The sequence below is a fragment of the Thermoactinomyces intermedius genome (assembly GCF_013912365.1).
Lineage (GTDB): Bacteria > Bacillota > Bacilli > Thermoactinomycetales > Thermoactinomycetaceae > Thermoactinomyces > Thermoactinomyces intermedius.
This window is the reverse complement of sequence record NZ_JACETT010000033.1, coordinates 57,672-115,046: the sequence shown is the minus strand read 5'-3', so window position 1 is coordinate 115,046 and position 57,375 is coordinate 57,672. Positions and strand designations below refer to the sequence as shown.

Sequence of the window (57,375 nt, the reverse complement as noted above, 5' to 3'; positions counted from 1 at the left end):
CGGCAACCTGACCCGTTTCAACACTTGCCGGGCTTTTTCTTTACTGCCCACATCAAAAGAGAGAACCGCTCCGTGCCCGGTCGCCTGCCGGCATTGCAAATCATGCCATTCATTGGACGGGAGGCCGGGATAATAAACTTGTTCCACCAACGGATGCTGACTCAGCCACAACGCGATTTTTTCCGCGCTTTGCGTGGATTGTTCCAACCGCACTTTCAATGTTTTCAAACCCCTTAACACCAACCAGGAATCATGGACGCCCAAGACGGCGCCAAACGCATTTTGCAACAGTTCCAGCCGTTGTGCCGTCTCTTTGTCTTTGGCCACCACCAGCCCGGCCAGCACATCACTGTGTCCGCTGATAAATTTCGTCGCACTGTGAATGACGATATCGGCTCCCAACTTCAGCGGCTGTTGGTAATAAGGCGTTAAAAAGGTGTTGTCCACAATGGTCAAACATCGGTGTTTTTTTGCCAACCGGATAATTTCTTTTAAATCGCTCACCTTGAGCAGGGGATTGGACGGGGTTTCCACATAGATCGCTTTGGTTTGGGGCCGGATGGCTTGTTCGATGTCCCCGATCCGGGTGGTATCGACAAACGTCGTTTCAATGCCCAGCCGCCGGAAAACTTGTGTCAGGACCCGAAACGTTCCCCCGTAAACATCCCGGGAAACAATCAGATGATCCCCGCGCGAAAAAAGCAACAGCACCGTGGAGATGGCAGCCATTCCGGAGGAAAAGGCAAATCCCCGCTCCCCACCTTCCAGGTTGGCAATGGTGTCCTCCAGCGCTTTTCTTGTGGGATTTCCCGAACGGGTGTAATCAAATTCTCCGGGCCGGTCTACATCTTGGTGAAAGGTGGATGACTGATAAAGAGGGATCCCCACTGCCCCGGTGACAGGGTCGACTTCATTTCCATTATGCAGCAGTTGCGTTTCAAAGTTCATCATCTATCTCCTCTCTTTTTTCGTCTTTATGGCGGCTTGTCGGAAAGCTTGATCCAAATCATCCATCAAATCGTCAACATGTTCGATCCCCACCGACAAACGAAGCAGCCGGTCGGTCACGCCTGCCTTCTTCCGCATCTCTTCGGGAATATCGGCATGCGTTTGGGTGACCGGATAAGTCATCAGGCTTTCCACTCCTCCCAAACTCTCCGCAAAAGTAATAATCTTCAAATGATTAAGGATAAAGGGGATTTGGTCCGGGTCTTTCACATGGAATGAAATCATGCCCCCGTATCCCTCCGCCTGTTCATCCAAGATCTTTCGCCCGGCCGGATCCAAGGACGGATGAAAAACCTCGTCCACCTGGGGATGTGCGGCCAAAAATCCGGCCAGCTTTTGCGCATTTTCCTGGTGCTTTTGCATACGAAGCGCCAATGTTTTCATTCCCCGCATCAACAGCCAGGCATCCAAAGGACCCAACACTGCCCCGATGGAATTGTGGACAAACCGCAGGCGCTCGGTCCATTCTTCTCCTTTGGCCACAATCAATCCGGCCAGCACATCATTATGCCCGCCCAAGTATTTCGTGGCACTGTGAATCACAATGTCGGCTCCCAGCGTCAGCGGCTTTTGGAAAAAAGGAGTCATAAACGTATTGTCCACAATGACACACAAATTTCTTTGCCGGGCCCACCGGCACAACAACCGGATATCAACCACCTGCATGAGCGGATTGGTGGGGGATTCGATAAAAAGGCCTTTGGTGTTCGGCTGAAGTGCTCCTTCGATTTCTTCCGGATTGCGCAAATCCACATAAGAAAACGTCAATCCGTATTGTGACAAAACTTGTTCAAACAACCGGTACGTTCCGCCGTACAAATCCAGCGACACAATGAAATGGTCGCCTTTTTCAAACAATCCCATCACGGTGTGAATCGCAGCCATACCGGAACTACAGGCATAACCTTCATCTCCTTCTTCCAATTCGGCGATGCTGGCTTCCACCACCTCACGGGTGGGATTGGCGGTTCTCGAATAATCATAGCCAGTACTTTTTCCCGAGATATGCTCGTAAGCGGTCGAAAAATAGACCGGAAAACTGACAGCGCCGGTGGTCTTTTCTTTTTTGTTGCCGATCTGCGCCAACCTGGTTTCCAATCTCATGGCTGCCCCTCCCTTGATGTTAACAATCATGAAAAAAGCCTCTTCCCATAAGAGAAGAGGCTTTTATGCTGAACACAATCGCACGCAAATTCAAGCTTCTTCTCTTATCTTTCAGAAACCGGGGTTTCTGCAGGAATTGGCACCATCCGGTGCATCGGTTGCACCGAGGTTGCCGGGCTTCATCGGGCCAGTCCCTCCGCCACTCTGGATAAGAGAATCGTTCCTGATCCATATAATGTTGTTGCCGTAAGTTATATGATCATTATACCGATTGGCAAAATAAAAAGTCAAGGAGCTACAAAGTGATCTGATCGCGGAACTGCTCCAGCGTTTTTTCCCCGATTCCAGGGACGTTGGAGATTTCTTCAATGCTTTGAAAGGGCCCGTTTTCCTCACGATAGCTCACAATCGCTTGCGCTTTTTTGGCTCCCACACCGTTTAATTGTTGCAATTCTTCAGCCGTCGCCGAATTGATGTTAATTTTCCCACCCGTTCCGTCTGCGGGCGGATTCATCCATGCCGTTCCTTGCAGCGTTTCCCCCTTTTTGGGAATGTAAACCACTTTTCCGTCGGTCAAGCGTCCGGCCAGGTTGACTTGATCCAAATCGGCATCGGATCGGGCACCGCCTGCTTTCAATATGGCGTCATGCACTCTGGACTCCGGATCCAGACGGTAAATGCCCGGCTTTTTGACGGCTCCTTTCACATCGATCATGATCCATGGATTTTTTTCTCCAGCCGTGTCTGGCGAATCGGATGCGTCCGCTTCCGCAGGCTGATAAGGAGTGAGCGGAGCCGCTGATTCTTTGGGGGTTTCATCCTGTTTCCAGATCCAAACCAGGCAAACGATCAGCGCCAATGCCAAACCGCCCGACACGATCATCCATTTCTTTTCCCGGGAAGTAAAATCCCACTCCCATTGCACCATCGGCCTACCCCTTTCCGTTTTCGCCAAGGACATGTTTTTACAAATTATTCCATGATCCCGCAAAAAAACCTTCTTCCAAAGCAAAGAAAAAACGGCCCGCCAAAACCGGCAGACCGTTTTTATGTTTGCAACTATTTCACCACAATATTCACCAGTTTTCCGGGCACCACGATCACTTTGCGCACTGTTTTTCCTTCCGTCCAATGTTTGATCCGTTCATTGTCGAGCGCTTGTTTTTCAATCTCTTCCCGGGAAGCCTGGGTCGGCACCACGATTTTATCCCGCACTTTCCCGTTGATCTGAACAGCCAATTCCACTTCATCCAAGACCAGCGCCGATTCATCATAAGACGGCCACGCTGTCTGATGGACACTTCCTTCTTTCCCCATCACGGACCATAATTCTTCCGACATATGGGGCACAAACGGAGCGAGCAAGACCACGAGCGTCTCCAACGCTTCTTTGTACAAAGCAGGATCCGTTTCACCCGCATGTTGGTACAATCCGTTGACCAGCTCCATAATCGCGCTCACCGCGGTATTGAAGTGGTTTCTTTCCCCGATCTCAATGGTCACTTTCTTGATGGTTTGATGCAAAAGACGGCGCAGCTCTTTGGTTTTGCCATCCGCTTTCGCACCAGACGGGACCGGTTGCTTGAACAGCTCTTCGTTCTGTACGACCAGACGCCATACCCGGTTCAAGAAACGGTGAACTCCTTCCACACCGGATTCACTCCAATCCAGATCACGGTCGGGGGGAGCCGCAAACAGGATGAAGAGGCGGGCGGTATCCGCACCGTATTTCTCCACAATTTCCAAAGGACTGACCACATTTCCTTTGGATTTGGACATTTTAAACCCGTCTTTCAACACCATTCCTTGCGTCAACAAACTTTCAAACGGCTCATCGACCGAAACCATGCCGGCATCATAAAACACTTTGGTAAAGAACCGGGAATAAAGCAGATGCAACACCGCATGCTCGATGCCGCCGATATATTCATCGACCGGCATAAAGCGGTCCGCTTTTTCTTTTGCAAACGGGATCTCTTCATTATGCGGATCGGCATACCGCAAGAAATACCACGAAGAATCCACAAAGGTGTCCATCGTGTCCGTCTCTCGGCGGGCCGGTTTTCCGCATTTCGGGCAAGTGGTGTGCACAAAACTTTCCGAAGTGGCAAGCGGATTGCTTTTCCCGTCAAAAACCACATCTTCCGGCAACAGAACCGGCAATTGATCCTTGGGAACCGGCACGATATGGCAATCATCGCAGTAAACCACCGGGATGGGCGTTCCCCAATAGCGTTGCCGCGAGATCAACCAATCCCGCAACCGGTAATTCACCGTCCATTTTCCTTGTCCCCGCTCTTCCAGGAACTTCGCAATCGCATGGATCGCTTCCCGGTTTTTCATGCCGTCAAATTCGCCCGAGGAAAACAACACGCCGTCTCCGGTGTATGCTTCACGCAACGGTTCGCTGAGTTCCTCATTCTCCGGACGGATGACCGGTTTCACCGGCAATTGGTATTTGGACGCAAATGCGAAATCCCGTTCATCATGAGCCGGTACCCCCATGACGGCACCCGTTCCGTAATCCATCAACACATAGTTGCCCACCCAGATCGGGATGGCCTCTCCCGTCAACGGATGTTGCGCATACGCTCCCGTCGGATGGCCCACTTTTTCGGCATCGTTGCTGGTCCGTTCAATCTCGGATTGTTTTTGGGTTTGGTTGATAAACTCAAGAATCTTGGCTTCGTTTTCTTTTCCTTTGATCAACCGGGGAACCAGCGGATGCTCCGGTGCCAACACCAAGTAACTGACCCCGTACAACGTATCCGGCCGGGTGGTGAAGACCGTGATTTTTTCATCGGACAACTCCGGCACCGTAAACGTGACATGCGCTCCCTCACTGCGTCCGATCCAGTTTCGTTGCATGGCTTTGACCCGTTCCGGCCATTTCGGCAAACGGTCCAGTCCCTCGAGCAAACGGTCTGCATAATCGGTAATCTTGAAAAACCATTGCTCCAGCTCTTTTTTGGTCACTTCCGAATCACAGCGCCAGCATTTGCCGTCTTCCACTTGTTCATTGGCCAATACCGTGCCGCAGGACGGGCACCAGTTGACCATCGCTTTTTTCCGGTAAGCCAGTCCACGTTCATAGAAAAGCAAAAACAACCATTGGTTGAACTTGTAATAATCCGGTAAACAAGTTCCCACATAACGATCCCAATCGTAGGAAGCACCCAAAAGCGATTGTTCGCGGCGAATGCGTTCCATGTTGTTCAGTGTCCATTCCCGCGGATTCACGCCACGCTGGATGGCTGCGTTTTCGGCCGGCAGTCCGAAGGCATCCGCCCCCATCGGGTGCAACACGTTGTAGCCGTTCATTCGCCGGAACCGGGCCACCACATCGCCGATCGAATAAACCCGCGTGTGTCCCATGTGCAACCCTTCCCCCGAAGGATAAGGGAACTGTTCCAGCACATAATATTTCGGTTTGTTTGCACTCTCATCCGTTTGATAAAGATTGGTTTTTCTCCAATGTTCTTGCCATTTGGCTTCAATTTCCCTTGGAGAGTACTCCTTCATGCCTGTATACCTCCATCAATCTGATTTCAAGCGATCGTGTCATTAAAAAAACCTCCCACCCCCAGCATCTTCGGCTAGGGACGAGAGGTTGTTTCCAAATTCCCGCGGTACCACCCTAATTAGTGTTTCAAAAAACACTCCCTCATGGATCCGGTAACGGGGATGAACCGCCAAAAAGTACTGACGTGACCGCGTTCCTCTTTGGAGCAATGAGGCGAGTTCATTTGCTTCCCGGATTGACTCGCACCATCCGTCAACTCTCTGAGCCGGGAGTGGGCAAATTACTACTCCTCATCATCGCTGTCGCATTCAAAAGTTGTTTCTTAAGATTATATGAAAACAAACAGACCCGTGTCAACATTTTTCTCCAATTTCAACGTGGACACACCGCCCGTTTTTCATTCAAACCCAATCTATTGGACATGGACCTGCCTGGCATCGCCCCACAAGCGCTCCAAGCCGTAAAATTCACGATCATCTTTGTGGAAAACATGGACAACCACATCACCGAGATCCATCAGAACCCAACGGGCTTCCTGATAACCTTCCATCCCTTTGAGTTCCACGTTGTTTTCCAATAATTTGTCTTTGATTGCGGTGGCGATCGCTTGAACTTGTGTTTGCGAATTCCCGTGGCAGATCACAAAGTAATCTGCAAAGACGGATAATCCGCGAATATCCAAGACCGTGACATCTTGTGCTTTTTTCTCCTCGGCAGCGGTGGCTGCTAACTGAGCGATTTCCACGACTTTCAAACAGATTCCTCCCTTGAATCCTTTTGGGCAACCTGATCCAGCATATGATTGCGTGCATCAAGTGTAAGCGGATAAACCTTCAGGCCTTTTTCGATCAAAAAGACAATGGTGTTGTCCAGCGATTGAAGCACGGCCAGATCCAGGCTTTTTTCCGCAATCCTCCGGACTTCCTCCACCCCGGGAAATTGCCGGCCCGGCTCAATGTAATCGGCCAGAAAAATGATCTTTTCCATTTTCGACATATCGGGGCGGCCGGAAGTATGGTACCGGATCGCATTCAAGACCGTTTCATCCTCAATCCCGAACCGTTTCCGGGCCACGGCCGCGCCAACGGGGCCATGCCACAATTCTTTGTTGTACAGGAGCAAGTCCTGCCGCTCGTTTTCTTTTAAAATCCACTCGGTCAGTACTTCCCCGGGCCAAAACTTGCAAAAATCATGCAAAATGGCGGCTGCTTCCGTCTTGTGCGGATCCACTCCTTCCCGCCCGGCCAGTTGAACGGCCGTTTCTGCAACACGAAGGGTATGCTCCCACCTTTTTTGAGGCAACTCTTTCTTTGTAGCTTGCTTTAAATACTCAAGATCCATACAACCCTTGCTCCTTTATATATTTGTATACGGAATCGGGGACAAGATAACGAACCGACCGGTTCAGCATGAGGCGTTTGCGTATGATGCTTGAGGAAATATTGGTTTCCACGGCGTCCGGAATCCACATCAATCGTTCTTCGATAAATTCCGGCAACGCATCGTGATCAACCCCGGGGCGTCCAAGACCGATCACATGAACATTTTGTATAATTTCCTTTATTTTATACCATTTTGGTAAATTTTTCACCATGTCCGCCCCCACAAGCAGAAAAAACTCCACATGCGGATTTTGTTTTCTCAGCTCCATGATCGTGTCCACTGTATAGGAAGGGCCGGAGCGCAGCAACTCGATCGGATTGACTTTAAATTGCGGATGCCCCTCGACCGCAAGCTCCACCATTTTTTTCCGCTCCTCGGCCGGGGTGAGCGGTTTCCCTTGCTTGTGCGGGGGCTCGCCCGCAGGAATAAACCAAATTTCATGGAGGGATGCCGCTTCCCGTGCTTGTTCGGCGAGCAACAAGTGCCCGAAATGGACGGGATCAAAAGTGCCTCCAAAAATCCCTACCTTCATTCGCATCATTCATCCTTTAATCTTCTTTTAAGGAATCGGCCAAAACTTGCTTCATCAAGGATACGGGTGCGGGGACGCCTGTCCATTTTTCAAAGGCGATCGCCGCCTGATAAACCAGCATCCCCAATCCTTCATGCACCTTGGCTCCCTGTTGTTTGGCCCCTTTTAACAGCGCGGTCTCCCGCGGATGATAAATCAAATCGCTCACGTATTGACCCTCGTGAAGCCATTCTGTCGGCACCGGTGTTGCATCCCGGTCAGGATGCATGCCCACCGATGTGGTATTGATCACCAAATCGGCTTTTTCAATCACATCTTTTCCCTCTTTTAAGGAAACAGCCCGGGTTTGGGTAAACGAAGCCAAATGGTTCGCCAAAGCTTCCGCTTTTTCCACCGTCCGGTTGGCGACCGAAATTTCGGGAACACCTGCGGTTGCCAAAGCATATCCGACCGCCCGGGCGGCCCCGCCGGCTCCCAAAATCACGGCTTTCAGTTTGGAAAAAGGCAAGTCCCACTCTTCTTTCAGCGACCTTAAATAACCGGGCCCGTCGGTATTATATCCCACCCATTTTCCTTCTTCACACACAACGGTGTTGACCGCGCCGATCGCCAGGGCCGATTCATCGATCTCATCCAAATGTTCCATGATCGCCACTTTGTGAGGGATGGTCACATTCCATCCTTTCACCCCGAGGGCCCGGAATCCATTCACTGCTTCCTTCAACCGTTCCGGCGCCACTTGAAAAGCCAGGTATACATAAGGCAATCCATGGCTCTTTAAGGCCCGGTTCATCATATCCGGCGACTTGGAGTGGCCGACCGGATCCCCGATCAAAGCCAGAAGTCCTGTTTGACTGTCCACTTGGGCTCCCCCTCTGTTTTCTTTATTTATATTATGGACGGACGGGTGCTCACTCCGGTCCCCTCCGGAGCATAAACTTCAACCCACGCCGCATTCTTGCCACAGGCCACCCATCCCAATCCGGGGATGACAATGTCCGTCTTCTCCTCTCCTTTCAAATGGATCACGTGCTTTTTAAGCGGCGGCAAATTGTCCGGATGTTTGGGAGGGGACAGCAATTTTCCGTGATGTTTGTCCCACACTTCATCCGCTTTTTTCAATTTCGTGCGGTGAATGTATAACTGATTGGATAAATAACAAACAAACGACTGTCTGTTTCCCCGGACAAAGTCAAAGCGGACCAATCCGCCGAAAAACAACGTTTGTTGATCATTCAACTGATACACCCGCGGCTTGATCGTTTTGTGGGGAATCACCGATTTCAACTCCCCGGGCTCCACCCATTCGCTCACCCGGTCCTTCCGGACAATCCCCGGGGTGTCGACCAAAAATTTCCCGTCTTCCAACGGGATCCGGATGGCGTCCAGAGTCGTTCCCGGATAAGGAGAGGTAGTGATAATTTCTTTTTCCGTGAGCTTGGCTTTTTTCAAAATTTGATTGATCAGGGTCGATTTTCCCACGTTGGTCGTTCCGATCATGTAGACATCCCGATGGTTTCTGTAAAATTCAATCGCTTCCATCACCTGACGGATGCCAACCCCGGCTTCCGCACTGATCAACACCACATCCACCGGCCGGATCCCCAACTCTTTCGCCGACTGAAAAATCCATTCCCTGAGCCGTTCCCGTTTCACGCTGGGCGGGAATAAATCCACTTTATTGGCTGCAATCAAAACCGGAAGATTTCCGATTCGGCGGGCCAATCCTGGAATCCAACTTCCGGCGAAATCAAACAGATCCACCACCCATACAACAAAGCCTTCACTGCGGGCAATTTCGTCAAGGCGATGAAGATACGCATCCGGATCTTGCTCCACTTTGGCCATTTCCCCGTAATGGCGAATCCGGAAGCAACGTTTGCACAAAACCACTTCCCGCTCCAATGCTTGTTCGGGGATGTATCCCGGCTGATTTGGATCTTCGGTTTGCAGGGCAATTCCGCATCCTTCACAATGTTTCGTTTCTGAATCCAACCATCTGACTCCTTTCTTGTCCGTTTCTGTTCAACTTTTATGAATATCCCAGGGAATCAACCCCTTTTTTTCCAACAAACGAAAGACAAACCGTTCCACCCTCCGGTTGATTCGCGTGAAAAACCCGTCGACTTCGGAAACCGGCACCACCAGGATGGTAAAAAAACCCATCCGGTTTCCGCCCAAAACATCCGTCAACAACTGATCCCCGATCACAACCGTTTCCTGTTTGGAAACCCCCAACTCTTTGAGCGCGCGGCGAAACGCGGAAGAAAACGGCTTTTTGGCCGCATGAATATAAGGGATCCCGAGCGGATCCGCAAATTGGGAAACACGGGTTTTGGTATTATTGGATACGATCATCACTTTTAATCCCATTTGTTGCACTTCTTTCAACCACTCCACCAACTCCGGGGTGGCATCGGGGCGTGTCGATTCCACCAAGGTGTTATCCAAATCCACAATGACTGCCTTGATGTTTCGTTTTTTCAGTGCGGCAAAATCAATCTCATAGATCGATTGAACATACAAATCAGGTATCATTTGTTTCAACAAAGGCTACACCGTCCATTCGAAGCTTATCGGCAAATAATATATCACAGGCACAAAACGGTTTTCAAAAACCCCTCACCGGTTTAAATCGGCTTCTTGCTCTTTCCCGCTTTTCTCCTGCTCCTCCAAAACGGCCAGGAACAAATCGGCATCGGATAAATATTGAAACCACGCAATCACTTCATCCGCTTCTTGATCGATCACATTATAACCTTTATCCTCCAAAAGTTCACCGACCCGTTCAATCATATATCTGGAACGCATACCGATCCTCCTAATTTTTTGCGATTTTCCATTTCGATTTTACTTCGAGTCCCAGGCACATTCAACCAAATCATCGGATAAATCCCTGGTACACCACCCTTACTAATGTTATAATTTTATTTGTATAACAAATCTTTTTACAAAAAATACATTTCATGAGGTTCAGGCGATGAATTGTTCATACTCCTTCAAATTTTTGTGGTTGGGACAATCTTTAGCCAATTTGGCGGATTCGTTTTACATGCTGGCCATTGTCACCCTGATTTACGGAAAGACGGGATCTGCCGCGATATCTGCTTTCATCCCGGTCATTCGCATCATCGCCAAGTTTATCAGTGGCATCATCTCGCCTCTGTTGCTGGAACGTTATCGTCTTCTCCCTTTGCTGATCACTGCCCAAGGGAGCCAGACCCTTTTAATGGGACTGTTGATCCTGAGCATCGATTGGTGGAAGGACTCCGCTTCGTTGACGCTCGTCATTTGGCTGTTTATCATTCTTCTTGCTTTTTTTGACGGATGGACCAACCCGGCAAGAAATTCCCTGGTTCCGCGCCTTGTCACAAAAGAGCAATTGGTGAAAGCCAACGGACTTTTATCCACTTCGGACCAAACCGTCCTGCTTGTCGGCTGGGGAGCCGGGGGGATGTTGATTGAATTGCTGGGGGCCCATCAGGTGCTTTGGCTGACTGCCGTTTGTTTTCTCATTTCCACCCTTTCTTTGTTCTTCATTCATGATCCCCATCGCAAAGAAAGGATTTCGGTCGAAAAAACATCGCACCGGAAAGCGATGAAAGAGGGTTGGCAACTGTTATTCCGTCATCCGGTTCTGAAAAGGCTTGCAGCGATCGATTTTCTCGATTACACTGCTTCATCGGTGTGGATCGGCGCCATCACCCTGACCTTCGTCGACAAAGTGTTGCATGAACAGCATACCTGGTGGGGATTTATCAACAGCAGTTACTTTTTGGGCACGATGATCGGCGGAATGCTGGTGATTCGTTACAGCCAATCCATCGAAAAAAGATTATACAAAATTTTAATATTTTCAGGTTTTGCATCTATCTTGTTCAAACTCATTTTCGGTTTTGTCACGTTCCCGGTCATTTCGCTCATCACCATCTTTTTGCTCGGTTTTCCCTATCAGGCAAAAGGCGTGGCCAAAAAGACGCTGTATCAACTCCACACCACGCTGGACACCATGCCGAAAGTATTTTCGGCGCAGTATGCGTTATGTTGTGTCGCATACGGCACTTCCTGCTTTTTGATGGGCTGGGTTGCCGACCACTTTTCCGTGCAATGGGTTTATGTCATCGCCGCAGTCGCCAGCACCGTTGCCACCGTTGTCTCTTATCCGCTGAAAAAGTTCGAGGCACGAACCATTCCGGTCCGTTCCCAATCAATGACCTGAGAAAAAAGGAGCGGGATTTTCCCCGCTCCTTTTTATTCTCAAACCCTTTCAATTTTTTCCATCTGACAGGGTGCATCCGTCACCGTCCCCGAATCTGTCATTCATTTTCTGCATTTTTTTCAGATGTGTTGTTTCTGTTCTTTGTTTTTTTTTAAGTAATACCACAAAATAAAGGCTGCAGCCATCACCAGGATAATGGTGATCATCACTCCGACTTTTCGGGTCATGGCAAGAAAACGTTCAACCGTTTCCAAACTCCCGTAATTTCCGATAAACAACAAAAGCGTATTCCACGGAAACACACCCAGATAACTCAAAAGCCCGAACCGCCAGACGGAAATGTCGCTGATGCCAGATATATAAGAGATATAATTCCCAAATCCGGTGGGACGTGACAAGGTAATGCTCCATTCTCCGTACTTTTGGAACCAATCCTGGGCTTTTTTCACTTTTTTCTCATCAAATTTCTTCTGGGTTAAATTTCCCAAATATTTCCCGATATAATAAGGAATCAAACTGAACACGACGTAAACGAGACTGTTCAGCGCACTGATCGCCACCAATTGCCACGTACTCACATCCATCAAATACCCGTAAATCAAAACAAAAGTCGCCCCGGGAAACGGAAGTGATGAAGCTTCAATCGCCGTTGCTGCAAAAAGCCCCCATACGCCGCATTTCTCCAAAAAGTCCAATGCCGTTTGCAGCATATCTCCACTCCTCATTGACTATATGTTTCAAAGCCAGCCGCTCTGATTTTTTCTCGACATAAAAAACCGAACCATATCAACAATTTGATTTTATTATAACATACTATAAATGGAAAAAATAAATATGAGGATGACATAAAGCCGGCTTATCTAATGCTTGACGATCTCCGCTTCCACTTCCAACCGCACATTCCCCCGAAGCGCATTGGAAATCATGCAATTCTTCTCAGCCAACTCCACCGCCCGCTCGATTTTTTTCAGCTCTTCATCCGTCGTTCCTTCTTCCAGAATCAATTTCGGGCGATGAATGATCGCTTCAAAGGTGAATTTTTTATCCACATGGACAATGCCTTCGGTTTCCAGCGACAATTTACGAACCGGCATGTTCCCTCTTTCAATCATCGCCGCCAACGTGATGAGATAACAAGTGGCCGCCGCCCCGATCAACATTTCATCCGGATTGGTACCGACACCGGGGCCGTCCATTTCTTTTGGAATGGAAATGGTCTGTTTCAAGTTTCCAGCTTCAATCGTTCCTTGTCCGTTTCGGCCTCCATCCCAGCTTGCCTTTAAATAAAAATGATGTCGTGCCATTTTTCATCACCTGTCTTCTTTATATGAAATCATCTGCCTCAATGGTTCGTTACTTCAGCCTTCCACCTTCATTTGTTAATAAATCCATTTTAACAAGAATCGGAACCAATACCAGTGAACAACCCATGAAAGTCTCACACGATGATGAGGTCTTTGGGGAAGGAAGTCAACAATTCCGCGCCATCTTTGGCAATATAAACATCGTCTTCAATCCGGACCCCGCCGACTCCGGGAACATAAACCCCCGGTTCAACGGTAAACACCATGCCTTCTTTCAGCGGATGGTCATTGTTTCCGTGAAGGGAAGGATATTCATGAACACTGATTCCGAGCCCGTGCCCCAACCGGTGCGTGAAATAAGCCCCATAGCCGGCATCGGAAATCTTTTTCCGGGCGATTTGATCCAGATCGCCCATGCGCACACCGGGCCGTGCTGCATCAATGGCCGCTTGTTGCGCTTCCAGGACAAGCCGGTAAATTTCCCGTTGTTTGGAACCGGCCGATCCAAACGCCACCGTCCGGGTGATGTCCGAACAATATCCGTTCCAGACAACCCCCAGGTCAAACAATACCAAATCCCCTTTTTTCAGGCGGTTCATCCCCGGATTTCCATGCGGCAATGCGGTTTTTTCGCCAAATAACACCATGGTGGGAAAGGACATGGCGGCGACGCCTTTTTGCTTCATGGCCAGTTCAATTTGTGCCACGATGTCCATTTCCGTGCAACCTTCTTTTAAGTGCTCAATCCCGGCTTGCACCGCTTCATCCGCCAAGCGGGCCGCTTCCTTCAAAATCTGCCGCTCCCGCTCATCTTTGACCAAACGCAATTGGTTCAGTGTTTCATCCAAGGAGCAAAACCGGACTTCTTCCGCTAGGGTTTGAAGTTTTTGGGACCTTGCGTAAGAAACCACGTGTTCTTCGATCGCGATGTTCAGACGCTTTTTCAAAGAGCGGCGATTCCACTCCTCACGGATCAATGCCCACGGGTCCTCCGCATCGTCATAGCCGATCACGTGACCGGTCCAACCGGCCTCTCTCGCGGCTTGTTCTTCCATTTTCGGACAAACCAAAAACGATTCCGCTTCTTGAAACACAAATAACCCCAACAATCGTTCATGGGGGTGGCACATAAAGTTGGTGAAATAATATACATTCTCCGACGAATGGACAAAAGCCGCATCGATTTCTCCGGCTTTCAGCCAGTCCGTCAACCGGTCAAGTCGTTGTTGTTGGATCATGTTTTCTCCCTCTTTTTTAATCAAATCATACCACAACCTAACCTTTTCCAACAAATCAACCGTTCAGGGGCCGCCCTGTCATTTGTCAAAAAATTAATGGTTTCGATTGAAAAAATAAGGGAATATATAATATTTATAAAATATTATGATTCATCTTGCTGAGAAGGAGGAGACCTGCCATGAATCAGAACGGATACTTGTGTGAGCATTGCGGCAAAGAGGAAGCCAAATATGAGGCACGTTTTGTTATGGAGGGAAAAAACATTTTGCTTTGCGAACATTGCCTGAAACACTTTGATTCATCCCATTGCCCGCCGGTGTTTCACACCGAAGCCGGTTGGGAGTGGAAAACGCAAAAAAGGGCTTAATCCCCGCGGAATGAAAAAGGGTCTTTCCGGGGAAAAAAGCCCTTTTTCCATGGACTTTTTTAAAAAATCCCCAACCGGCCGATCCGGTAAGCCGCTTCTTGCAGACGTTCTTCCGGTGTCAACAATCCGACCCGGACATACCGGTCTCCTTGCCGCCCAAAGCCCACGCCCGGAGCGACGGCCACATGCGCTTTTTCGATCAAGAGATCGGAAAACGTCTCCGAATCATATCCTTCAGGAACCGGAAACCAGCAAAAGAAGGAACCTTGCGGCGCTTCCACCTTCCAGCCGATTTCCCTCAAATGACGGATAAAGAGGTTCCGCCTCCGTTCATACATCCCGACCAACTCACGCACACAATCCTGCGGCCCCAAAAGCGCTTTGGCCGCCGCTTGTTGAATGCCGCCAAACAGGCTGCAATAAAAATGGTCCTGGATCAGGTTGACGGACCGGATCACTTCTTCATGCCCGACGGCAAAAGCGATTCTCCAGCCGGCCATGTTGTAAGTTTTGCTCATGGTGTAAATTTCGACGCCAACGTCTTTGGCCCCCGGCGTTTGCAAAAAACTGCGTGGTTTCTGCCCGTCAAATCCGATGGCAGAATATGCAAAATCATGAACCACCAAAACATGATGCCGCTTGGCAAAACGCACGGTTTCCTCAAAAAACGCCGCATGGGCCAAAGCGCCCGTCGGATTATTGGGATAATTGAGAAACATCAACTTTGCCCGGTCTGCGCTTTCGGGATCAATCTGTCCGTAATCCGGCAAAAACCCGTTTTCTTTCAAAAGGGGCATCATGTACATCCGGCCGCCGGCCATGGCAATCCCCGACCAATAATCCGGATACCCCGGATCAGGGACCAATGCCACATCCCCCGGATTTAGATAACACTGCGAAATTTCCACCAATCCGGTTTTTCCCCCGAACAACACCGCCACTTCTTTTTCCGGATCCAGCCGGACCCCGTACTCGCGATCATAAAATTGGCTGACGGCTTCTTTTAAAAAAGAAAAACCGTGAAACGGCGGGTATTTATGGTACTTGGGATTTGAAGCCGCTTCTTGCAGTTCCTTGACGATATGTGGAGGTGTGGGTTGATCCGGGCTTCCCTGTCCCAGGTTGATCACATCATGGCCTGCTTCCACCGCCCTCCCCACTTTTCGGACCAGTTTGGCAAAAAATTGTTCCGGCAATCGTTTTAAGGCATCAGCTTGTTCAAATCTCTCCATCCTGACCACATCCCGTCTATTCAAATATTCTTGAAAATATATTGAATTATGTTATATGTTAAAAGAAAATCTGTCAAAGGATCTGGAGGAAAACCATGCAAAAAACCGTTGCCTTGATTCAAATGGACATAGCCTACGGACAGCCCGAAGCCAACCGGAAAAAAGTGGAGGAAAAAATCGCACAGGCGATGGAACAACAACCGGATTTGATCATGCTTCCGGAACTTTGGGACACGGGATACGATTTGACACGGTTGGATGAAATCGCGGATGACCACGGTCAAACCAATAAATCCTTTTTGCAGGGTCTCGCCCGAAAACATCAGGTGTCCGTCATCGGCGGCTCCGTTTCCAACCGGGAAGAAACCGGTACGTACAATACATTGTATGCCTTCGACCCTTCCGGCAAGCAGACGGCGGAATACAAAAAAGTGCATTTATTCCGTCTGATGGAAGAAGAAAAATATCTGAAAGCCGGCAATCAGGAAGGCGTCTTCCAATGGGACGGCTTGCTGTGTGCGGCAGCCATTTGCTACGATATCCGCTTTCCGGAATGGATCCGGAAAATGATGCTCCGTGGCGCCCATGTGTTGTTTGTGCCCGCCGAATGGCCCGAACCACGGCTTTCTCACTGGCGTCACCTCTTAATCAGCCGCGCGGTTGAAAACCAATGTTATGTCGTCGCTTGCAACCGGGCGGGAAAAGATCCAAAAAATACTTTCGCGGGCCATTCCATGGTGGTGGATCCGTGGGGAGAAGTGATTGCCGAAGCCGGAGAAGACGAAGAAATTCTTTTTGCTGACTTGGATTTGTCCCTGGTGCAAAAAGTCCGTTCCACCATCCCTGTCTTCACGGACCGCCGGCCGGAACTCTATGAATAATCCCCGCCGCCCCGTGAGTCTCTTTTTCCAAAAAAGGGACTCATTTCATGAAATCCGCAAAAAGCGCCGGGTGTTTTCCCGCACTTGCCCGGCCACTTTCTCCAACGGCAATCCTTTCAACCGGGCCAGTTCTTCCAAAACCGCCCAAACCATCTGGGGTTCGGTTCGCTTGCCCGCAAACGGCTTTTCAAAAGGCCAGGGACCGTCGGTTTCGGCCATGATCCGCTCCAACGGATAGCTCCGGGCCACTTGACGCGTTTTTTCGTTGTAAAGGAGATCCGGCGTAAAAGATACATAATATCCGGACTTTTCCATCCGTTTTAATGTCTTTGGATCTGTTTTCAGCCAATGAAAATGAACGCGGCGGATGGAAGTTTCCTCCAGCAAGTCACAGATCAGCGGCACATCTTCATGCACCCCGTGCAAAATCACCGGCTTGTCCCACTCATCCGCCCATTTCAACAGTGTTTGCAAGATGTGGAGATACGCCTGTTTGTCAAACGGTTTTCCTTCTTTTTTCCGCTCACGCTCCAGATAATAAGGAAGCCCCGCTTCACCGATGACATCGATCTCCCCGCGGTGGGCATTGAGAAAGGAAAACCACCGGTCGCGGTCAAAACAAGGCGGCTGTTCCGGATGAAATCCGCATGCGGCAAAAACCTTGCCCGGAAATTTTCTCTTCAGTTGCAACGTGCGCCGGCTGGACGGAAGATCCATCGACACCGCGATCATCCCTTCCAACCGGTCGTCGGATAAAAATTGCTTGATTTCCGAATCCTTGTATTTCTCCAAATGAATATGCGCATCCCAATACACTTTTGATTCCTCCGTTTTTTCCCTGGCCCAAACGGCACTTCAACGCGGAAAAAACAGGCGGATCCGTTTTCAGATCCGCCTGTTGGCCAACGTTTTTCCTCCGCCCGCGGCGGCCGGATTAAAAATTAAAATTGTCCGGGTCCGGACCAAACCGGTGATTTTTGTTCAATGCGTCCAGCTTGTCCATATCTTCCTGACTCAACTCAAAGTCAAACACATCTGCATTTTCCCGGATCCGGTGCTCCTTGACCGATTTGGGAATGGTCACGACCCCGTGCTGCAAATCCCAGCGCAATACGATTTGGGCCGGGGTTTTTCCGTATTTTTCCGCCAACTCCTTGATCACATCCACCCGGACCACTTCCCCTTGCATCAGAGGACTCCATGCTTCCAATTGGATGTTTTCCTCATTGCAATAGGCAAGCAGTTCTTTCTGGGTCAAATAGGGATGAAACTCCACTTGGTTCACCACGGGTTTGACTTTGGCATCCGCCAATAAATCTTTCAAGTGATGCACTTGGAAATTGCTGACCCCGATCGCTTTGACCAATCCGTCTTCGTAAAGTTTCTCCAACGCTTTCCAGGTTTCTTTATATTTGCCTTTCACCGGCCAATGGATCAAATAAAGATCAATATATTCCAACCCCAGTTTCTTGCGGCTTTCTTCAAAAGCTTGAAGGGTCGAATCATAACCTTGGTCATCATTCCAAACTTTGGTGGTGATAAACAGGTCTTCTCTCGAAACCCCGGATTCTTTGATGGCTTTTCCGACACCTTCCTCATTTTTATAAACCGCTGCCGTGTCAATCAAGCGATAACCGGTTTGAATTGCCGCTTTGACTGCGTTTTGGACTTCTTCACCGTCTTTGGCTTTCCAAACCCCCAGTCCCAACCGGGGCATTTCCACACCGTTTGCCAGCTTGACCGTGTCTGAAAGCTTTTTGGGGTTTGCCATAATATCCCTCCATCTTTTTTTCGATGCCTTCTCATTTTAGTCAATGAAATATGAACATGCAAACGATCATATGAACGTTTAAAGCGAAAAAAAGACCCACCAGCCGGTGAGTCATCCCTCTTTTTTACAAATGCATCGTATTGTAAAGCATGATCCAAACGGAACCTGCCACCACAACCACCGCAATGAAAACGGCAAACCACATGTTGATAACCTGAAAGAATTTCACTCTTCCTTCGGTGAGATGCATGAAGAAAAGGAGCTGAATCACGAATTGCACGAAGGCCAGAGCAAAAATCACCGTGATTTTGACAGACTCGGAAAACGGCGCCTTGAGCGTCACACCGAGTGCGGCAAAGGTCAAAAGGAGTGACAACAGGAAACCGATGATATGCTGTTTGGGCGAAAGATCATGTTGTTTCATTGTCACATCACTCCCATCAAATAAACCGCCGTAAAGATAAAAATCCACACAACATCAAGGAAATGCCAATAAAGACCGGTGATAAACGCTTTTCTCGTCGTCATGGGCGTAAAACCGCGGCGGGAAATCTGAAGCATGACCGCCAACACCCATACAATCCCCAAGGATACATGCAAACCGTGCGTCCCGAGCAAAGTGAAAAAGGCAGACAAAAAGGCACTGGTTCCGATGGTTGCCCCTTCATTTACATACGCGATAAACTCATGAATCTCCATGTAGAGAAAGCCGAGCCCCAGCAAAAGCGTGACCGTCATCCATGCCATAAATCCCTTCTGCTGATCCTTTCGCATTTCCAACATGGCAAGCCCGCACGTAAAACTGCTTGTCAAAAGAAGGAGCGTTTCCATCATAAATTCTTTGACCTCAAAAAGCTCATGCGAGGACGGGCCGCCCGCCGTCTGATGATGATAAACCATGTACGCGGCAAACAACGTGGCAAACAAAACAATTTCCGCCCCCAGGAAGATCCAGAAGCCGAAAATTTTCATCCGGCCTTCCTCCGTTGAATATTCCAAAGGCATCTTCATTCCCTCCTTCTTCCTTTGATCAACCGGCTCTTAAATCTTTCTCAATTTCTTCTACTTGGATATAATGATCGGCATCATAATCGTTGAACGTGCGCCACAGCATCGATCCGAAGATTCCCAACAAGCCGATGACCACCAAGAGATACCATCCAAAGACAAAACCGAACCCGGCGACAAACATGAACGCCCCGAAGATGACCGGCATTCCGGTATTATTCGGCATATGAATCGGTTGAAGCGGCTCGTCGCTGTCTTTGCGGTTTTCTTTTTTCCGGTACCAGAAGTCATCATGTTTTTTCACCACGGGAATGCGGGCAAAGTTGTAATGCGGAGCCGGTGACGGAATGGACCATTCCAACGTGCGTCCGTTCCACGGATCCCCGGTCGTGTCCCGCTCGCCGTAACGCGCACTGTAGTAAATGTTGTAAGCCAGGATGAGAAAACCGATTCCCATCACGAAAGCGCCCACGGTGCTGATGAAGTTGCCTGCTGTCCAACCCGCTTCAGCCGGATACGTGTAAATGCGCCGCGGCATCGCTTGGAAGCCCAGGATATATTGCGGGAAAAAGCAAAGATGGAAACCGATGAAGAAGGTCCAAAACGACCATTTCCCAAGCCGTTCATCCAACAGATGCCCGAACATCTTCGGCCACCAGTAAGTGAGCCCCGCCATGCATCCGAAGACCGTTCCGCCGATTAATGCATAGTGGAAGTGACTGATCAAAAAGTACGTGTTGTGAAACTGGTAATCCGCCGCTGCCGCCGCCAGCATCACACCGGTGATCCCGGCGATCAGGAAGGTGGGAATAAATCCGGTTGCCCACAACATCGGCGTGGTGAATTCAATCCGTCCTTTGTGCATGGTAAACAGCCAGTTAAAGATTTTCACACCGGTTGGAATGGCAATCAGCATGGTGGTGACAGAAAAGACCGAGTTGATCCAAGGGCCTGAACCCATGGTGAAAAAGTGGTGAACCCACACGAGAAAACTCAAGCCCGTGATCAAAATCATCGACCATACCATGGCGCCATATCCGAACAGCCGTTTTCTGGCAAAGGTCGTGATCACATCCGAGAAGATCCCGAATGCCGGCAAAATCACCAGATACACTTCGGGGTGCCCCCAAATCCAGAACAGGTTGGCCCACATCATCGGCATTCCGCCGCCGTCAATGGTGAAGAAGTGCGTGCCGAACAGCCTGTCCATGCTGAGCATCGCCAAAGCGACGGTCAAAACGGGAAACGCAAAGACAATGATGACGGATGCAATCATCGTCGACCAGGTAAACATCGGCATCTTCATCAGTTTCATTCCCGGTGCGCGCATCTTGATGATCGTGACGATGAAGTTGATCCCGGTCATCAAGGTGCCGATCCCGGAAATTTGAAGTCCCCACAGATAGTAGTTGATTCCGGGGCCTGCGCTTAAATCATTGCCTGCCAGCGGAGTGTAGTTGGTCCATCCGGCATCCGGAGACCCCCCGATGACAAAGGACAGGTTAAAGAGCATGGCTCCGGCAAAAAACAGCCAGAAGCTGACCGCATTCAACACGGGAAACGCAACGTCCCGTGCACCGATCTGAAGCGGAACGATGATATTCATCAAACCGATCAGAAACGGCATGGCCATAAAGATGATCATGATGGTTCCGTGCGTCGTAAAAATCTCGTTATAATGTTGGGCATTGAGAAAATTCATATCGGGCAGGGCCAGTTGGGTCCGCATCAACAGCGCGTCCACCCCGCCCCGGAAAAACATCAACAACGCACAGATCAAATACATAATTCCGATTCTTTTATGATCCACCGTGGTTAACCATTCTTCCCACAGCCAACGCCACTTTTTAAAGTAGGTCAGCACAAACAAAATTCCCAATGTGACAAGAACAATGGATATCTCCGCGATGACAATCATCGGCTCATTGGTAATCAAAAACGGGTCCGGTATCTTAAACTTGAACAGATCCACTTCGTTGGCCCTCCTTTGCTCTAATGGTGGCTTCCATGGCTTCCGTGATGATCAGTGCTTACGGAGCCCTGATGATCCGATCCATGGGCATTCGTTTTTTCTTTTTCTTCCGGGAAAGAAGAGTAGGTTTTCTCCTCCACCAGTCCCGGTTCGAGCAACTGCTGATACTCCGTCTCCGTCATGGCCGGTGCGGATTTTTTCACGCTTTGCACCCATTGATCAAAGTCCGAAGCCTGAACGGATTCCACATCAAAGGTCATATGCGTAAAGCCTTCACCAGAAAAATTGGCGCTTCTCCCCTGATACTTGCCCGGCCGGTCCGCTTCCAGCCACAAAACCATTTCCATATCCGGCATCGTGTACTCTTGTCCGCCCAATTCAGGGATCCAGAAAGAGTTCATGGGCCCGACCGCATTCAATTGAAATTTGACCGGCACCCCGGCTGGAATCTTCAAATGGTTGACAGTGGCAATCCCTTGTTCCGGATATTTGAAAATCCATTTCCAGTCGGCCGATGTCACCTCGATCACCATCGGTTCCTTGTGAGGACTCGGGGAAGTTTCCAGATCAAACGTGGTCTTCACCGTGGGTATTGCCAGCAAGGCGACAATTACCACCGGGATCAAGGTCCAGACCACTTCAAGCTTGCGGCTCCCCTCAATATCCGGCGGCTCATAGCCTTCGTTTTCCGGCTTTGCTCTGTATTTCACAATCATGTACACAAATAAGATGGAAACCGCGACGAAAATAACCATCATCAAAATCACAGACCACAAAATCAAATCATACTGCTTCTGTGCCACGGGACCTTGCGGATTCAAAATGCCTGTTTTCATTGAACAGCCCGTCAACAGAAACAGGAACAATCCCGTCAGCGGCATCCATCGCAGCAGGCGCTTTTTGTTCATTGCTGATACCCCATCCTTCCTTACGTAGTTGAAAAATCATCGCCTGAATATCAATAGAAAGAATATATTTGCAAAAATGGATAAAAATAGTAAACTATCACAATAATTGCTTACGGTTTTTACTAGAGACATTGTATAGAAAAAAATGTGCAATTGATCACATGAAATATGACATTTCCGTAAAACTTTTTAAAAATACCAGGAAAATAATGGTTATCGCATAAATTTTTCGTTTTTCGATCCGGTTTTGCCGGTTGGCGTTTATATTTCTATAAAAATTGCTTATCTTCATTCTCCTTTTCTTTTTCCATGCCGACCGCTACAATAGGGATAAATTGACGGAAGGAGCTGACACGAGCAAATGGACAAGAAAAAGCCGCTGCTTCAAATCTTCCTTCTGCTCTTCCTGGCCGTCCTGACCGTTTATGCCATCTGGTCTTTCAGGGATTCCCCCTCAAAATCCCGAGCCCCGCAAAACATGACCGTCGAAGAATATATTGCGTCCCACGCGCTTCCCAAACAATCCCAAGCGCCGGACTTTGAGCTGCCCGGAATTGCTCAAGAGACGGTCCGGTTTTCCAAGGACTCCGGCAAACCCGCGATCATCAACTTTTGGGCGACCTGGTGCGAAAACTGCAAACGCGAGATGCCCTTGTTGGAGAAGGTTTACCAAACCAAACGGGATCAAGTCCAAATCATCATGGTTCACACCACGCATCTGGACCGGAAAGAAGCAGCGCAACAATACATCAAACAGTATGGCTACACCTTTCCGGCAGGGCTGGATACGGATGGTCGGGTTTCCGATCTTTATCGCGTGTCGGCATTGCCTCAAACGTTTTTCATCGACAAAAACGGGCGCATCATCCACCACCAAATCGGCGAACTCACCCAAGCCGTGTTGGATCAACAACTTTCCAGATTGACCGGATCATAAAACACAATAAGCGGGATCTCCGTGGCCGGAAGACCCCGCTTCCATTCGGTCTCAAAACCGAAATATACAAACAAAGAGATAAAAAATTAAGATTAGTAAATATTTTTATCTAATTCCCATAATTCATTGCATCAAACACCTTCTATTTCATATACTTGTACTAGATACCTGTGAATCATCGTTCACCAAACGCCCCCGACGGATCAGCGGGTTTGTATTCAGAAGATCGGAGGAAGATCAAGGTGAAACGTAATATTGTTTTGAAGTTGGATAACAACGCCAAACAGATTTTGTTGCATGCTTTAAAGAAACATAAGACTTTGCGAAAGGTGGAGTTGAAACGAAACCCGGACAACAGCTGTCCTTCCCTTTATTTCGATGAAGCGAAGATTTTGGAAGATTTGGCAAATCAAGTGATTGAACAGTGGAATCAAGCATTGCCCAGCATCCCTTCCACCCCTCGCAAATGACCGGTTTAAGGCGACGTGTTGCCGCATGACACCGCCCGGTTCAAAACATAAGCCCCTCCGTTTCGGTCCGGCAAAGGGAATCGGTTCAGGATTCCCTTCGCCTTTCCCTTTATCATTTTCCCGTAATCAGATAATGGTAGGGAAGACGCTTCATCAGTTTGGCCATCCCCAAAGAAAGAAGCGTCACGACAAACAGCATGATGAAAAACTCCGTCCAGGAGGCGGCGGGGAACAGCTTGGAACTGATTTGGCTCCATAAGTTTAACAACATCGGATGAATCAAATACAGGCCAAACGAATATTTCCCCAACGTATACAGCCAGGAAAACTTCCACTTGCAAAACATCTGATACAACAGCATCAGCGTGCAAATCGAATAAGCAAAAACGGAATAATTAAAGAAGCCGGTGTGTTTGCGGACGAATCCCTCGATCATCATCGCAACGGCCGACGCCAGATAAAAGAGGACCGTCGCCGGAAAAGGGATTTTTTTGACATATTGGAAAAGCCGGTCGGCATGTCTTCCAATCCAGCCACCCAGACAAAAATAAAATAACCATACCGGAAAGTAATACATGGCATTTTGGTAATAGGACTCCAGCCACGGCAACTTGTCCACCACTTCCCACCAAGTCATGCTCCCGGCAATCACGTTCACAAGCAGTGAGAAGGCAACCACCGTAATGCCTCCAAACTTGCGGAATGCCCAGATCAAAACGGGAAGCAACACATAAAATTGAACCATGACCACCAGGAAATACAAGTGATAATAAGCGCCTCCCGTAAAAATCGCTTCAATGCTTTTGATTCCCGGACCGGGTGCGGTCTCCGGATGAACCATTTTTCCGTAAATCAGATAGATGACCGACCAGATCAGATAGGGAATCAGGATATACATGGTACGCTTTTTAAAGAAACTTTTGACCGGAAACGGTTCATTGTCATAGTACCGGTAGAACAAAAACAAGCCGGAGATCATAAAGAAAACCGGAACGCAGAACCTGCCCAACTGATTGATGACAAAAAACACGCCCCCGTCTGTCAATTGATGAAATGAACGCATGCTAAAAGCGGTTACATGAATCAAAATCACGGCCAAAATGGCGACGCCTTTCATGTAATCCGCTTCTTCAATTCTTTTTTTCATCCCGATCCTCCTCTTGCTGCAAAACATTTCCCCAATCCTTGAGACACAGCATTTTCTCTGTATAAACAAAAAATGATCCCTAAAAGGGACCATTTTATTTTCATTTCCAGCATAACATATTTTCCTTCATCGATTAACAGACAGAAAAATTTGTCCATAAGTTTTTAATATTCACTCAAAATCTTTTCCATCCCTGAAAATCTTTTTCTCAATCATTAACCTTTGACGAACAGAAATATTTCCTTTAAAATTTCTAAATGTAATATTCGATGTTTTTTTATATAATTGTTTCAAAATTTTAACGACAGGCCTTTTTTGTTTCCTGCTGGATTCTTATTTTTTTCCAAAGTATTTCACTTAATCAATCAACCAGACAGGCGATCAGGCAACATACAAGGAGGGATCACCACATGGAAGCAGCAGTGAAAATCGAAGAAACCGTTCGGGAACCGGCATCTGCAAAAAAACATCCTCCCGGACTCAAATTGCTTTTTTTCACGGAAATGTGGGAACGATTCAGTTACTATGGATTGCGGAGTTTGTTGATTTTGTATTTAACCGCCAGTCTGGTCAGCGGCGGTTTGGGATTTGATCCGGCAACCGCATCGATGATTTACGGCTTTTACACCGGCGCTTGTTATTTCACACCGCTTGCCGGTGGCTGGCTGACCGACCATTTCATCGGAAAACGCCTGGCCATCACCATCGGTGGTATCACCATGGCGCTCGGCAACCTGGTCCTGTTTATCAATCAGAGTCAGGCGGCACTGTATATCGGACTGGCGCTGATCATCCTGGGGAACGGTTTCTTTAAACCCAATATCTCCACCCTCTTGGGCGAACTTTACAGCGAACAAGACAAACGACGCGATGCAGCGTTTACGATCTTTTACATGGGCATCAACCTGGGTGCCTTGTTTGCCCCGCTCATTTGCGGTTTTTTGGCCGAGGATTTCTTTAAAACCACCGTCAACGGAGTGGTGCAATACGGCTTTAAATACGCCTTTCTCGCCGCTGCCATCGGAATGATTGCGGGACAATTGGCCTTTAACCTTTTGGGAAAACGCTATTTGGGAAACATCGGGATGAAACCGGCCGGCAAGAAAACGGCCGCCAATCCCAAAGCCAACGAACCATTGACCCAAAAGGAAAAACAACGGACGCTGGCCATCGTCCTCATCACTTGTTTTGTCGTCTTTTTCTGGGCCGGTTTTGAACAAGCGGGAAGCTCCATGACGCTTTACACCCGGGACTTTATCGACCGGACCCTCTTCGGATGGGAAATTCCCATCTCCTGGTTCCAATCGGTCAACCCGTTGTTTATCATTCTGCTGGCCCCCTTGGTTTCCATGATGTGGACCAAACTGGCCAACTCCAAACGGGGAGATTTGCCCGTTCCCATCAAAATGGGGCTGGGAATGGTTCTTTTGGGCACAGGATTTTTGATTCTGATGGCCGCTGTGCTTCAAACCGGCAGTGATGCGGAACACATCACGGTCAAAGCCAACCTGTTGTTTATTGTGTTCACTTATTTGTTCCATACCTTGGGAGAACTTTTCTTGTCTCCGATCGGGCTTTCCCTGGTCAGCCGCATTGCGCCGGTCAAACTGGCTTCCCTTCTCATGGGAGTCTGGCTGGCCAGCACCGGGGTGGCCAATATCTTGGGCGGCCAAATCGCCGCACTGACCACATCGCTCGGCTTTTTGGAGATTTTTGCCGTCATCGGAGGACTGGCCATCTTCTTCGGCCTCTTGTTGATTTCCATCAACCGCATTCTGGTGCGGATGATGGACTGACCGGAAAAAAAGAGGGAACCCAAGTTCCCTCCTTTTTTATCCGCCTTTTAAAATCATGACCGTTAATATCGAACCGGCAATCACCAACAGAACCGGAGCGCGAAAAGCCGCCAACAGGGCAGCGACCAGTCCGCCGATCAGGCCGGTGGAAGGATTTCCGGCATCCACACTTAAGATCCCGGGAAAAATCAAAGCTCCCAGCGCGGCATAAGGAATAAAGCCCAACCAGTCATTCACCCGTTTGGGAAAAGAAAAGCGCCCGATGATGAAAACCGGCAACCATCTCGGAATCAAAGTCACCACAGCCATGCCAAGGATGATCAAAAATTCATTCAACTTTCTCCCCCCGTTTCAGCACCAAACCGGCCAAGCTTCCCAATACGGTTGCCAACACGATGGACCAACCGCTGCTGAAAAACCGGCTGAACAGGTAACAAAGAATCATGGAAAGAACACTGATCAATCCGGTTCTCCAGTTCTTCCGCACGGATGGCACCAACAACCCGATGAACATGGCATATAAAGCAATGGACATGCTTTCCCCGATGACCGGAGGAATAAAATCCCCGAGGAGCGCGCCCAACAGGGTGCCAAAAATCCACGATCCATAGGCGGTAAGCATCAAGCCCGCCAAAAACCCGGGACCGGCTTTTTCTTTATGAAAAGAGGCCAAACTGAATGTTTCATCCGTGATCCAAGAAGACAAAACCCATTTCCATTGATTCGAAACGGAATTCAATCCGTTCATCAGTGACAAACTCATGATAAAATGCCTGAAATTTAAAATAAAAGTTGCCAAAATGATCTCCATTGCCCCCACACCGCCTGCCAACATCGACACGGCCATAAATTGGCTGGCTCCGGCATAAACCATGACACTCATCAGCACCGTGTGATAAAGAGACAGATCCGATTGGGTGGAAATCAGACCGAAAGCAACCGCCACCGGGAGATAACCGATGACGATGGGAACGGACTTGAAGACTCCCTCCGCAAAATCCCGTTTGATTCCCCGCCATGCTACATGCCTCTGATGATTGATCATCTGCTTGTCCAATCCTTTCAATCTGTTTCCATGAAAGTTTTATTATTAGTATATTATAAGATGATATCGAAAAACAGAATTCCATTTGGATCCACACAGGACCATGCCCCAGCCGGTCTGTTGAGCCGCCGGATCCAAATCATTTTTTCATCATGTGATGAATCTCACAAAACCATCAGCTTTTTCATGATAAAATAAAATGTTCACCATCACTGCAAAGAAAGGAGAAGCATTCTTGAACCGGATCATGTTGTTTCTTCATCTCCTGGGAGCCGTCGGCATGGGCTTCTATTTATTGCTGCCCTTCTTTTTGCGCAAGACGTGGTTGCAAAGCCGGGGGGTTCTGCAAGTTTATTACTGGATGAACTTCACCGTCCAATGGATTTTGGTGGCTCAATTCATCACGGGACTCATCATGTATCTTCAAGGGAATTATCCGGTATTGTGGATCATCCTTGTGGCCGTTGTGTTTACCGGTGTGGGCGCATTTGGCGGGATGTTCGGATATTATTGCCGGAAAGTTCCCCCGTCCTTTGAAGAGGACCAAACCGGTTGGCTGAAAAAAGTGCGCATGCATGCCATCCTGACCTCTCTTTGCATGTATCTGATCATCGTGTTGATGAAATTCCCATATGGTTGGTAACATAACAGCCTCCTTGGCCCCGGGCTTGCACCCGGAACACAAAGGAGGCTTTTTTCACCGGCCGGATCTGCCGGCTTCTTCCGGCATCACCGGGCGGTCCAAGTGATATAAACGGCGGTAACGCGGCAAACAGGCAAGCAATTCTTCATGCGGACCGATCATTTCAATCCTTCCGTTTTCAATAAAGACCACTTCATCCATTTTTTCCACTCCCGTCAAATGGTGCGTGATCCAGATCAGGGTTTTTCCGGCGGCAACCTGAAAAATCGTCGCCAGCAAATCCCGTTCCGTCCGGGGATCCAGTCCCACCGTCGGCTCATCCAAAATCATCACGGGCGTGTTTTGCAACAAAATCCGGGCCAATGCAATCCGTTGCCGTTCCCCGCCTGAAAACCGCTCTCCCGTTTCCAGCATCGGGGTGTCATACCCCAAAGGCAGGGATTCGATCAGTGCATCCAGCCGGACTTGCCGGGCCACCTGGCGGACTTCTTCGTCCGTCGCATCCGGTTTGCCCAGCCGGATATTATTGGCCACGGTGGTGTCAAACAAATGCGGCCGCTGGTTTAAAACGGAAATCACTTTTGAAATCTCCCCGCCGAACCGGACGGCCTCCACCCCATTGATGGTCACTTGTCCACGGTCGGGGGCCAACACGCCTTGGATCAGTTTGATGAGGGTCGACTTCCCGGCTCCGCTCCGTCCGATTAACGCCACTTTTTTCCCGTGGGGAATATCCAGGGAAATGTTGTCCACGCTCCATTCATCAGCGCCTTCATACCGATGGCTCACCTTTTTCAACCGGATATCCGCTTTTTGTTTCGCCTTTTGCAACTGTTCTTCCGCAACACCCGGTTCGGTTGATGGAACGACTCCGGATCTTTCAAAACGGTGAATCCGCTTCAGCGAATGGCGGTATTGCGGAATTTTTTCCACGGCTTCGGACACCGGAAGAAACACATCCATCAACGGAAAGACAATCAATGTAAACGCGGCAATCATGGGGGCGGCCAGTTGGCCGTTTTGTGTTTGTCCGCCGGCCCAAGAAACCATGAAAATCACCAGAATTCCGAGCATGCATTGTCCGGCCAGCGTTCTCCACCGCTTCCAGCGCTTTAACCTTCTCTCCTCACCGGCCAACCGGGCTTCATCCGCCTCATGCGATGCGATCAATTCCGCCGTACGCCCGCTGATCACCCAGTCCGAAAGCCCCATGACCGCATCCGTCCACTTCCGGTACAAACGGTTCCGGCTTTTTCGCATGCGTCGCTGCCTCACCTGTGTCATCCAAAGCGAGACAAGCGGCAAAAGAACCACCAGGAAAAACAGATACAAAGCCATCCAAAGGGCAAACGAAAGGTCGAACGTTCCCAAGGCCGCAACGGCCAACCCGTAAATCACCACCGCGGTCACCGTCGGGAAAATCGTCCTCACATACACATCCTGCAATTGTTCGATGTCGTCGGCAAGCGTGCCCAACATATCCCCCGTCCGGTAACGGGAGCGAAGGAAGAGTGCCTGCGGTTCCAAGATCCGGTACAAACGGACACGCATCTTGGCCAATATGCGCAACACCATCTCATGGCTGATCAACCGCTCCGCATAATGGAGCACCGCCCGCCCGATCCCAAACGTCCGGACCAAGACGATCGGCACATAAACCATGAGAATGTTTTCCGGACGAAGCGCCGATTTGGAAATCAAAAAACCAGAAGTAAACATCAGGGCCGCCGCACAACCGGCCGTCAAAATCCCCAATCCAATGACCAGCAAAAACCGCAGGCGGTGAGACCGGAGATAAACGAAAATCCATTGTTCCTTTTTCATGCCAATCCTTCCTTTTGCGCTTGAAACAGCTGATAATACAAGCCTTTTTGCGCCAGCAGCTCCTCATGGGTTCCGGTTTCAACCACTTTCCCCTTGTCCAGCACCAACACCACATCCATGTGCGGCATCCAGTGCAACCGGTGCGTGGCCAGGAAGACGAGTTTGTTTTCAAACAAACGAAGCATCGTTTCTTTCAGTTCATACTCGGTCTCCACGTCTAAATGCGCCGTCGGTTCATCCAACAGCACCACGGGGCGGTCGCATAAAAAAGCCCGGGCCAGCGCCACCCGCTGTTCCTGGCCGCCGCTTAACGATCTGCCGCCGTTTCCGACGATTTGATCCAATCCGCCGGGCAATGTTTGAATCAGTTTGGTGAGGCCGGCGGACGCCGCTGCTTTTTCCACTTCTTCCCGGGTGGCGTCCGGCTTGTAAAACCGGATGTTGTCTTCCAAAGAGGCACTGAACAAATACGGATGTTGCGGGATGTACGTCGTTTGCCCGCGCCATCTTTCTTCCATCAAAGACGAGAGCTTTATTCCGTTGATGCAAACCGAACCGGACTCCGGCCGCTTAAAGCCGGCCAGCACATCAATCAATGTCGATTTGCCGGCTCCGCTCTCCCCGACGATCCCCACCTTTTTCAGCCCCCGGATCGCAAACGACACCTTTTTTAAAGAAGCCGTTCCTTTTTCTTCATGGCGAACCACAAGCGAAGTAAGCGACAAGGTGCTTTCCCCGTCCCAGGCAAACGAAGCAGGGAGCATGGCGGTGACGGGTTCTCCTTTTTGCCCGATGATCCGGAAAATCGCTTCTCCCGCTTCTTTCCCGTCCAATGTGGCGTGGTAATCCGCTCCCACCATCCGGACCGGCAAGAAATACTCCGGCGCCAAAATCAGAATGGCAAGTGCCGTTGCCAACGGCATGTGTCCTTTGATCAGTTGCAGCCCCAGATGCACTGCCACCGAGGCCACGGAAAGCATGGTGAAAAACTCCAGCGCAAACGAGGACAAGAAAGCAACGCGCAGGGTGCGCATGGTGGCTTCCCGGTACTGGTTGCTCACCCTTTCCATCGTGTGGCCGTGCGCCCGGCTCCGCCCGAGGAATTTCAATGTTTCCAGCCCGCGCAGCGAATCGACAAAATGATTGGATAAAACCCGAAACGAGGCCAGCTGTTTTTCTGTATGCTTTTGCGCCGCCAAACCGACCAGAATCAAAAACACGATTAAGACGGGCAGGGTCACGGTCAAAATCAGACCGGAGGTCACATCCAGCGTGTACACATAAACCAGCAGGAGGGCCGGAGTCACGGCAACGGAAATCATACGGGGGAAAAACAGTTCCAAATACGTGCGAAATTGCGTGACGCCTTCCAACACCAGCGTCACCAGGTTCCCCGTCCCTTCCCGTTTGGCAAAGCGCGGTCCGTTTTGCACCAGCTTTTTCAGGAGTTGTTTTCGCACCCCGGCACCCGTCCGCTCCGCAAAGCGGGAGGCTTCTTGATCCGTCAGAAACTGCATCCCGTGGCGCAGAAGGAAAAACAACAAAAACAGTCCCATGGCACCGGCGTGTTCAACCGGCGGCTCCCCGGCAAACAACGACGAAATCACACCGGAAAGCCACTTCGCCGCCAGGATGATCGCGACACTTTGAATGACGGTCATGATGAAAAGCTTCAAGAGGAAGCCCTTCACCCCTTGAAGCTTCAACCAACTGCGGTTCATCAATATTCCAAGTGCTCCTTTTCAGACAATCTTTTGCGGAAAATGTAGTAGTTCCAAATTTGGTACCCCAACACAAAAGGCAACAGCGTCAAAGCCACGATCGTCATCACTTTCAGCGAATACGGCCCCGAAGCCGCGTTATAAACCGTCAGGTTATAAGCTTGGTCGATGGAACTGATCATCACACGGGGGAACATGCCCGTAAAGACCGAGGCAATCGCGAGGGTGATCACCGTGCCCATCATGCCGAAAGCCCAGCCGTCTTTTTTCTTTGAAATCATCGCTCCGGACACCAGGAAAGCCACCGTTCCCAACAGGAACGTCACGGTCAAAATGTTCCCGCGCACGTTAAACAAATCGGTTTTCAGGAAAGTCATGGCCCCAAACGCCACCAGCAGCACGGCCAGCGGAACCAACAGGCGTTTGGCCAATTTCCTTGCCCGTTCCCGTAAATCCCCCGTCGTCTTCAGCGTGGCAAACAGGAGCCCGTGCACGAGGCATAAAACAGTAACCGTCACGCCGCCGGTCACGGTGTACAAGTTTACCATGTCAAACAGCCCGGCATTCAATTCCATTTGACGGTCCACGGGCAACCCCTGGATCAAACCGGCAAACAAAACCCCGAACAAAAACGGCGGCAACAAACTCCCCCAAAAAATCACTTCATCCCAAGTCTTTTTCCACTTTTCGCTGCTTACTTTTCCGCGGAACTCAAAGGAAACGCCCCGTCCGATCAAAGCCAGAAGCACAATCACCAGCGGCAAATAATAACCGCTGAAGAGCGTGGCATACCAGTGCGGAAATGCGGCAAACATCGCACCGCCGGCAGTCAGGAGCCACACCTCATTCGCATCCCAGAACGGGCCGATGGCGTTGATCAAAACCCGGCGTTCTCCATCCGTCCGGGCCAGAAACTTCGTCGACATCCCGATCCCAAAGTCAAATCCCTCCAAAAAGAAGAACCCGACAAAGAGCACGGCCACCAACACAAACCACAATTCATTGAGATACAGCATGGCGTTGTCCCCCCATTTCAAACGGGTCTTCCGACCGGACATCCTCTTCTACGGCTGCATACGGTCCTTTTTTAATGACCCGGACAAACAAGTAAGCCATCACCATCGCCAAGATCGTGTAAATCGCCGTGAAAGCGGTGAGCGAAAACAGCACTTCCCCTGCCGTCACGCCCGGCGAAACACTGTCTGCGGTGGTCATGTGCCCGAAAACCGTCCACGGCTGGCGGCCGATCTCGGTCATGATCCATCCCGAAGTATTGGCGATATGCGGAAGCGAAATGGCAAAGACCATGATACGGTAAAACCACGGTTTCACATCCGGCAGTTTTTTGCGCAAAACCAAGTAAGTTCCGTACATTCCCAACAGGATCATCGCCACGCCGGCCCCCACCATGATCCGGAAGCTCCAGAACGTGGTTCTCACCGGCGGAATATAATCTCCCTCTCCATACGTCTGCTCATATTTTTGCTGCAGTTCCTTTATGCCCTCCACCGAGCCGGAGAACTTGCTGTAAGTCAAATAGCTGAGCAGATACGGAATTTTAAATTCATATTTATTCTCCATCGTTTCCGGATTGATGACGGCAAAAACCGTCCACGGCGCAGGATCTTCACTGGTCTCCCACAACCCTTCACTGGCCGCCATTTTCATGGGCTGGGTATGCATCAGGTACTGCGCTTGCTGATGTCCGAATATTGCCACCAGGAAAGATGAGATGAGTGCAACGACAATTCCGATGTGAAAAGATTTTTTAAAGAATGGGACATCTTGTTTTTTAAGCAGTTTGTAAGCACTGACCCCGGTCACCAAAAACGCCCCGGTTGCCAACGCCCCGAGCACCGTGTGCGGGAACTCCACCCACAATTGCCCGTTTGTGATCAGGGCGAGAAAATCGTTCATTTCAGCGCGGCCTTGATTGATGGTAAACCCGACCGGATGTTGCATGAACGAGTTGGCCGCCAAAATCCAAAACGCCGACAGCGTCGTCCCGATAAACACCAGCCAGATGCAAGCCAAATGCAACTTCTTGGACAGCCGGTCCCAACCAAAAATCCAAAGCCCGATAAACGTCGACTCCATAAAGAAAGCCAACAACGCTTCAATGGCAAGTGGCGCACCAAACACATCCCCGACAAACCGGGAGTAATCCGACCAGTTCATCCCAAACTGAAACTCCTGGATGATCCCGGTCACCACACCGACGGCAAAATTGATCAAAAACAGCTTTCCCCAAAACTTTGCCATTTTTTTGTACTCTTCTTTGCCTTTGACAACGTACATCGTCTCCATCACGGCAATCAAAAACACCAAACCGATGGACAATGGCACAAAGATAAAGTGATAAATCGTCGTCACGGCAAATTGAATTCGTGACAAAGTGAGCAAATCCATTTGCTTCTCTCCACCTTTCCCGCCAATTTGCCAATCACGTTGGCTTTAATCCTTCTCACCTTTATTATGGCATGAAGCGCTGCCAATTTTTGCGGGCGAGTATGGCTTTTTTGTGAAAAAAATCACATAATCACCCAAAGAATAAATCCAGTTTTACAGCCCGGAATTCAAGTGAATATCCTGATTTGAAATCATACATCCCCCATAATCCTTTTCCGGATGAAAACGCACGAGAATGATCATTCATTAACAAAATGAAATATCAGGAAAGCGAAAGAACAACATAGAAAAAACCTTCTCATCACCGGAGAAGGTGGAAACCGTTTCTCTGCTTCATATTCCGGTCATAGGTTCTCATGGACATCACGTTTATCGGTGTCCACCACGTAAACGATCGGCAGCAAATCTCGAGTTTTGAATCCCTTACAGGAAATATTTCTTAGTTACGTATACAAAACAGTCCGTATGCACAAGTATACTTATTTTCAATCTTTACAATGGGGAAACACACAAAAGAGATATAATATTTTTGATATTTAATCTCTTTCTCGTCTCAAAACATTGCTATTTTTTTACTCAGGAAATTAGCTATCTGGACTAAGTCATGGTAAAATAGACCAGAACTTATTTCTTTATTGTTTTCTTTTATTATGATTTCGCCTGAAGGAATTTTAATATATAATTCTCTGCTTTGTTCAACTGAGCTTTTTTCCTTTTCAATAAACAATTCCTCGGCTCTTGCAGCAGCAACTGACTGTTTGGCCTCAACAATACTATTTTTCGCTTCTTGCTTCTCCTTTTCGGAAGTAGAACAATCCACTCCTGTGTGATCTTCTTCTCTATTTTCACTCAGATTGTTTTTCAGCAATGACTTCAATGGTCTCTGTTTTGCCAACATTTTTTCGATTTTTGCTTTTGTACCGGGGTGATTCGTTGTACCAATAGTGATAGAAAGTAGATTTTCTTCCCTCAAGTCAAAAGGATCCTCATTTACATGAATAACAGCCGTATTACGATCATCTCCCGCAATAACACGATGCATCATACAGAGGGGGGAGTCGCTTGTTTTTCCGGATTTTGTATTTATAATACAAAATTTGCCGCCAGGCCGATGGACCCTCCATCTCCCTGGAAAAGCGTCAATTTTTTCAAAATTGTGAGTATCAATGTACACGAACTTTTTTTCGTCGTGATAATAGCAAACAATTTCAGTCAGTCCACACTCTAAATGACGATACTCATTTTCCATTTTTTTACTCCTCCTTTATCTATGTTTATACACCATCCTGATTTGGAAATCCTTCAAAACAATGGAGATTTTACTTTACAAATATTCAGACTGACAGATGCATAATCCAACCACATTGTAGATACAATGTGTATACAAGACATCCCGGAGGTGATAAAATGAAAGAGAAAGAATATCAAGGAGGAATCCTGAGGATGACGACACAAGTCCGGAAATGGGGAAACAGCTTGGCCATTCGGATCCCCAGTCATATTGCCGAGATGCTGTCCATCAAGCAAGGCTCCGAATTGGAAATGAAAGTGGAAAACCAAGAGATCAAGTTGGTTCCAAAGAAGAAAAAACCCACATTGGATGAACTTCTGGCCAAAGTCACGCCGGAAAACCGCCATGAAGAAATTCAGCTTGGAACCGAAGGGAATGAGCTCATTTAATGGCCGTACCGGATCGTGGGGATCTTGTTTATGTCAGCTTCCATCCGCAAGCCGGGCATGAACAGGCCGGAAGACGCCCCGCCATTGTCTTATCCCCCCAATCATTCAACGCAGTGACCAAATTCGCTGTGGTCTGCCCCATTACCAGCAAAGAAAAAGGCTACCCGTTTGAAGTGAAATTGCCCGACGGTCTGCCCATTCAAGGCGTCATTCTGGCGGACCAAGTCAAAAGCCTGGATTGGCGGGCACGGCAATTTATGATCAAAGGCCGGGCACCCGAAAACGTGGTTGCCGATTGCATTGAATTAATCCATACGTTTTTGTCATAACCGGTAAGAAAAGCCTGTTCTTTTTCTCTCAAGCCAATTTAACAAATGAAATTATCGCGAGACGATCTCAAGGATGGTCTCTTATTTTTTGGCTAAAAAACCGGTTGAAATGCTCCCCCGGGTTGTTTACAACTGCACCTCTGTTTCAAGCAGGAAAAGAACATGACGGATCGAATATTCTCTCCGATATAACAACATTTCATTTTAAATATAGAAGGAGATGACGCTGATGAAAAAGAATTTTGGTTGGAATGTCAAAGCAAAACCGCTGCCCAAACAGAATTATTTCACCCGATCGGATTTAAACCCGCGGGGATGGGTGAATGCCAAAAAGGGCGAAAATTTGACCGGCTGGACTAATCATGAGAACTGGAATGGGTCTCCTTGGTTAAAGGAACGGTAATTCTTTGATATGGTAATAGAGGGAAGAATATTTATACATATGAGGTGATCTTTGATATGCCCTCTGTAACCAGTATGAGGAATGCGATGTTATGGGAGAATGAGACATGGCAACGGAAACACACAAAGGAAATCGCCGCGCTCCGGGAACGGGACCCTTCCCGCTTTACCAAAATCAAGGGCGAATTTTACTGTTTCGGTTGCTGGAAGCGCTACATCCAAGAGCACGCAACGCCGCCTTCGCGCTCAGAGCTTCCCAAAGTGAGCCATTATCACTTTAAAAAAAGCAAAGAACATCATTTCCGGCTCCGCCCCAATCAAAAACACATCCCCGGATGCGTTTTCCGGGACGCCGGCTATCTTCGCGAAGTGGCCCAAAGGCACGGATTAACCGTTCTCCATGATCAAGTGATTTGTCTGCCGGACTTGGAAAAAAGCCTGCGTTTGGACACACCGGCCCGTTCCCCGGAATCCAAACCGGCTGCCGGCAAAACTGATAGACGGTCTTTTCTGTTTCAAGAACTGTTTGACGGGATGCAGGACGATTGGGTTCACCAACGGGTTCAAGCGGACGGAAAAACCACCGATTTGGGGCAAATCTTGTACTCTCATGAATCGGCACACCAGGCAACCGGCCAATCCGCCATCATCACCGGTGTGGTGCAAAACCTCTCGTTGAACCGGCACCACGGCGTGGAACTGACTTTGGGTCCTGAAGGGAATTTCAAGGTCACGGTTTCCCCGGGGCACCTGTATGACCGGGATTTCCTCTCCCCGCTTTTGGGAAGAAAAATTGCGATCTACGGCAAGGTAACCCAAACAGAAGCTCAGCCTCCCGGAATGGAACTGATCTCCATGGAGAAGCAATTGGTTTTTTTGGATCTGGACGAAAAACCTTTTCCCGCGTTTGATCTTCCGAAGATCAAAGATCAACGCTTGCACGACACCATCCATCAGGTGCTGTCCCGTTACCACGCCCAACCGCTGGCACCAGAGGATTTCCCTTTCCGGTTTCAAACCGGACTGATTCAGCAACGCGAAGAACAACGGGAGCAACTGGAAGAAAAATATGATCGACTGAAGCAGCAAGCCGAAGACTTGCAACAACAACAAACCGATTTATTGCAACAACAATCTGAATATGAGGAACAGAAAGAGAAATATGCACAAGAGAAAAGCACCAAAGAAGCGGTTGAAAACCAGCTGAAAAAAGAAATCCGGCAACTCAGCGGATTTTTCAAACGCCTGTTTCGTTCCGGCAAACTGAAACAAAAGCAACAGGAACTCATCGCCGTCCAAACGGAACTCCAATACTTGACGCGCCAAATTTACGAAACCCGATCCAAAATCCAGAAGCTGGCCGATGAACAAAAAAAGATCCATCGGGAAATGGAAACGCTGAAGGCGGAGATGGAAAAAATCCAATCGGAAATGGAATCCGTGAAAAGCTCGCTGGGTCTGTTGCGTCAACATGATGAACTCGTCCGCTCTTGGCAAAAGGTCGCAAATCATGCTGAGCACTCATATCTCTTTTCATCCCATATCCGTGGCTTTCATCTTTGCCTGAACATCTCGCGGGACCCGGACAATGCCCGTTTTGTTCATGTGCAATCCTGCCTTCAGCCTTATGAAAGCGAAGGAACCGAAAAACGGTTGATGCAACCCTTCGCAAAACAAGAAATCCATCTCGAACCGGATCTTCTCAAACCATATGGAAAACTGTTCAATCAATTGAAAGCATGGATTGCCAGCCAAACCGAAAACCTTGAGGGGGAAATGGCCACCACCCCCGTATAACCCAAAAAAGCCGGGCTTTGTACAGCCTGGCTTTTTTCTATGCGTGACCAATCAGCGCGTCTGTTTCAATTTTCAGTAAATGATTGGTATGATGGAAGCAAAAATATCTTCATTCCGGAAACGGAGGTTTTTATGATAGGTAGAAAAGATTATTACCATGCACCGGATGCACCAAAGCCCAATTCGATCGTTCCGGCGGCTTCCGCCGTTGTCTTGAATCACGATGGAAAGATCTTGCTGCACAAGCGAAAAGACAACGCCTTGTGGTCCCTCCCGGGAGGAGCCATGGAACTGGGGGAATCCATTGAAGAAACCATTATTCGCGAAGTCAAAGAGGAAACCGGATTGGATATCAAGGTGAAAAATTGATCGGGATTTATACAGATCCGGGCCATCGCATCGCTTATGATGACGGCGAGGTCCGGCAACAGTTTTCCATTTGCTTTGAATGCAAAGTTACTGGCGGAGAATTGTCCGTAAGTGAAGAATCTCATCAAGTCGGCTTTTTCGGTGTTGAAGAAATTGAACAACTGGATATGCACCCTGCGCAAAGAGTCCGGATCAACGATCATCTTAAGCAACAGGACAGGGCATTCATTCGATAAATTGAACCCCGGCCGACATCTGCCAGGGTTTTTTAATTTCCATCCTCTTCATGAGGTGTCCTCTATTCTTTTGAGGAAACTCCAAACAGCTCTTGCTTTTCTTCCAACGGTTTCAGGAGCGTTTGCCCCAACCCCCAAGCAGTTTTGTAACCAAATCCCATGAGAGCACCGTATGCCATCAACTGCCAAATCCAATGTTGTTCTTCTTTTTCCAATGCCTTCATACTCATGGCCATTTTACCTTTGAATCCAACGAGGTTAAATTTCCCGAAAGATACCCGCTGCGTCAAGACGGACAAATACTCGACCCGGATTTTCCGGATTAACGATTCCAGTTCTCCCCACTCCGTTTCTTTCCCGGTACAAAGTTGATATGCCTTGGCAGCACTCGAAAAAAGGCGCTTCAGTTCCGGAAGCGGATAATAATTTCCCCGTTGATAAAAGGTTGTCGGAGTCAAAAAGTGCAAGGTGAAACCGGGTGAAAACGTTTCTGAAATCCGGGCGGGAGAAAAAGTTTGGCAACGATGTCCTACAATTACCCCCTTCCAGTCGATCAGATCCATTTCCGCCCCGGCCCGCAGCTGGCGCTGAAGACAGGAAACAACATTGGGATCCGGGGTATTGACCCACACCTCCCCTTTTTGCGGCATCAATCTTGTCGAAAAAGCCTGCCGCTCCTTCCGGTCATGCAAATGCTGTGACAATGCGGGCGATTCCTGCTGAATCGATCGCAGGATAAATGCATGAAACCGCTTGGACAAACCCCCGACGCCATCGCCTTCGTAAGATGTATTTACTTTGAAGCGCAACCGGTACATGTCGTCCTCCTTATTTTTTTGTCTGTGTGTCTGAGTCTCTTTACCGTAACGGGCCGCTGCTTAAGCACCTTCAATTTGGACAATTCCGTTTAAAAAGGCTATTCTCTTTTCCTTTTCCCTCCCGATATAAGCACCATTTTGTTTAAGGTATACAGCATGGGCGATGGTGCTTATGATCTTGGTATCACTCCAATGACAAAAGATGAACTGCAACTTGTCAAGACCAATATGCATGAATGGGTCAATCATACGGCGGAAGACAGGGATGGTGGTTGGAGATGGAAGATTTGTATGAAGGATGATATTTCATCATGGATATGAAAGAAGCAATGAAAGCCTATTTTGCAAGACGCAAGGCGGCATATGATCAGGGGGCAGCCTTTTTATTCAAAACGCCCCGTCTGGCGGAAGTTGGCCTTTTGATTTATGAAGGTTAAGAAGAGGGCTGTATTTCTTGGAAGCCGGTGGAGAAACACACCATTTCCGACTTCACGGAACTGGAAAATCAACTCGGGGTTGTTTTCCACCCTTCCATCACACTATATTTTAACAGCTACTGGTTTGCCGAACTCGACGGATTTATAGAAAATCACTACATCCAACCGGAGCCGGTGTTGCCCCGGATCGAATTGAGCGGTTTTGCATATATACAAAAAGGTTACAAAGAAAATCACCCTCAATTGGAACACATCCCGTTGGGAATGGAAGAACACGGCCAGATCGTGGTGGTGAACAAACAACACGGAACCGTCCGATGGGAAGACTTCGAGCGTAAATCATTTTCGTTTTTAGCTGTTGATATCCCTTCGCTCATTTCCCGGTTGAGACTGCGAGAATAAAAGACTCGTTTTATTCAGGCCTGAGGAATGGCTCAGGCTTTTTTATTGGCATTTTCCCCATTTAATCTTTACAGATTTTATTCATGCTTTATATAATTCTATAGAAACAGAATTTTTCATACAGAGGGGACTAATTTTTTATTATCCTAAAATCCTTCGAGAAAAAGGGCTATCTCAGCAATCCGCAAGGCGGTTTGTCGATTAAAAAATTAAATGCGAGTGGTATAATGCCAAGTTTCATACCTTTGATGACCGTGCGACACGAAATCATGGTGGAAGGGGGTCCCCTTTGCGATAAAGGAGAGGTTTTCGTTGAAAAAGTATGTATTCACAGCCATTTTGTTGTTTTTGTTCAGCATCGTTGTAGGATTTCTTTTGGGAACCAACTTATGGTTCATCAAAGATCACATCCCAAAGGCTGAGGCCGTCATCGTTGTTTCTCTTTTGAACATCTGCTTCACCCTGCTTGCTTTGGTGGCCATGCTTGTCCGGATGCATCATGAAAACCAAAAGCCCGATTCAGTTTCCGCCGGAAAGCACAGATCCTCTGTCCGGGATCAAATCTTGGAAAAGCGGATGAGATTGTATCAGGAACTCATCATGAAAATAAAAAAGTACCAAAAATACTATTTTGATCTTCTCTCCACTCCCAATTACAGTGAAGAGAAATTTAACGAAAAGAAAAGTTTCCAGAAGTATGATGAGCTGCACAAATGGTTGAAGCAATTCCATGACCAAAACAAATTGTTTCTCAGCAAAGACATGAGCGACCTGATTTATTACTATCTCATCGCAGCCAATCTTGACCCGGAGGATGACCATCACTTGTATTCAGCCCATGCGGTTTATCATCAGATTGTTCAGTTTACGGCCCATCCCCGTACGGTCAAAAAAATACATAAAGCTCATCCATCCTGGTCTCCGGATTATATCAAGAACATCGGACAAGATCCTTTGACATTTGGCCATCTCATAAAAGAGCTGCCGGAAAAATGGATCCAAAAACGATTCAAATCGGACCTTGGCCAAAAACAAAACCGGATCGCCCTGTCCATTCTGCATTTCATCGGGCACTTAACCGAATCGGACGGGTACAAACTGCAGTCGGATCTGGCATATTTCAAACGGCTGAATCAACTCAGCTTTCATTTGACCCAATTGATCAGCAACGAATTAAATCTGGAATCCCTTGAGGAAGAGATCAATATTTTTTCAAAAACCAACCCCATGGTGCCATCCTGACCGGTGAAAAGTTCATTGGATCCGAATGGCGGAAACCATCCGGATCCATAAAAGTATGAACATTTCCATTTGGTTACTAAAGTCCCTTTCTTTTTTCATTTTTTCAGTTTATACTTTTCTTATCATTTTGTTTGATACAATCAAGTTTTAACAAAAGGACTCTGTGAAACGACGGGTTTCAGGTTTTTCGCTCTTTCTCTTTACATACCGGATCCACACAATCATGGAACTTCCGGAAAACCGGATTGAACCGGAAAAATCCGGAAAAGCACCAGTTTCACGAGTCCCCACATGATCGTTCAAGCTTGGGAGTGAAAATGCATGAGTCAAAATGAAAACCAGAATCCATCCAGCGAACAAAACGCGCAAGTAATTGACCTGAGCAAAAAGCGGGAGCAACTCGGCGCCGACGAAGGAATCAAATGGTTGCGCCGGGCGGCTCACTCCGGAGACATTTGGTCGATGACCGAGTTGGCTTATCTTATGTTGACCGGCACAAAAGTGGCGCAAGATTTGGAAGAGGGCGAAAAATGGCTGAGAAAAGCAGCGGATGCCGGCGACCGGTGGGCCATGATGGAATTGGGTTACCGTTTGTTGGTTGGTGAAGGGCTGGCCAAAGATGCCGAAGAAGGAGAAAGGTGGCTGCGAAAGTCAGCGGAAGCCAACTATCCGGTGGCCATGAGAATCTTGGGTTACCGTTTGCTTGAAGGAGACGGATTGGAGAAAAACCCCGAGGAAGGGGAAATGTGGCTGAGAAGAGCCGCAGAAGCCGGAGAATCCGTGGCCATGAGGGTTTTGGGTTACCGTTTGTTGAATGGACAAGGTCTGGAGCAAAATATCGAAGAAGGAGAAATCTGGCTGCAAAAAGCGGCGGAAGCCGGAGAAGTCATCGCCATGCGTGAATGGGGAAACTATTTGATTCACGGCCTCTCCAACCCACCGAAAAATTAAGGGTTTGAACAGCCGGCAGATCTTTCCCGAAACCAACGGGCAAGATCTGCTTTTTCTTCTTCCATCGTTTTATCTTGATTCCACCTTCCGGTCATTGCGGTAAAACTCATGAAACAGCTTGATCAACGCCCTTTTTTCAATCCGGGATACATAAGAACGGGAAATCCCCAGCTCCTTTGCAATCTCCCGCTGTGTCTTTTCTTTTTCACCCCCCAGCCCGAATCTCGCCCGGATCACCTCTTGTTCCCGGTGATCGAGTATATGAATGTGCTGATAAATATTGCGCCGTTCAATCTGCATCTCCACTTGTTTGACCACATCATCCGCTCTCGTTCCGAGAATATCAATCAATGTGATTTCATTTCCCTCTTTGTCCGTTCCAATGGGGTCATGCAAGGAAACATCTTTCCGGGACTTTTTTAATGAACGCAAATACATCAGAATTTCATTTTCCACACACCGTGCCGCATAAGTCGCCAATTTTGTCCCTTTTCCCATCTGATACGATTCAATCGCTTTAATCAAACCAATCGTTCCGATCGAAATCAAATCTTCATTGTCTTCTCCCGTATTTTCAAACTTTTTCACAATATGTGCAACCAGACGCAGGTTATGCTCAATCAGCTTATTGCGCGCTTTGGTGTCTCCCCGGGCCATCGCTTTTAATGCTTTTTCCTCTTCTTCCGATGAAAGCGGATGGGGAAAGGCATTATTTTTAATATACGAGACAAACGCAATGATCTCTTTCACCATGAAAGCCATCACCGTCAACATACCGGGCAATCTGTGACACCTCCATCCCACTGGTCAAAAGCCCATTCATCATCACCATATGCCCGACCGGGGCCGGGGGTGAATCTCATTTTTCAATTCATCCTTTTTATTTATATGCGGCATGGGCTTGGTTAAGCCGGATAGGGAAAAAACAAAAAAACCAGGGACAACAATCCCCTGTTTTTTCAAACCGCCGGATTGAAGCGGTCTCACGGCCCGTCGCTCCTTTTGATTCCTGCCAACTGCCACACCGGGTCAATTAAGCTTTTTTTATCATATTCCAAGTATTGGCGGGCATACATCCGCACGGGATCCCCGGAGTGGAAACGTTCATAAAGCTCTTGTCTGGAACCCAACGGACTGCCGATCAAGTCCCAGGACAATTTGAACAGCCGGATCCGGCTGTCGGCATCAATGTTCGCCCCGCGATAATATTTGCGGATCAACCGGGCCGGACCCTCCTCGATTCGTTCCGCTTTGGAAGGCAACTGCATCAATCCCCCGGCACCAATTTGCTGCAAAATTTCAATGGCCCGCGGATAATATCCCGCTCCCAAGTTCCTGGCGGTTTCAACCGGTGTCCAATCGGGAAGCCATGTTCCAAACGCATACGGACGGGCCCTTGCTTCTGAAGCCTCCAAAAGGGCTTTGACCGTTTCGATTTGAATCACCAATTCCCCCAATTTCTTCTGCACATGCAGATACCGGTCGGCTCCGATCGCATCCGCTGTCGCAAAAGCAACTCCGGTCACAAATTCAAGCTTCACCAGCAAGCGGATGACGGTGGTGTGATGCGCCAGGCTGTTTGCCGTCTCATCCGTCCGCAATTTCCAAACCGCTTCCGGATGGTCGTGCAATAAAACGCGTTCCCACGGAACAAACGCATCGTCAAACAATAAAACGGCATCCATCTCGTCATACCGGGAACTGAGCGGGTGATCGGTGATTTGCCCGGACGAAAACGATTCCCGGCACACCATGTGAAGCCCCGGCGTGTTGGCCGGGACAATCATCACATGCGCATGTTCCAAATCCCCGTCATGAATACGGTGAAAAGGATAAACCAAGAAATCGTGAGCATAGGGAGCAGCGGTGGCAATCATCTTGTCCCCTCTCAAAATCACCCCGTCCCGCGTCTTTTTGACAATGCGCAACACGTTATCCCGATCGGTTTGCGCAGACGGCCCCTTGGAACGGTCTATCTGCGGGTCCAACAGGACGGTCGTGACAAACCGGTGATGATCCCTGGCTTCTTCATAATATTTTTCGATTTTCTCCGCAAACCGCGGATCAAACGCCTGATACCTTTTCCGGGCCGCGTACCAGCCGGTGACCAGCGAACGGGCGTACTCCGAAAGCCGGCTCATCACTCCGTGCGTCATCCGGCCCCAAATTTCAAAAGCGCGGGTGCGCCGCTTCAGATCTTCCGCGCTTGAGGGTAACAAATAAGCATAATGTACATAAGCCCCGGTTTTGGGGCTTCGGAATCCGACGTGTTCCTGAATCTTGGGGTCATCGAGTGTGTCAAACAGGCGCTTCAATGTGTTGAGTGTGCCTTGAAAAGCCGGGTGGCCGGCGATCTTGTCCACCCGCTCCCCATCCAACCAAACCGCCCGTCCGTCCTGTAAGCTCTTGATAAACTGTTCGCCCAATCCGGTCATTCGTCTTCTCCTCCCCCATCCAAAAAGCTTGCGTGCAAAGGACGTCCGGCAAATTGAAATGATGGCAACCGGTTGTTTTCAAACAGACAGAGCACTGCCGGAGTTTTTTTGACATGAAAGACGTTTCGGGAGGTTTTCCATCTCCCGAAATGCCGGATATTCCGCCGACAAGAAAAAACAAAAGGCACTTTTCCCACAGCGGATGCCGCGAACAAAACACCTTCAGTGGTCTGATCAATTCACGGCTTATTCTCCTCCCTCATACCACAACTCCAAGGGCAAACCGAGCAGGGATTTTCCAATCCATTCGCGGGCAATATGATTGGACGGGCCCATGACAATGCCGGCGCGGGCATCCCGGAACAACCGCTCAATCACTCCTTTTTTATACCCGTAACCCCCGCTCACATTCATCGCCGCCTGGGTGGCTCTGCTTGCCACTTCCGCCGCATGGACTTTAAACTCCACCAGCGAGATCAAAAGCTCTGCTTGCGGCCGGTCTTCCGCCTGAAGCGCATCCAGCTCGCGGGCCAAATGATTTTGCCAATGTTTGAGGCTTTCAAGCAAGATTTTCACATTCGCCAATTCCTGCCGGATCACCTGATAATCAGCCAACCGCTTGTTAAAATCCCGATGGATGGTGCCTTTGGCATACCGGACGGTTTCTTCGAGTGCCGCTTCCGCCACCCCGACCCAAGCCGATCCCAAACCGATCAGGTAGACAGGCGACACACCGTTTTCAACGATTTCTTTTCCTTGTCCTTCTTCCCCCAAGCGGTCCCGGGCATGCACTCTTACGTTTTCATACCGAATGGGACCGCTGTGGTTTCCCCTGACTCCCAATGCAGCCCAATGCCCCGCTTGAATCCCCGGATTTTTCCCGTCGATGATGAAAAAACTGATGTCCGTCGGTTTGCGGGCGCCGGGGGACCTGGTTTGAAAAACATAAAAATCGGCTTGTCCGGCACTGGTCGTAAACGATTTTTCCGCATTCAAAATATATTCGTCGCCATCCCTTTCAGCCTCGCTCAAATTGAACCACCAATGGCCGCCGGTGGCTTTTTCGCTAGTGGAATAAGTTCCGATCAACCCGTGTTGAACCGGTTTGAGCCAACGACGCTTTTGATCGTCATTTCCATACAGGTGAATCGTTTGCGCAGCGCCCACATGCATCACGTAAACCAGTGCGGTGGAAGCGCACCCTTTGGCAATTTCCGCGGCGGCGATGGAAAAGGCCACATGGTTCAGGCCCAATCCGCCCCATTTTTCAGGGATGAGCACCCCGTTCCACCCGTGTTTGGCCAACGCTTGCAAATTCTCCCTCGGAAACACGCCTTCCCGGTCAATTTGTTCCGCCCGCGGTTTCACCACGGTTTCCACAATCTCCCGCACTTCCTCCCGGTATCTTTTTCATCGGCCGCCTTGCCCATGTTTCACTCTCCCCCTTTAGGTGATCAGTCTGTCACCGGTTGTTCCAACAGCCGTTCTTTTTCGCGCACCAGCGGAATCACTTTTTCACCGAATAACGCCAAATCTTCCTCATAATGCAAAAATCCGGTCAAGATCAGGTTCACCCCGGCTTTTTTCAACGCAATGATCCGGTCGGCCACCTGCTCGGGCGTTCCGATCAATCCCGTCTTAAACCCGTCATTATACTGAACCAGATCCTCAAAACCGGAATTTGCCCACATCCCCTCTCTTTCGGGAGACGCCTTGCCGGCGAAACGGACCTGATCCCGGAACCCTTCCACCACTTTCGGATCGGCATGGGCCACGATCTCACGCAGCACTTGCTTTGCTTCTTCTTCGGTATCCCGGACGATGACAAACCCGTTCACGCCGAATTGAACCTTCCTCCCTTCCAAGGCGGCTAATTCCTTCACTTCATCAATCTGTTTCCGGATCCCCTCCAGGGTGTTCCCGTTCATGAAATACCAATCGGAAACCCGCGCCGCCATTTGCTTGGCCGCTTTGGAATTCCCCCCTTGAAAAACGGGCGGCAAAGTGGCGGGCTTGGGTTTGAGCGGCGCTTGCCAAATGCGGTAAAAAGCTCCCGTGAAGGTGGTTTCTTCCTGCGTCCACATGCTTCGGAGCACCCTGATGAACTCTTCGGACCGGCGATACCGCTCATCATGGTCCAGCCAGGGTTGCCCGTATTTGTGGAATTCATCTTTAAACCATCCGCTGACAATGTTCACCGCGGCCCGCCCGTTGCTGATCTGATCCAGGGTTGCGATCATCTTCGCCACCACGCCCGGGTGCCACAAGCCCGGCAGAATGGCCGTAATGAGCCGGATCTTTTGGGTGACGGCCGCCAATGCCGCCGCCAACGTGATCGCCTCCAATTGATTCTCCGCACCATAGCTGCCCACAAAACGGGTTTGCAGCAACGCATATTCAAATCCGGCCTGCTCGGCAATGCGGGCGTACCGGGCATTGGCTTCAAAAGACCAATCCGTTTTTTGCGGGATGTCGGAAATCACCAAGCCGCCGCTTACATTGGGAACCCAGTAAGCAAACTTTAATGCCATCGCTTCTTCACCTCATCTCAACAAATTGGAACGAATCGCGAAGATATTGATGGAGTGTGGCCATCAGCATGCCCTTTCCGAATTTGACCCGGTCCTTCTCCCGGCATTTTCCGGATTGATAAACCTCGTCCAAAAACGAGACGATGGTTTTCCGGCGGGTCGCGATATCTTTCAAACCAAACCGGTACAGCGCATCATCAATCGTATTGTAAATGCCCCGGTTGATGCCGTATTGCCGGCGGCACCAGGCGGCAAACCGGTAATCCGGTTGATGCACGAGTGGCGGGCCGACGGGCACCGAGGGAGTTTTGGCAGATGGTAATTTCAATTTCCCGCGGCCCTCCTGTTCACTCCGGGCAAAAGGCGGTTTTTCTTGCCTGAATGCCACAAGACCTCTTCGATCAATTCCCGGAGTGCATCATTTAACCGCTGTTTCACTTCCTCTTCCAACACCAATTGCCCTCGTCTGTCTCGTTGCACCTGGGAGTCGATGACGTAAACGCCGCCCAAAATGTGCCTCGCTCCCAATACGGACAACACCGGTTTCAAAGCATAATCGATGGCCAATAAATGGTTGATGGTCCCACCGATAAAAACGGGAAGAATGATTTTTCCATGAAGCCCTTTTTGCGGCAACAAATCAAGATAGGTCTTGAGAATGCCGGTATAGGAAGCTTTATAAACCGGACTGGCGATGAGGACGGCATCCGCGTTTTCCACTTGGCGGTTGGCCTCTTGAATGGCTGGATGTTCAAAATCGGCCGTAATGAGCGCCTCCGCCGGCAGATCCGAAACGTGGATCCCCCCGACGTTCAACCCTCTTTCCTGCAAAAGGGGCCGGGCATGTTCAAGAATCCCGTTCAGCCTTGACGTTCTTGACGGACTTCCGGAGAGAATCAACACATCAGGCATAAAGCATCTCCTCTCTGTGGCATGGAATAAAAAAGGACACCCCGCCTGCGAGTACCCTCGCAAGCAAAGGTGCCTTCAGTTGACTGATCGGCAATGGAAACCCTGATATACACTCACAATTCCGATTTGATTACTCAAATTTAATATAGCACACCCTTCGGCGAAAGTAAAGAGAATATGAATCACATTTCCGCTTGGACCCGGACAAAAGAAAACCGCCTCCCCCTGAGGCGGTTCATCCGGTTCCACCGCTTTCCGGTCTATCCGGTTGAGCGGCTTTTCCAATGCTTCTATTGGACCAGTTTCAAAGGAACAGAAATTTTCTTTTCCACCTTTTCTCCTTTCAATATTTTCGAAGCCACCACCACCGCTTCTTTTCCGATCAATTCGGGCTGTTGGGCGATGGTGGCACCGAGTCTTCCGTCTTGGACCGCTTTGATGGCATCTTCATTACCGTCAAAACCGACCACCAAAATGTCCCTTCCCGAACTGTTGATGGCTTCAATGGCTCCCAGCGCCATTTCGTCATTTTGGGCGAACACGGCATCAATCTCTTTATGGCCCTGCAGCAGGTTTTCCATGACGTTTAATCCCTGGGTGCGGTCGAAGTTGGCCGTTTGCCGGGCAATCACATTCAAATTTTGGTCTGCGACGGAACGGAACCCTTGTCCCCGTTCACGCGCTGCCGATGCTCCCGGTGTCCCTTGCAATTCGACGACTTTAGCATCTTTTCCCAGCTGATCAATGATAAATTCCGCCGCCATTTTTCCTCCTTCGATATTGTCAGAGGCAATAAAGGACGCCACCTCTCCCTGATCGGCCGTCCGGTCCAGCGTGATGACCGGAATGCCAATGTGGTTGGCACTTTGCACGGCCGTCGACACAGCGGAAGAATCAGTCGGGTTGATCAAGAGAATATCCACGCCTTGTTGAATCAAATCCTCAATGTCATTGATTTGTTTGGCGGTGTCATCTTGTGCATCGACGGTGATCACTTCCATGTTTTTGCTTTTCGCTTCCTTTAAGACGCCCTCTTTCAAAGAGACAAAAAACGGGTTGTCCAATGTGGAAACGCTCAAACCGATTTTCACGTCGGCCAGATCTTTCTTTTTGGCAGGTTTGGCCCATTCCGGCGGTTCCAAGGAACAAGCCGATAAAACGAAAATGACAGAACACATCAACAGAAGATGAACCAGCTTCTTCATCACCGACACCCTCCTCATGATTTTTTCCGGTCAATCAAAACGGCAATCAAAATGACAATTCCTTTGACCACTTGTTGGTAGAAGGAAGAAACCCCCAGCAAATTGAGGCCGTTGTTCAAAGTCCCGATGATGAGGGCCCCCACCAACGTCCCGAAAATTCTTCCTTTCCCGCCGGCCAGACTGGTTCCGCCCAAAACCACCGCGGCAATGGCATCCATTTCGTAAGCCGTGCCGGCCGTCGGCTGAGCGGAATTCAAGCGGGAAGTCAGGATGGCTCCGGATATCGCCGCCATCATTCCGGCCAAGCTGTAAATCAAGCATTTCACCCGGTCCACTTTAATGCCGGAAACAAACGCCGCCGTTTCGTTCCCGCCGATGGCATATGTTTTTCTTCCAAATGACGTTTTGTGAAGGATAAACCACAGGATGATAAACGTGATCAGCATGGTGACGGCCGGAACCGGGATGCCGAAGAAATAGCCGCGGCCGAACAATTGAAAACTGTAGTGATCCCCCAAACCGGTAATCGGATTTCCGTTGGTGTAAACCAAGGTCAATCCCCGGTAAATGGTCATGGTGGCCAGCGTGGCAATAAAAGGCGCCACTTTTCCTTTGGTGATCAAAAGTCCGTTGACTGCTCCCATCAAAGCCCCGAGAAGCGCAGTGATGCATATGGACAGGATCGGGTCCAAACCGGATACGATCATGCCCGCCATCAACGCACTGGACAAAGCCAGGATGGAACCGACCGATAAATCAATACCGCCGGTTAAAATGACAAACGTCATACCAAAAGCAATGAGTGCATTAATCGAAATTTGTCTGAGCAAATTCAATAAGTTCAGCGGTTCGATAAATGACGGGTTTAAAACGGCAACCACCGCAAACAACAAAACAAACGCCAAAAAAGGACCCAATTTTTGCATGATGCCGGCACTTTTTTTACCGATCTGTTCCATGTTGATCCCCCCCTGTTGCCAAGACCATGATTTTTTCCTGCGTGGCTTCTTCGCGTCTTAGTTCCCCGGCCAGTTTGCCCTCGTGAATGACCAGAATCCGGTCGCTCATTCCCAAAACTTCCGGCAACTCGGAAGAGATCATCACAATGGCCATCCCTCTGTCCGTAAGTTCATTCATGAGGTGGTAAATCTCTTTTTTCGCCCCGACATCAATTCCGCGCGTCGGTTCATCCAGGATGAGCACTTTCGGAGCCGTCCCGATCCATTTGGCAAGAACCACTTTCTGCTGATTTCCCCCGGACAGGTTTCCGGTAAGTTCATCCACCGACGTGGTTTTCACTTTCAGGCGCTCCACCATCATTTGCACAAACATCTCTTCGTCTTTGGTTTTCATCCATCCATGGGGTGCAAAGCTTTTCAGATTGGCCAGGCTCATGTTTTCCCTGATCGAAAAATCCAGCAGCAACCCCTCATCCTTGCGGTTTTCCGTAATAAAACCGATGCCTTGGGAAACGGCATCACCGGGATGCTTGATGCGGACCTGTTGGCCGTCGATCCAAATTTCGCCTTCATCATACAAGTCGATCCCGAAAATCGCCCTCATGATCTCCGTCCTTCCCGATCCCATCAGACCGGCAATCCCCAAGATTTCACCGGAACGCACCGAAAAGCTGATGTCCCTGAACACATCCGGTCGCGTGAGATTTCGCACTTCCAGGACGACTTTCCCTGGTCTGGCCTTTCTTTCCGGAAACCATTCATCCAACTCCCGGCCCACCATTTTTTTCACGACTTCTTGCGGGTCGGTCTCTTGCACCGGCTTGGTGTCGATCGTTTTCCCGTCCCTCATCACCGTGATCCGGTCGCAGATGGTGAAAATCTCCTCCATGCGGTGAGAAATATACACAATGGAAACCCCGTCTTCTTTCAACGACCGCATCACCTGAAACAAGGACTCGATTTCCCGGTCCGTCAATGCCGATGTCGGCTCATCCATGATGATAACTTCGGCATCGGTCAGCAAAGCTTTGGCAATTTCAATCATTTGTTGCTCCCCGACCGAACATGTTCCGGCCTCCCGGTGAAAAGGAAGCGAGATTCCCAAACGGTCAAACACCTTTTTTGCCAGCGCTTTCATTTCTTCTGTTTTCAAAATCCCCAGCTTGTTGGTGATTTCTCTGCCGATGAACAAATTTTCCAAAACGGTCATGTCCGGCCAGATATTTAGTTCCTGATGAATAAAAGCAATCCCGTCATCTTCGGCTTCCTTGGGATTTTGGTACTGTTTTTCAACGCCGTTGATCAGGATGCGGCCTTGGTCTTGCTTGTGAAGCCCCGTTAAAACATTCATCAGGGTCGATTTGCCGGCTCCGTTTTCCCCCATCAAGGCATGTACTTCTCCCGGAAGGAGGGTGAAACGGACTCCTTCCAGGACTTTGTTGGCGCCAAAGGATTTATAGATATCGAGCATTTCAATTTGCATCATGCATCCCCCCTTGTCAGAAAAAGACCCCTGCCTGCAAAATGCAATTGGAATAAGGCGTGGCTTCCCCTGTCCGGATGACGGCTTTGGCCTGCCTTGTCATCTGCTTGAATTCTTCATGTGGAACATAACTGATTTGATCCGGAAATTCCCGGGCCAAAAACGCATGTTGCTTTGCATTTCCGGCCACGATTTCTTCTGCGGCGATCACTTTCTCCACCACCATGTCCTCGTGAACCGCTTTCACGACGGCTTCAAATGACGGATTACCCACCGTGACGGCCAGATCAATTTTGGGAACGCCGGCGGGCACCGGCAGTCCCGCATCGGCAATCACAATTTGATCTGTATGCCCCAAATCGGACAAAACCTTGGAAATGGCGCTGTTGATGATTCCGTTTTTTTTCATCCTTCCCGACTCCTTTTCACTTCTTCTGCCGTCGGCATCCCGCCCTGAGCACCAAATTTCGTCACAGACAAAGCGGCGGTATGGTTGGCGAATTCAAGCGCTTCATAAACGGATTTTCCATTGGCAATTTGAACGGCGAATGCGGCGTTAAAGGTATCCCCGGCACCGGTTGTATCCACCACCGGCACGCTGATTCCCGGAACCAGCCATTCTTTCTCTCCGTCAAAAAAGCGGGCCCCTTCTTTGCCTTCCGTGATGATCAATTTGTTCGGATATCTTTTTAACACTTCGGAACGGTCTTCCCCGTCAAACAAGAGCTTGAATTCATGTTCATTGGGGGTGATGAACGAAGCCCTCTCAATCAATTCCCGGCTGATGGGCCGTGCCGGTGCGGGATTGAGCAGCAGCGGAACCCCCAGCTTGTCGCAAAGCTCCGCCGCAAATTCCACCGTCTCCATCGGAATTTCCAACTGAACCAGCACGATGTCCGCTTCACGAATCGCCGCTTCGGCTTTTTTCACATATTCCGGTGTGGTATGGTCATTGGCCCCTTTGACAACGACAATGCTGTTATCCCCTTCCGCCAAAGTGATATGTGCCGTCCCCGACCGGGTATGTGTAACCGGTTCCATATATTTCGTATTGACCCCGTTGGCTTTCAAATTCTCCAGGATGATCTCGCCGAAGTTGTCGTCCCCGACCCGCCCGATCATGGTCACATCGGCTCCGAGCCTTGCCGCGGCCACCGCCTGGTTGGCTCCCTTTCCGCCGGGAACGGTTTCAAATGAATTCCCCAATACCGTTTCGCCGGCCTGCGGACGCTTGTCCGCACTCACCACCAAGTCAATGGATGAACTGCCGATCACTGCAATTTTTGCCACGTTCCATCCCCTGCCTTTCTGGTTGTCTCTCTTTCCACAAAAGATACAGGCAAAATGATTTGCTTTTTCCGGATATCCGTTTGGCGGATTCTCTCCAACAACAATCGGGCCGCTTCCTTTCCCATTTCATAAGCGGGCTGTTGAATGGTGGATAAAGCGGGAAACAGAAACTTGCTCATCGGAATGTCATCAAAACCGATGATTTGTATCTCCTCCGGAATCTTCCTGCCCCGGAGCAACGCCTCCCGCAAAACAGCCGAGGCCACAATGTCATTGACGGCGATCACCCCGTCAGTGTCCGGATACAATTCAAACAGTTTCCCGGCGGTTTCCAAAGCCCCGTCAAAAGAAAAGGAAGTGTTTAACACCTGAAACTGCACTTGGGATTTCCCGAGCACTTCCAGCGCCGCAAAAAACCTTTCATACGCCGTCCGCACGTGTTTCGGGCCCCGAAGCAGCGTGATATTGCGGCTGCCCCTGTCCAGCAGGATTTGCGCGGCCAGCCGCCCTCCTTCCTTTTGATCCGAACATACAAACGGAAAGTCATGATGAATCCGGTCCAGCAAGACAACGGGAATGTTTAATTTTTCCCATTGTGAAATTTCTTCACTGCTGGTGCTGATCACGCCCAGTACGTTATGTTGGGTGAACGTTTCAATATATCGGACTTCCTTTTCTGCGTCCTCATCGCTGTTTCCGATAATCAAGCGGTATCCGTTTTGTTGCAGAACATCTTCAACCCCCCGGGCAATTTCCGGAAAAAAGGGGTTGGTGATATCCGGGATGATCAGCCCGATCAGCTTCGACTTTTGGAAATAAAGAGAACGGGCCACTTCATTCGGCAAATAATTCAATTTCGAAATGGCGGCTTCCACCAATTTTCTGGTCTCCTCCTGAACATACCCGTTCCGGTTGATCACCCGGGAAACGGTCGCTACCGACACCCCCGCTTCTTTCGCCACATCTTTGATCGTCGCCATTTCTCCCACCATTTTTCATAATGTGTAACCGTTTACATCATTATGTCACAAAAATGTTTAATTCACAAGATGAATGTTTTTCTGTTCAACTTAAAAAACAAACCAAAAAGCCGGCTTTTTTCGTCAGCCGGCCGTTATCGCCAAAATTTTCCATTTGCAATCCAAAAAAGAACCCGGTAAAATGAATTTTACCCTCATGCGCATTATATTTAAAATAACAAAAATACTCCATATTAATTATAAAACATAAACCCATCCCTTGTCAATCTTTTTTTGAAAGGAGCGGAAGCATGGAAAATTCCAAACGGGTTTGGCAGGAGGAGCAAGAACGTGTCGACCGGGTGATCGATGAAATCGACGGACGCCTTTCTTCGCTTGAACAGCAAGCAAGCGAAGTCAAATCAGACATTGTGGATATACGCAAAAACTTTTGGGATGATGTGCGGATCAATTTTGCCGACGAGGTCGAAACCACCGAAACCGTGGTCAGCATCAAGCAACAAGCCGAAGTTTTGGCGGAACGGGAGCGCCGCCACCGAACCGCGCAAAAACAAGTGCAGGTCTTAAAGAAAATGAAATCCTCCCCCTACTTCGGGCGGATTGATTTTACCGAACACGGGGAAGAAAAAGAGTCGATCTATCTGGGAATCGCCTCGCTGGTCGATGAGCAAAAGAATGAGTTTCTCATTTATGACTGGCGCGCCCCCGTCTGCAGCCTGTACTATGATTACCCGCCGGGTCCGGCCCGGTATGAGACGCCGGGCGGAACGGTCGAAGGAGTCATCGGTCTGAAACGCCAATTCCTGATAAAAAACGGAATCATTGAAAGCTTGTTTGACACCGGGATCACCATTGGCGATCAACTGTTGCAGGAAGTGCTCGGAAAAAGATCCGACTCCCAAATGAAAAACATCGTGGCCACCATTCAACGGGAACAAAACCGCATCATCCGCAATGAAAAAAGCCGGTTGGTCATCGTCCAGGGGGCGGCCGGAAGCGGAAAAACGTCGGCCGCTTTGCAACGGGTCGCCTATCTCCTTTACCGGTACCGGAATTCATTGAAAGCCGAAAATATCCTATTGTTTTCCCCCAATCCGATGTTTAACCGTTATGTCTCCACGGTTCTTCCGGAACTCGGGGAGGAAAACATGCAACAAACCACTTTTCAGGAGCTGTTGGAACATCAATTAAAAAATCTCTTGAAAGTGGAAGATCCGTTTTTACAAATCGAATATACCTTGACGGCCCATCAGGAAGACGGGTATGAGGCAAGGATTGCCGGCATCCGCTACAAAGCCTCCCGGGCATACATCCGGTTTCTGGACCGTTATCTGTCTTATCTCGGACAACATGGGGCGTTAATCTTCCGGGACATTCCGTTCCGGGGCGGCACGCTCATTCCGGCCGGGGAAATCAAAGCCCATTTTGCTTCCCTGGATTCGTCCATTCCGCTCACCCACCGGATATCCCTGGTCAAAGACCGGCTGATGGCAGAATTGAAGAAACGGGCCCGGGAAGAAGTCAAAAAAGACTGGGTGGATGAAGAAATCCAGTGGATGAATCCGGCCGATTACATCCGCGCAGACCAAGCACTGCAAAAAGACAAACATTTCACTTCCGATACCTTTGACGATCTTGAAAGGGAACGGCATTGGCTGGCCAAAAAAGTGGTCCAAAAACACATCAAACCAGCTGTCCGTATGGTCAAAAAACTCCGGTTTCTGGACATTCCGGCCATCTACCGGCAACTGTTTGCCGATCCAAACCTGGCCCCAGATGCCCTCGGAGTCACGGACCTGCCGGAAACCTGGCCGGACATCTGCCGGCAAACGGTTGCCAAACTGGAGAAAAAGGAGCTTTTTTACGAAGACGCCACTCCCCTGCTCTATTTGAAAACCAGGCTCGAAGGATTGGAAACCAACCGGTCCATCCGCCATGTTTTTATTGATGAAGCGCAGGATTACTCGCCTTTTCAGTTTTTCTTTCTCAAGCGCTTGTTTCCGCGCAGCAAGATGACGATCCTCGGCGATTTCAACCAGGCTGTCTTTTCTCACACCCCGGTTCATCACAATATGGCCGAGTTGTCCTCGCTGTACGGAAAAGAGCAAACCGAATTGGTTGAATTGAAACGAAGTTACCGGTCCACCTTTCCGATCATCGAATTCACCCGCCACCTGGCGGAAAACAAAGAGGCCATCGAACCCTTTGAACGCCCGGGACTCAAACCGACCGTGACCGAAGTGCAAAACCGGAAGGAACTTCACAGCCGGATTCTCCGCCGCATCGAAATGTTGCAAAAAGACGGGCATGAAACGATTGCCGTCATATGCAAAACGGCCGCGGAAAGCCAAAAGGTTTTTGAGGCATTAAACAAAGCAACTGCCGGACCGGTGCAACGGATCACGAAAGAATCCGTCGAATTTCGCCCGGGCATCCTGGTCATTCCGGTTTATCTCGCCAAAGGCATTGAATTT

General features: G+C 49.2%; 60 protein-coding genes, 1 riboswitch and 1 other annotated feature (2 of these 62 running past the window's edge). Of the genes, 18 read left to right on the top strand and 42 right to left on the bottom strand.

Annotation, left to right across the window (positions count from 1 at the left end; genetic code table 11):
- From H1R82_RS08180 to H1R82_RS08130, 11 genes are all read right to left on the bottom strand, one after another.
- Positions 1–948: the 5' portion of a trans-sulfuration enzyme family protein gene (locus H1R82_RS08180; RefSeq protein WP_181730968.1), read on the bottom strand. 213 nt of this gene lie to the left of the window's left edge; 948 of the gene's 1,161 nt are visible here — the first part of the coding sequence; the start codon lies at positions 946–948; the stop codon falls past the left edge of the window.
- A 3-nt stretch (positions 949–951) separates the two neighbouring features.
- Positions 952–2,112, bottom strand: a complete 1,161-nt coding sequence (locus H1R82_RS08175; RefSeq protein ID WP_181731220.1) for an aminotransferase class I/II-fold pyridoxal phosphate-dependent enzyme — start codon at positions 2,110–2,112, stop codon at positions 952–954.
- 101 nt (positions 2,113–2,213) lie between these two features.
- Positions 2,214–2,327: riboswitch (SAM riboswitch) on the bottom strand.
- Positions 2,328–2,407: 80 nt separating this feature from the next.
- Positions 2,408–3,040 (bottom strand): helix-hairpin-helix domain-containing protein, encoded by a 633-nt coding sequence (locus H1R82_RS08170; protein WP_181730969.1) that lies wholly within the window; start codon positions 3,038–3,040, stop codon positions 2,408–2,410.
- Between the two features lie 131 nt (positions 3,041–3,171).
- Positions 3,172–5,634, bottom strand: coding sequence for a leucine--tRNA ligase (gene leuS, locus H1R82_RS08165; protein ID WP_181730970.1), 2,463 nt, complete (start codon positions 5,632–5,634; stop codon positions 3,172–3,174).
- 73 nt (positions 5,635–5,707) lie between these two features.
- Positions 5,708–5,941 (bottom strand) — a binding site (T-box leader).
- A 106-nt stretch (positions 5,942–6,047) separates the two neighbouring features.
- On the bottom strand, positions 6,048–6,389 hold the full coding sequence (rsfS, locus tag H1R82_RS08160; protein WP_198053084.1) for a ribosome silencing factor: 342 nt from the start codon (positions 6,387–6,389) through the stop codon (positions 6,048–6,050).
- On the bottom strand, positions 6,386–6,976 hold the full coding sequence (yqeK, locus tag H1R82_RS08155) for a bis(5'-nucleosyl)-tetraphosphatase (symmetrical) YqeK (protein WP_181730971.1): 591 nt from the start codon (positions 6,974–6,976) through the stop codon (positions 6,386–6,388). Before yqeK ends, rsfS begins: the two co-directional genes overlap by 4 nt.
- Positions 6,966–7,550, bottom strand: a complete 585-nt coding sequence (locus H1R82_RS08150; RefSeq protein WP_181730972.1) for a nicotinate-nucleotide adenylyltransferase — start codon at positions 7,548–7,550, stop codon at positions 6,966–6,968. The genes yqeK and H1R82_RS08150 overlap by 11 nt, the downstream gene beginning before the upstream one ends.
- A gap of 16 nt (positions 7,551–7,566) precedes the next feature.
- Positions 7,567–8,412, bottom strand: coding sequence for a shikimate dehydrogenase (aroE, locus tag H1R82_RS08145; RefSeq protein ID WP_309544804.1), 846 nt, complete (start codon positions 8,410–8,412; stop codon positions 7,567–7,569).
- A gap of 26 nt (positions 8,413–8,438) precedes the next feature.
- On the bottom strand, positions 8,439–9,545 hold the full coding sequence (gene yqeH, locus H1R82_RS08140; protein ID WP_181730973.1) for a ribosome biogenesis GTPase YqeH: 1,107 nt from the start codon (positions 9,543–9,545) through the stop codon (positions 8,439–8,441).
- Between the two features lie 30 nt (positions 9,546–9,575).
- Positions 9,576–10,097 (bottom strand): YqeG family HAD IIIA-type phosphatase, encoded by a 522-nt coding sequence (locus H1R82_RS08135; protein ID WP_181730974.1) that lies wholly within the window; start codon positions 10,095–10,097, stop codon positions 9,576–9,578.
- 75 nt (positions 10,098–10,172) lie between these two features.
- Positions 10,173–10,361, bottom strand: coding sequence for a hypothetical protein (locus H1R82_RS08130; RefSeq protein ID WP_181730975.1), 189 nt, complete (start codon positions 10,359–10,361; stop codon positions 10,173–10,175).
- A gap of 169 nt (positions 10,362–10,530) precedes the next feature.
- Here H1R82_RS08130 and H1R82_RS08125 point away from each other — a divergent pair, with 169 nt between their 5' ends.
- The gene (locus H1R82_RS08125) at positions 10,531–11,769 is read left to right on the top strand and encodes an MFS transporter (RefSeq protein ID WP_181730976.1); all 1,239 of its coding nucleotides are present in this window, start codon (positions 10,531–10,533) and stop codon (positions 11,767–11,769) included.
- 119 nt (positions 11,770–11,888) lie between these two features.
- Here the strand turns inward: H1R82_RS08125 and H1R82_RS08120 are convergent, their stop codons facing one another.
- The 3 genes from H1R82_RS08120 to H1R82_RS08110 form a co-directional block, all read right to left on the bottom strand.
- Entirely contained in the window at positions 11,889–12,479 is a 591-nt protein-coding gene (locus tag H1R82_RS08120; RefSeq protein WP_181730977.1) for a DedA family protein, read from the bottom strand.
- 150 nt (positions 12,480–12,629) lie between these two features.
- Entirely contained in the window at positions 12,630–13,073 is a 444-nt protein-coding gene (locus tag H1R82_RS08115) for an OsmC family protein (RefSeq protein WP_181730978.1), read from the bottom strand.
- Positions 13,074–13,207: 134 nt separating this feature from the next.
- A complete protein-coding gene (locus tag H1R82_RS08110) occupies positions 13,208–14,311 on the bottom strand; it encodes a M24 family metallopeptidase (protein WP_181730979.1) in 1,104 nt (367 codons plus the stop codon).
- A gap of 179 nt (positions 14,312–14,490) precedes the next feature.
- Here H1R82_RS08110 and H1R82_RS08105 point away from each other — a divergent pair, with 179 nt between their 5' ends.
- Complete coding sequence (locus tag H1R82_RS08105) at positions 14,491–14,679, top strand: hypothetical protein (protein ID WP_181730980.1); 189 nt, start codon at positions 14,491–14,493, stop codon at positions 14,677–14,679.
- A 59-nt stretch (positions 14,680–14,738) separates the two neighbouring features.
- On the opposite strand, the gene H1R82_RS08100 is transcribed toward H1R82_RS08105, so the two are convergent.
- Positions 14,739–15,911 carry a pyridoxal phosphate-dependent aminotransferase gene (locus tag H1R82_RS08100; RefSeq protein ID WP_181730981.1) on the bottom strand — a complete coding sequence of 391 codons (1,173 nt, stop codon included), beginning with the start codon at positions 15,909–15,911 and terminating at the stop codon, positions 14,739–14,741.
- A 95-nt stretch (positions 15,912–16,006) separates the two neighbouring features.
- Between H1R82_RS08100 and H1R82_RS08095 the strand changes: the two genes are divergently transcribed.
- Positions 16,007–16,792 (top strand): carbon-nitrogen family hydrolase, encoded by a 786-nt coding sequence (locus H1R82_RS08095; protein ID WP_181730982.1) that lies wholly within the window; start codon positions 16,007–16,009, stop codon positions 16,790–16,792.
- A 45-nt stretch (positions 16,793–16,837) separates the two neighbouring features.
- Here the strand turns inward: H1R82_RS08095 and H1R82_RS08090 are convergent, their stop codons facing one another.
- The 6 genes from H1R82_RS08090 to qoxA form a co-directional block, all read right to left on the bottom strand.
- Positions 16,838–17,608, bottom strand: coding sequence for a TatD family hydrolase (locus tag H1R82_RS08090; protein ID WP_181730983.1), 771 nt, complete (start codon positions 17,606–17,608; stop codon positions 16,838–16,840).
- Between the two features lie 118 nt (positions 17,609–17,726).
- Positions 17,727–18,563, bottom strand: coding sequence for an aldo/keto reductase (locus H1R82_RS08085; RefSeq protein ID WP_181730984.1), 837 nt, complete (start codon positions 18,561–18,563; stop codon positions 17,727–17,729).
- A 124-nt stretch (positions 18,564–18,687) separates the two neighbouring features.
- Complete coding sequence (qoxD, locus tag H1R82_RS08080) at positions 18,688–18,987, bottom strand: cytochrome aa3 quinol oxidase subunit IV (RefSeq protein ID WP_181730985.1); 300 nt, start codon at positions 18,985–18,987, stop codon at positions 18,688–18,690.
- Positions 18,988–18,989: 2 nt separating this feature from the next.
- Entirely contained in the window at positions 18,990–19,574 is a 585-nt protein-coding gene (gene qoxC / locus H1R82_RS08075) for a cytochrome aa3 quinol oxidase subunit III (protein WP_181730986.1), read from the bottom strand.
- 19 nt (positions 19,575–19,593) lie between these two features.
- Positions 19,594–21,537: a cytochrome aa3 quinol oxidase subunit I gene (gene qoxB, locus H1R82_RS08070; protein ID WP_258873899.1), complete on the bottom strand. Its 1,944-nt coding sequence runs from the start codon at positions 21,535–21,537 to the stop codon at positions 19,594–19,596.
- A gap of 26 nt (positions 21,538–21,563) precedes the next feature.
- The gene (gene qoxA, locus H1R82_RS08065) at positions 21,564–22,451 is read right to left on the bottom strand and encodes a cytochrome aa3 quinol oxidase subunit II (protein ID WP_181730987.1); all 888 of its coding nucleotides are present in this window, start codon (positions 22,449–22,451) and stop codon (positions 21,564–21,566) included.
- Positions 22,452–22,812: 361 nt separating this feature from the next.
- Here qoxA and H1R82_RS08060 point away from each other — a divergent pair, with 361 nt between their 5' ends.
- Both H1R82_RS08060 and H1R82_RS08055 read left to right on the top strand, forming a co-directional pair.
- Positions 22,813–23,388 carry a TlpA family protein disulfide reductase gene (locus H1R82_RS08060; RefSeq protein ID WP_181730988.1) on the top strand — a complete coding sequence of 192 codons (576 nt, stop codon included), beginning with the start codon at positions 22,813–22,815 and terminating at the stop codon, positions 23,386–23,388.
- Positions 23,389–23,630: 242 nt separating this feature from the next.
- Positions 23,631–23,858 (top strand): hypothetical protein, encoded by a 228-nt coding sequence (locus H1R82_RS08055; RefSeq protein WP_181730989.1) that lies wholly within the window; start codon positions 23,631–23,633, stop codon positions 23,856–23,858.
- A gap of 112 nt (positions 23,859–23,970) precedes the next feature.
- On the opposite strand, the gene H1R82_RS08050 is transcribed toward H1R82_RS08055, so the two are convergent.
- Positions 23,971–25,005: an acyltransferase gene (locus H1R82_RS08050; RefSeq protein WP_181730990.1), complete on the bottom strand. Its 1,035-nt coding sequence runs from the start codon at positions 25,003–25,005 to the stop codon at positions 23,971–23,973.
- 410 nt (positions 25,006–25,415) lie between these two features.
- Between H1R82_RS08050 and H1R82_RS08045 the strand changes: the two genes are divergently transcribed.
- A complete protein-coding gene (locus tag H1R82_RS08045) occupies positions 25,416–26,801 on the top strand; it encodes a peptide MFS transporter (protein ID WP_181730991.1) in 1,386 nt (461 codons plus the stop codon).
- A gap of 36 nt (positions 26,802–26,837) precedes the next feature.
- On the opposite strand, the gene H1R82_RS08040 is transcribed toward H1R82_RS08045, so the two are convergent.
- Together H1R82_RS08040 and H1R82_RS08035 are read right to left on the bottom strand one after the other, a co-directional pair.
- The gene (locus tag H1R82_RS08040; protein ID WP_181730992.1) at positions 26,838–27,137 is read right to left on the bottom strand and encodes an AzlD domain-containing protein; all 300 of its coding nucleotides are present in this window, start codon (positions 27,135–27,137) and stop codon (positions 26,838–26,840) included.
- Positions 27,130–27,846: an AzlC family ABC transporter permease gene (locus H1R82_RS08035; protein WP_181730993.1), complete on the bottom strand. Its 717-nt coding sequence runs from the start codon at positions 27,844–27,846 to the stop codon at positions 27,130–27,132. Before H1R82_RS08035 ends, H1R82_RS08040 begins: the two co-directional genes overlap by 8 nt.
- A gap of 235 nt (positions 27,847–28,081) precedes the next feature.
- Here H1R82_RS08035 and H1R82_RS08030 point away from each other — a divergent pair, with 235 nt between their 5' ends.
- A complete protein-coding gene (locus tag H1R82_RS08030; RefSeq protein WP_181730994.1) occupies positions 28,082–28,489 on the top strand; it encodes a hypothetical protein in 408 nt (135 codons plus the stop codon).
- A 54-nt stretch (positions 28,490–28,543) separates the two neighbouring features.
- On the opposite strand, the gene cydC is transcribed toward H1R82_RS08030, so the two are convergent.
- The 5 genes from cydC to H1R82_RS08005 all read right to left on the bottom strand — a co-directional run bounded on the left by cydC (position 28,544) and on the right by H1R82_RS08005 (position 35,692).
- Positions 28,544–30,313 carry a thiol reductant ABC exporter subunit CydC gene (gene cydC / locus H1R82_RS08025; RefSeq protein ID WP_181730995.1) on the bottom strand — a complete coding sequence of 590 codons (1,770 nt, stop codon included), beginning with the start codon at positions 30,311–30,313 and terminating at the stop codon, positions 28,544–28,546.
- Entirely contained in the window at positions 30,310–32,034 is a 1,725-nt protein-coding gene (gene cydD, locus H1R82_RS08020) for a thiol reductant ABC exporter subunit CydD (protein ID WP_181730996.1), read from the bottom strand. The genes cydC and cydD overlap by 4 nt, the downstream gene beginning before the upstream one ends.
- Positions 32,034–33,050, bottom strand: a complete 1,017-nt coding sequence (gene cydB, locus H1R82_RS08015) for a cytochrome d ubiquinol oxidase subunit II (protein WP_181730997.1) — start codon at positions 33,048–33,050, stop codon at positions 32,034–32,036. The genes cydD and cydB overlap by 1 nt, the downstream gene beginning before the upstream one ends.
- Positions 33,034–34,443, bottom strand: a complete 1,410-nt coding sequence (locus H1R82_RS08010; protein WP_181730998.1) for a cytochrome ubiquinol oxidase subunit I — start codon at positions 34,441–34,443, stop codon at positions 33,034–33,036. The genes cydB and H1R82_RS08010 overlap by 17 nt, the downstream gene beginning before the upstream one ends.
- Positions 34,444–34,996: 553 nt before the next feature.
- Positions 34,997–35,692 (bottom strand): hypothetical protein, encoded by a 696-nt coding sequence (locus tag H1R82_RS08005; RefSeq protein ID WP_181730999.1) that lies wholly within the window; start codon positions 35,690–35,692, stop codon positions 34,997–34,999.
- Positions 35,693–35,850: 158 nt separating this feature from the next.
- Here H1R82_RS08005 and H1R82_RS08000 point away from each other — a divergent pair, with 158 nt between their 5' ends.
- From H1R82_RS08000 to H1R82_RS14470, 6 genes are all read left to right on the top strand, one after another.
- On the top strand, positions 35,851–36,123 hold the full coding sequence (locus H1R82_RS08000; protein ID WP_181731000.1) for an AbrB/MazE/SpoVT family DNA-binding domain-containing protein: 273 nt from the start codon (positions 35,851–35,853) through the stop codon (positions 36,121–36,123).
- Positions 36,123–36,452: an endoribonuclease MazF gene (gene mazF, locus H1R82_RS07995; RefSeq protein ID WP_181731001.1), complete on the top strand. Its 330-nt coding sequence runs from the start codon at positions 36,123–36,125 to the stop codon at positions 36,450–36,452. The genes H1R82_RS08000 and mazF overlap by 1 nt, the downstream gene beginning before the upstream one ends.
- Positions 36,453–36,681: 229 nt before the next feature.
- Complete coding sequence (locus H1R82_RS07990; protein ID WP_156097721.1) at positions 36,682–36,855, top strand: hypothetical protein; 174 nt, start codon at positions 36,682–36,684, stop codon at positions 36,853–36,855.
- Positions 36,856–36,941: 86 nt separating this feature from the next.
- The gene (locus H1R82_RS07985; RefSeq protein WP_181731002.1) at positions 36,942–38,651 is read left to right on the top strand and encodes a coiled-coil domain-containing protein; all 1,710 of its coding nucleotides are present in this window, start codon (positions 36,942–36,944) and stop codon (positions 38,649–38,651) included.
- A 132-nt stretch (positions 38,652–38,783) separates the two neighbouring features.
- The gene (locus H1R82_RS14475; protein WP_198058680.1) at positions 38,784–39,020 is read left to right on the top strand and encodes an NUDIX domain-containing protein; all 237 of its coding nucleotides are present in this window, start codon (positions 38,784–38,786) and stop codon (positions 39,018–39,020) included.
- Positions 39,017–39,256: an NUDIX hydrolase gene (locus H1R82_RS14470; RefSeq protein ID WP_198058679.1), complete on the top strand. Its 240-nt coding sequence runs from the start codon at positions 39,017–39,019 to the stop codon at positions 39,254–39,256. Before H1R82_RS14475 ends, H1R82_RS14470 begins: the two co-directional genes overlap by 4 nt.
- A 62-nt stretch (positions 39,257–39,318) precedes the next feature.
- On the opposite strand, the gene cas6 is transcribed toward H1R82_RS14470, so the two are convergent.
- A complete protein-coding gene (gene cas6 / locus H1R82_RS07975) occupies positions 39,319–40,074 on the bottom strand; it encodes a CRISPR system precrRNA processing endoribonuclease RAMP protein Cas6 (protein ID WP_181731003.1) in 756 nt (251 codons plus the stop codon).
- Between the two features lie 311 nt (positions 40,075–40,385).
- Between cas6 and H1R82_RS14655 the strand changes: the two genes are divergently transcribed.
- From H1R82_RS14655 to H1R82_RS07960, 4 genes are all read left to right on the top strand, one after another.
- Entirely contained in the window at positions 40,386–40,511 is a 126-nt protein-coding gene (locus H1R82_RS14655) for a hypothetical protein (RefSeq protein ID WP_255516904.1), read from the top strand.
- Positions 40,512–40,523: 12 nt separating this feature from the next.
- Positions 40,524–40,913: a SecY-interacting protein Syd gene (locus H1R82_RS07970; RefSeq protein WP_309544806.1), complete on the top strand. Its 390-nt coding sequence runs from the start codon at positions 40,524–40,526 to the stop codon at positions 40,911–40,913.
- Between the two features lie 312 nt (positions 40,914–41,225).
- Positions 41,226–42,155 (top strand): hypothetical protein, encoded by a 930-nt coding sequence (locus tag H1R82_RS07965; protein WP_181731004.1) that lies wholly within the window; start codon positions 41,226–41,228, stop codon positions 42,153–42,155.
- 321 nt (positions 42,156–42,476) lie between these two features.
- Positions 42,477–43,106, top strand: a complete 630-nt coding sequence (locus tag H1R82_RS07960) for a tetratricopeptide repeat protein (RefSeq protein ID WP_181731005.1) — start codon at positions 42,477–42,479, stop codon at positions 43,104–43,106.
- Positions 43,107–43,175: 69 nt separating this feature from the next.
- Here the strand turns inward: H1R82_RS07960 and sigK are convergent, their stop codons facing one another.
- The 12 genes from sigK to H1R82_RS07900 all read right to left on the bottom strand — a co-directional run bounded on the left by sigK (position 43,176) and on the right by H1R82_RS07900 (position 54,901).
- Entirely contained in the window at positions 43,176–43,889 is a 714-nt protein-coding gene (gene sigK, locus H1R82_RS07955) for an RNA polymerase sporulation sigma factor SigK (RefSeq protein ID WP_181731006.1), read from the bottom strand.
- A gap of 200 nt (positions 43,890–44,089) precedes the next feature.
- Entirely contained in the window at positions 44,090–45,541 is a 1,452-nt protein-coding gene (locus H1R82_RS07950; protein WP_181731007.1) for a 4-hydroxyphenylacetate 3-hydroxylase family protein, read from the bottom strand.
- Between the two features lie 246 nt (positions 45,542–45,787).
- Positions 45,788–46,933: an acyl-CoA dehydrogenase family protein gene (locus H1R82_RS07945; protein WP_181731008.1), complete on the bottom strand. Its 1,146-nt coding sequence runs from the start codon at positions 46,931–46,933 to the stop codon at positions 45,788–45,790.
- Between the two features lie 62 nt (positions 46,934–46,995).
- Positions 46,996–48,072: a dimethylsulfone monooxygenase SfnG gene (sfnG, locus tag H1R82_RS07940; RefSeq protein ID WP_181731009.1), complete on the bottom strand. Its 1,077-nt coding sequence runs from the start codon at positions 48,070–48,072 to the stop codon at positions 46,996–46,998.
- Positions 48,073–48,079: 7 nt separating this feature from the next.
- Positions 48,080–48,400, bottom strand: coding sequence for a hypothetical protein (locus tag H1R82_RS07935; RefSeq protein WP_181731010.1), 321 nt, complete (start codon positions 48,398–48,400; stop codon positions 48,080–48,082).
- Positions 48,397–48,984, bottom strand: coding sequence for an NADPH-dependent FMN reductase (gene ssuE / locus H1R82_RS07930; protein WP_181731011.1), 588 nt, complete (start codon positions 48,982–48,984; stop codon positions 48,397–48,399). The genes H1R82_RS07935 and ssuE overlap by 4 nt, the downstream gene beginning before the upstream one ends.
- A gap of 290 nt (positions 48,985–49,274) precedes the next feature.
- The gene (rbsB, locus tag H1R82_RS07925; RefSeq protein WP_181731012.1) at positions 49,275–50,189 is read right to left on the bottom strand and encodes a ribose ABC transporter substrate-binding protein RbsB; all 915 of its coding nucleotides are present in this window, start codon (positions 50,187–50,189) and stop codon (positions 49,275–49,277) included.
- Positions 50,190–50,203: 14 nt separating this feature from the next.
- A complete protein-coding gene (locus H1R82_RS07920; protein ID WP_181731013.1) occupies positions 50,204–51,148 on the bottom strand; it encodes an ABC transporter permease subunit in 945 nt (314 codons plus the stop codon).
- Positions 51,132–52,631: a sugar ABC transporter ATP-binding protein gene (locus H1R82_RS07915; protein WP_181731014.1), complete on the bottom strand. Its 1,500-nt coding sequence runs from the start codon at positions 52,629–52,631 to the stop codon at positions 51,132–51,134. Before H1R82_RS07915 ends, H1R82_RS07920 begins: the two co-directional genes overlap by 17 nt.
- A 16-nt stretch (positions 52,632–52,647) precedes the next feature.
- A complete protein-coding gene (gene rbsD / locus H1R82_RS07910) occupies positions 52,648–53,040 on the bottom strand; it encodes a D-ribose pyranase (protein ID WP_181731015.1) in 393 nt (130 codons plus the stop codon).
- A complete protein-coding gene (rbsK, locus tag H1R82_RS07905; RefSeq protein WP_181731016.1) occupies positions 53,037–53,921 on the bottom strand; it encodes a ribokinase in 885 nt (294 codons plus the stop codon). Before rbsK ends, rbsD begins: the two co-directional genes overlap by 4 nt.
- The gene (locus H1R82_RS07900; RefSeq protein ID WP_181731017.1) at positions 53,903–54,901 is read right to left on the bottom strand and encodes a LacI family DNA-binding transcriptional regulator; all 999 of its coding nucleotides are present in this window, start codon (positions 54,899–54,901) and stop codon (positions 53,903–53,905) included. The genes rbsK and H1R82_RS07900 overlap by 19 nt, the downstream gene beginning before the upstream one ends.
- 290 nt (positions 54,902–55,191) lie before the next feature.
- Between H1R82_RS07900 and helD the strand changes: the two genes are divergently transcribed.
- On the top strand, positions 55,192–57,375 hold the 5' portion of the coding sequence (helD, locus tag H1R82_RS07895) for an RNA polymerase recycling motor HelD (protein ID WP_181731018.1). It continues 177 nt past the right edge of the window; the window shows 2,184 of its 2,361 coding nt (coding positions 1–2,184); its start codon is at positions 55,192–55,194; its stop codon lies beyond the right edge, outside the window.

What these genes read in the sequence shown, in the direction of transcription:
- H1R82_RS08175 (WP_181731220.1), bottom strand. Translation starts at nt 2,112, where the DNA reads ATGAGATTGGAAACCAGGTTGGCGCAGATCGGCAACAAAAAAGAAAAG.
- H1R82_RS08170 (WP_181730969.1), bottom strand. Translation starts at nt 3,040, where the DNA reads ATGGTGCAATGGGAGTGGGATTTTACTTCCCGGGAAAAGAAATGGATG.
- leuS (WP_181730970.1), bottom strand. Translation starts at nt 5,634, where the DNA reads ATGAAGGAGTACTCTCCAAGGGAAATTGAAGCCAAATGGCAAGAACAT.
- yqeK (WP_181730971.1), bottom strand. Translation starts at nt 6,976, where the DNA reads ATGGATCTTGAGTATTTAAAGCAAGCTACAAAGAAAGAGTTGCCTCAA.
- H1R82_RS08150 (WP_181730972.1), bottom strand. Translation starts at nt 7,550, where the DNA reads ATGAAGGTAGGGATTTTTGGAGGCACTTTTGATCCCGTCCATTTCGGG.
- H1R82_RS08130 (WP_181730975.1), bottom strand. Translation starts at nt 10,361, where the DNA reads ATGCGTTCCAGATATATGATTGAACGGGTCGGTGAACTTTTGGAGGAT.
- H1R82_RS08125 (WP_181730976.1), top strand. Translation starts at nt 10,531, where the DNA reads ATGAATTGTTCATACTCCTTCAAATTTTTGTGGTTGGGACAATCTTTA.
- H1R82_RS08120 (WP_181730977.1), bottom strand. Translation starts at nt 12,479, where the DNA reads ATGCTGCAAACGGCATTGGACTTTTTGGAGAAATGCGGCGTATGGGGG.
- H1R82_RS08115 (WP_181730978.1), bottom strand. Translation starts at nt 13,073, where the DNA reads ATGGCACGACATCATTTTTATTTAAAGGCAAGCTGGGATGGAGGCCGA.
- H1R82_RS08110 (WP_181730979.1), bottom strand. Translation starts at nt 14,311, where the DNA reads ATGATCCAACAACAACGACTTGACCGGTTGACGGACTGGCTGAAAGCC.
- H1R82_RS08105 (WP_181730980.1), top strand. Translation starts at nt 14,491, where the DNA reads ATGAATCAGAACGGATACTTGTGTGAGCATTGCGGCAAAGAGGAAGCC.
- H1R82_RS08100 (WP_181730981.1), bottom strand. Translation starts at nt 15,911, where the DNA reads ATGGAGAGATTTGAACAAGCTGATGCCTTAAAACGATTGCCGGAACAA.
- H1R82_RS08095 (WP_181730982.1), top strand. Translation starts at nt 16,007, where the DNA reads ATGCAAAAAACCGTTGCCTTGATTCAAATGGACATAGCCTACGGACAG.
- H1R82_RS08085 (WP_181730984.1), bottom strand. Translation starts at nt 18,563, where the DNA reads ATGGCAAACCCCAAAAAGCTTTCAGACACGGTCAAGCTGGCAAACGGT.
- qoxD (WP_181730985.1), bottom strand. Translation starts at nt 18,987, where the DNA reads ATGAAACAACATGATCTTTCGCCCAAACAGCATATCATCGGTTTCCTG.
- qoxC (WP_181730986.1), bottom strand. Translation starts at nt 19,574, where the DNA reads ATGAAGATGCCTTTGGAATATTCAACGGAGGAAGGCCGGATGAAAATT.
- qoxA (WP_181730987.1), bottom strand. Translation starts at nt 22,451, where the DNA reads ATGAACAAAAAGCGCCTGCTGCGATGGATGCCGCTGACGGGATTGTTC.
- H1R82_RS08060 (WP_181730988.1), top strand. Translation starts at nt 22,813, where the DNA reads ATGGACAAGAAAAAGCCGCTGCTTCAAATCTTCCTTCTGCTCTTCCTG.
- H1R82_RS08050 (WP_181730990.1), bottom strand. Translation starts at nt 25,005, where the DNA reads ATGAAAAAAAGAATTGAAGAAGCGGATTACATGAAAGGCGTCGCCATT.
- H1R82_RS08045 (WP_181730991.1), top strand. Translation starts at nt 25,416, where the DNA reads ATGGAAGCAGCAGTGAAAATCGAAGAAACCGTTCGGGAACCGGCATCT.
- H1R82_RS08035 (WP_181730993.1), bottom strand. Translation starts at nt 27,846, where the DNA reads ATGATCAATCATCAGAGGCATGTAGCATGGCGGGGAATCAAACGGGAT.
- cydC (WP_181730995.1), bottom strand. Translation starts at nt 30,313, where the DNA reads ATGAAAAAGGAACAATGGATTTTCGTTTATCTCCGGTCTCACCGCCTG.
- cydD (WP_181730996.1), bottom strand. Translation starts at nt 32,034, where the DNA reads ATGAACCGCAGTTGGTTGAAGCTTCAAGGGGTGAAGGGCTTCCTCTTG.
- cydB (WP_181730997.1), bottom strand. Translation starts at nt 33,050, where the DNA reads ATGCTGTATCTCAATGAATTGTGGTTTGTGTTGGTGGCCGTGCTCTTT.
- H1R82_RS08010 (WP_181730998.1), bottom strand. Translation starts at nt 34,443, where the DNA reads ATGGATTTGCTCACTTTGTCACGAATTCAATTTGCCGTGACGACGATT.
- H1R82_RS08005 (WP_181730999.1), bottom strand. Translation starts at nt 35,692, where the DNA reads ATGGAAAATGAGTATCGTCATTTAGAGTGTGGACTGACTGAAATTGTT.
- H1R82_RS08000 (WP_181731000.1), top strand. Translation starts at nt 35,851, where the DNA reads ATGAAAGAGAAAGAATATCAAGGAGGAATCCTGAGGATGACGACACAA.
- mazF (WP_181731001.1), top strand. Translation starts at nt 36,123, where the DNA reads ATGGCCGTACCGGATCGTGGGGATCTTGTTTATGTCAGCTTCCATCCG.
- H1R82_RS07990 (WP_156097721.1), top strand. Translation starts at nt 36,682, where the DNA reads ATGAAAAAGAATTTTGGTTGGAATGTCAAAGCAAAACCGCTGCCCAAA.
- H1R82_RS07985 (WP_181731002.1), top strand. Translation starts at nt 36,942, where the DNA reads ATGTTATGGGAGAATGAGACATGGCAACGGAAACACACAAAGGAAATC.
- H1R82_RS14475 (WP_198058680.1), top strand. Translation starts at nt 38,784, where the DNA reads ATGATAGGTAGAAAAGATTATTACCATGCACCGGATGCACCAAAGCCC.
- cas6 (WP_181731003.1), bottom strand. Translation starts at nt 40,074, where the DNA reads ATGTACCGGTTGCGCTTCAAAGTAAATACATCTTACGAAGGCGATGGC.
- H1R82_RS14655 (WP_255516904.1), top strand. Translation starts at nt 40,386, where the DNA reads ATGGATATGAAAGAAGCAATGAAAGCCTATTTTGCAAGACGCAAGGCG.
- H1R82_RS07960 (WP_181731005.1), top strand. Translation starts at nt 42,477, where the DNA reads ATGAGTCAAAATGAAAACCAGAATCCATCCAGCGAACAAAACGCGCAA.
- H1R82_RS07950 (WP_181731007.1), bottom strand. Translation starts at nt 45,541, where the DNA reads ATGACCGGATTGGGCGAACAGTTTATCAAGAGCTTACAGGACGGACGG.
- sfnG (WP_181731009.1), bottom strand. Translation starts at nt 48,072, where the DNA reads ATGGCATTAAAGTTTGCTTACTGGGTTCCCAATGTAAGCGGCGGCTTG.
- ssuE (WP_181731011.1), bottom strand. Translation starts at nt 48,984, where the DNA reads ATGCCTGATGTGTTGATTCTCTCCGGAAGTCCGTCAAGAACGTCAAGG.
- rbsB (WP_181731012.1), bottom strand. Translation starts at nt 50,189, where the DNA reads ATGAAGAAGCTGGTTCATCTTCTGTTGATGTGTTCTGTCATTTTCGTT.
- H1R82_RS07920 (WP_181731013.1), bottom strand. Translation starts at nt 51,148, where the DNA reads ATGGAACAGATCGGTAAAAAAAGTGCCGGCATCATGCAAAAATTGGGT.
- H1R82_RS07915 (WP_181731014.1), bottom strand. Translation starts at nt 52,631, where the DNA reads ATGCAAATTGAAATGCTCGATATCTATAAATCCTTTGGCGCCAACAAA.
- rbsD (WP_181731015.1), bottom strand. Translation starts at nt 53,040, where the DNA reads ATGAAAAAAAACGGAATCATCAACAGCGCCATTTCCAAGGTTTTGTCC.
- H1R82_RS07900 (WP_181731017.1), bottom strand. Translation starts at nt 54,901, where the DNA reads ATGGCGACGATCAAAGATGTGGCGAAAGAAGCGGGGGTGTCGGTAGCG.